Source organism: Vibrio sp. SALL6 (assembly GCF_002002385.1).
Classification (GTDB): domain Bacteria; phylum Pseudomonadota; class Gammaproteobacteria; order Enterobacterales; family Vibrionaceae; genus Vibrio; species Vibrio parahaemolyticus.
Genome location: NZ_MQVK01000023.1, coordinates 115,344 through 173,014 on the forward strand (window position 1 = coordinate 115,344; position 57,671 = coordinate 173,014).

A 57,671-nucleotide genomic window follows, 5' to 3' on the forward strand; every position below is an offset into this window, starting at 1 on the left:
GCAGTAACCGTAGGCTCTTTACTGGCAGCATGTAAAGCAGCAGGTACTCAGCTTTCTAAACAGCGCATCACTTTCTTAGGTGCGGGTTCTGCGGGTTGTGGTATCGCAGAAGCGATCATTGCGCAAATGGTATCGGAAGGGATTTCTGACGAGAAAGCACGCTCTCAAGTTTACATGGTCGATCGCTGGGGTCTGTTACAAGAAGGTATGCCTAACCTGCTTGATTTCCAACAGCGTTTGGTCCAAAAACACAGCAACACAAAAGAGTGGGAAAATGAAGGAAATGGCTTCTCACTACTAGATGTAATGCGTAACTCGAAACCAACGGTACTGATTGGTGTATCAGGTGCGCCTGGCCTATTTAGCCAAGAAGTCATCGAAGAGATGCACAAACACTGCAAGCGTCCGATTGTCTTCCCGCTATCAAACCCAACCAGCCGTGTTGAAGCAACACCAAACGACATCATCCGTTGGACAAACGGTGAAGCGCTAGTGGCAACGGGTAGTCCGTTTGATCCTGTGGTTCACGAAGGTCGCACTTACCCTATCGCACAATGTAACAACAGCTACATCTTCCCAGGTATCGGTCTTGGCGTTTTAGCGGTTAACGCAAAACGCGTGACTGACGAAATGCTAATGGAATCGAGCCGAGCGCTGGCTACATGTTCTCCACTTGCGATTAATGGTCGTGGTGCACTTCTACCACCTTTGGAAGAAATCCACCTAGTATCGAAGAAGATTGCTTTTGCCGTTGCGAAGAAAGCAATCGAGCAAGGTGTGGCACTGGAAATCACAGACGAAGCGCTAAACGATGCCATTGACCAAGCGTTCTGGCAGCCAGTTTACCGCCGCTACAAACGCACAGCATTCTAAGCTTGAGACAACTTGTATAATTATTAGCCCCTACTCTGTAGGGGCTTTTGTTTTTTAAGCTGTTTTTTATCATCCTAACCAGATTTTGGCATAAATGGGCTTCTCTCTTTTTGTTTCTATCAGATATGATGAGGAATACACATTTATTAAAGGGTATAAGACGTTTTGCTGTTTTCTCGTATAAGGTCAAAGTGGAAGCTTAAGTGTTCGTGGAAGCGAATTGCTTTGATTTTGTCGATCTCTTTATTTGGACTCCTCCTGTCTGTCGTTGCCATCGACCGCTGGGTCGCATTGCAGGCCAAAGACAATATCTTTATCGATTACGACCAAATACCCCAGCACGAAGTCGCGGTGGTGCTTGGTACGAGTAAATACATCGGAAAGACACTCAACACCTATTACACTCATCGCATCAATGCAGCGATCGAGCTTTATAAACAAGGCAAAGTGAAACAGTTTTTGCTTAGCGGAGACAACGCACATCGCTCTTACAATGAGCCATGGACCATGAAACGAGATCTGCTTAAAGCCGGCGTTCCAGAAGAAGTCATCCATCTCGATTACGCTGGATTTCGGACTTTGGATTCCATCGTGCGAGCAAAAAAGATCTTCGCCTCAGAGCGTTTTTTGATCGTGACTCAACGCTTTCACTGTGAGCGCGCGCTGTTCATTGCCGATGCGTATAATATTGATGCACAGTGTCTTGCGGTTGCAGGCCCAACAGCGAATAAACAAAAAACTTCGATGCGAATTCGTGAACTGCTTGCTCGTGTGAAAGCATTTTTGGATCTCTACGTGATGAATACGCAGCCACGCTTCCTTGGCCCTCAAGAGCCAATTCTTGCGGTAGAAGACCCAACAGAAGCATCAAATGCTGAGCGCAACATTCCTATAGAATAATCGGCTGGCACCATTTTCGTGCATCACGTCACACATGAATAACAATTCGTTAAAAACAAATGGGTAGAGTTCTACCCATTTCCAAATCTCAACCTCACATTTTCTTATTTCGCCTACGATTCAGGCCAAATTGCCCTTCGCATTCGCAGTAACATTTAATCAATAAATAACTACAAGTCAGTTACCTTGCCATAAAAAACCGACAAAAAGGCAATGCAAAAGGAGCACACCCATGACCGCACTCGCTGTGACACTGAAGAATTGGTTCTTCACTCGCAACAGCATGATTTTGAATGCCAACATTCTGCTGTTCATTATCTTGTTTAATACCCTACCCTTTGAACCAAAAGTCGTAACCGGCATCAGCATCTTAGTTTTTGTTGCGATTCTTTGGTTAACAGAAGCGATTCACGTCAGCATTACTGCTTTGCTGATCCCGATGCTTGCCGTCTTCTTGGGCGTGTTTAACACCCAAACAGCACTGAATAACTTCTCGAACTCAATCATCTTCTTGTTCTTGGGTGGCTTCGCTCTCGCCGCTGCGTTGCACAAGCAGAAACTTGACCAAGCACTCGCTGACAAAGTGTTGCTGATTGCTCGTGGTCGAATGTCTGTCGCGGTATTTATGCTGTTCGGTGTGAGCGCAGGTCTTTCAATGTGGATTTCCAACACAGCAACAGCCGCGATGATGCTTCCTTTGGTATTAGGTGTCATGACGAAACTGGACGCGAAGAAAAACCACAACACATTCTTGTTCGTTCTTCTCGGTATTGCTTACAGCGCCTCTATCGGCGGTATCGCTACGCTAGTTGGTAGCCCACCAAACGCGATTGCTGCTGCCGAAGTAGGTTTGAACTTCACGGAATGGATGAAGCTAGGTCTGCCAATCTCTTTGATTTTGATGCCAATTGCGATTTTGGTTCTGTACACCATGACCAAGCCAGATTTGAGCCACAAGTTTGAACTTGACCACAAACCTGTTGAGTGGACAAACGGCAAAATGGTCACACTGGCAATCTTCTTACTTACCGTCACTTTGTGGATTTTCAGCAAGCCGATCAACACCATGCTTGGCGGTTTTGCAAAATTCGACACCTTGGTTGCAATTGGTGCCATCTTACTGCTAGGCGCATCTCGAGCAGTCGAATGGAAGGACATTGAAAAGACAACAGACTGGGGTGTTCTGATCCTGTTCGGCGGCGGTATCTGTTTGAGTAACGTTCTAAAAGCGACAGGCACCAGCGTTTTCCTAGCGCACAGCCTAACTGGCTTCCTTGAGCAAGCAGGTGTATTGCTCACTATCCTTTCTGTGGTTGCCTTTGTCGTCTTCTTGACTGAGTTTGCAAGTAACACAGCAAGTGCTGCGCTACTGGTCCCTGTGTTCGCAACCATTGCCGAAGCACTTGGTCTATCACCAGTGATTCTGTCAGCACTTATCGCGGTAGCCGCATCTTGTGCCTTCATGTTGCCAGTTGCAACGCCACCAAATGCAATTGTGTTCGGTACGGGTCACATCAAGCAAAAAGAAATGATGAGAATCGGCTTCGTACTAAACATTGCTTGTATCGGTGCACTGACACTGTTCGCTTGGTTATTCTGGTAAAGAAACACTGACTCGATTAGCACTACACTGCTGTTCACGGTGATCGAATTGATAGCCCAAACTTCCCCTAAAGTGGTGTTCAGCAGTTTCCCTCTTGGTGGCCAGTTGGCCACCTTTTTTATTCTTTCTTACCTCGTATTGGTAGATTCACTTTGCATTCTTCCCTCTATAGGGGAATTCCTAGCGCTCAATCAACCTTTACTCTTAAAGCCTGAACAAACTCTCATACCAGCTTCAATGAACAATCGAACTCAATAGCCTGCCAACACAAACTGTAGACACAAAAAAGCCGTCATACTTTGCTTTCATAAGCTCAGTACAACGGCGCGTTTAAACGAAAAGTGTGAATCGCTAGAACGTCATGCTGTCTATTTATGCCTCATTCTTTTGGCAACTCAACAATCCGTAGTTCACCTCAACGCGGTTTCGACCATTACGCTTAGCGAGATACAATACTTCATCGGCTCTTGCCATGGTCTCGGTTACCCGCTCATTTTGCATTTGGGCCACGCCGATACTGCAAGTAAGTGCCTCTCCATGAACCCACAAGTGGTTTGCGACATTCTTGCGTATCATCTCGGCCTTTTTCACGGCTTGTTCGATATTGGTATCTGGGCAGAAAACCACAAACTCTTCACCACCCCAACGAACCAAACGGTCATCAGGTGCAATAGAACTGGCAACGACCATGACGAACTCACGCAGAATGTCATCCCCCATTTGATGCCCGAACTTATCGTTAATCTTCTTAAAGTTGTCTAAATCCATATAAAGGATGCTCAACGTCGAGTGCCCCCAACGTACTTGGCGTGCTTGCTGTTCTAACCAAGTTTGTACAGCATGACGGTTCATCGCTCCGGTTAGCGCATCTCGGTGCGCCAACTCGGCAAATTCGTAATTCTGCGCGCGCAAAGTGCCATTCACTTTTTCTAGATGACGATGACGACGCTTCGCTTTTTCATACGCCGCTCTGTTTTTCCGTAGTTCATGCAGAGAGAAAGCCAGCCCTAAAGCCATCCAAGAAAACAATAGAGCAAACAACAACGTTTCTTGTGCAAGATAGGCACCTTCAAATTCGATCTTATCAATCACAATTTTGTGCTGACCAAGCGCAGCACCCGAACCAGTGGCAATATCAATACGCGTGATGTTCGAAAACTCTGGCGCAGAATGTTCAATATCGACCTTGTTATCCGCAAGCCACCACGTCATTACCTGTAAGTTCTTAATCGGAATCTCGATGGTTTCACTAAAACTCGATGGAGAAAACTGCATGCCATTGTATTTGATGGTGTATTCATCATCCGGTTTCGAGTATTCCGGATTGTAGTTTCTCAGATAAAGACGTAGGTCATGGCTTGGGTTTTGCCCATTGCCCGCCTCTTCATAATGAAGCTTTAATCGGATGGTATGGTAATTAGAAAGATCGATGCCATGCGTTGGCTTCGCTACATCGGTATAAACCGAGATACCGCAATACGGCCAAGCATAACTGCTTTTTTTCAGCTCACAATTGAGTACCAAGCTTTGCGCATCATAGGTGATATCGGCCGTACTTAGCCCACCTTCGCTCGCATCTTTTGTCGCATAAATATTGAATTGTTCAGGTGTAATGACGAGCTTACGCGTGTCACCTAGCACACTGTACAGAGCAACTAAACTGATCGTACAAATCGAAAGAGCGAAGATTAATTTGTGTATCCACTTCATAGGCAAGTGACCTGCTTAACTTATATACAACACAGTGTACTCAATGATATTTCGAACTTCAAATAAAGTCATTTATCAAGAAACAAAATTACTTTTGGCTTGGGTTCTTATTTCCGATACATGGTAACGCGTTTTGAACCGTTATCACGGTTTAAAATCGTCCAATTTGATGACTTACTTGTTATTTGCGAAGCAATTCACAACCACTCAAGCGAGGCACCATCAAGCTTTGCGACGAGAAACAATGGTCATTCATTGTGGAAACATTGCCAGTTATTAGCCCTGTCAACCCTGCATCTTGAGCGCACTTCGTTATATACTGTCGAAAAACACAATAACGAGTAATGTCATGTCATTAATTGCTACTGGTACGCTAAACAAAATGCGTGCTTCTCTCGATGGTGCCGTCAGCTATCGTCTTCCTGTGGGTGATGAAGAAGTCGATCTGTCACCGTTTCTCGGTAAAACACTCACATTGACGCATACTGGCAATATTTTTTGTTGCTCATGCGGTAAGAAAACCAAGAAAAGCTATTCTCAAGGCCACTGTTTCGTGTGTATGAAGAAGCTTGCGAGCTGCGATATGTGCATCATGAAGCCAGAGACTTGCCACTACGATCAAGGCACATGCCGCGAACCGCAGTGGGGAGAAGAAAACTGTATGGTGGATCACTTCGTGTATCTATCAAATACATCAAGCTTGAAAGTGGGCATCACTCGCCACACTCAAATTCCAACACGTTGGATTGATCAAGGTGCAACTCAGGGTCTGCCAATTTTCAAAGTCAAAACGCGTCATATCTCTGGCTTGATTGAAGTGGAACTGGCAAAGCATATTGCAGACAAAACAAACTGGCGCACTTTGCTTAAAGGCGATGGTGAACCGATTGAGTTACAAGACCGTTTTGCTGAACTGCTTCCTCTTGTGCAAGACAAGATTGCTGAAATCAAACAGCAATTTGGTGAAGATGCCATCGAGGTACTGAGCGAAACCATTACCGATCTTAGCTACCCAGTTCAACAACACCCAACGAAAATCACCTCTCATAACTTCGACAAAAACCCGGTTGTGACTGGCATTTTGCAAGGCATCAAAGGTCAGTATCTGATTTTTGATACCGGTGTGATTAACGTCCGCAAATTTACATCTTACGAAGTTGAAGTAAGCGCATAGATACGTCTGCTTTACTATACAAACTTCCTATATAGAAAAAGCTCGAGCACTGGCTCGAGCTTTTGTTTTTCTTCGTTCAGAGCGATGAGAGATTAAGCATCAAGGATGCTTTCTAGCACATCAAACAACATATCCACTTCTTCAATAGTGTTGTAATGCATACAACCAATTCGTACGACCCCACCTGATTCTTCAATGCCAAGCTGACGAACCAAACCAAGTGCATAAAAGTGGCCATTCCAAACACAGATATTGTGCTCACCTAAGGTCTTAGCGATAAACTCTGGTGAATACTTGTCAAATGTTAGGGCAAACGTCGGCGTACGTTGCTGACAATCTTCGCTCTCAATGCCATACAGTTTCACACCTTCTAGCGCATCGAGTCGTTGCAAAAAACGCTCACTTAAACGCTGTTCGTGTTGATTGTAAAGCGCGTAACTTTGTTCTAATCGCTGACGAAGTGGTAAGTCGTTGTCGCCAAACTGAGCCAAATATTCCACTGCGGCCGCAACACCAGCAAGGCCTTCGAAGCTTTGTGTCCCCGTTTCAAAACGACCCGGACCAATATTCGTAGCCGGTTCTACTTTATAAGGACGAAGGCTGTGCAACCATTGGTCAGCCACGTAAGCGATACCGACATGCGGTCCAAAGAACTTATAAGCTGAACACGCTAAGAAATCACAGCCCAGCGCTTGTACATCGACTAAGTGGTGAGGAGCATAATGCACTGCATCGACATAAACTTGAGCACCAACACCGTGCGCCATGTCAACTACGCGCTGAATATCGACTATCGTTCCCGTGGTGTTTGACGCATATGTCACGGCAACCAAACGTGTTTTTTCTGAAAGCAGGCTTTGTAAGTGCTCAAGATCTAAAGTGCAGTCCGCTTCATTGATTCGAACTTGGCGAACTACCGCTCCTTTGTCTTCTGCTGCTTGTTGCCAGCTTGAAACGTTCGAGTAATGGTCAAGCGCTGAGACAATGATCTCATCCCCTTCTTGCCAATCACGACTGATTGCACGGCTTAACTGGAACGTCAGTGATGTCATGTTCGCGCCAAAGACAATATTACCAGACGAAGGTGCATTCAATAGCGCTTGTGCCGACTCTCGCGCACTCTGCATGACATCGACCGTAGCTTGGCTAGAGAAGTAATGCCCACCCAAGTTGGAATTAAAACGCCCAAGGTAGCCGACCATTGAATCAAGCACAGATTGAGGGACTTGCGAGCCGCCAGGCCCATCAAAAAACGTAACTGGTTTGTCATTATGATACTGAGCCAACGCGGGAAACTGTTCTCTGATTTGATTAAGATTGAAGTTCATTACGTTTGTCCGTTGCGGTTAATACAAAGACATCCATGTGGCCTGCTTGGTCATCAATCACAGAACGAATTGGACAGGCGTTGTGCCAAAGTTTGCTGTCAGCCAACATCGCCACTTCCCCGTTTTCTAATACTTTGCGGAAAAATGGGGCTTGGTTATGGCTACTGTATAGCATGATGTCACCACCAATGATGTTGTGACGACCAACACCAACCATCGCGATATGATCAAAACCGTCTTGGTGCACACCTTCTGGCGCGACCTGCGTTTCGCTATCTAATGCAGTGATTCGAATCTGGTGAATTTCGATTTCTTGACCATTTGGAAGGTGGTTTGCGCTCACGAATAGCGCGCACATTTCGCGAAAGCCGTCACTTGCTAAAATGTCTTTCTCGATAGGTTCAAATTGACGAATGACATCACCCTGAAATCGGTTGATATCTGAAGACTGTACAAAGCTGTTCTTGTTCAAATCGATCACTTGTCCATTTTCAAAACTCACGACTGAGTAGCGTCGTAATCGATATTGCCCATCAGCGTGCTCAGTATGAGGTAACGCTTCAAATGAAGGCGAAAGTTGCTCAATTGCTGCCATGCTGAGCTGAGTTAAATGTAGAGTGTTCTCACGCGAATGTAACATCATTGACTCCTTTAATGAGGCACATTTAATTAACATTTAATTTACAACATAGGTTACGCAAATATTCTGCAATTGCCAGCTTTTAACGTTGATAGCTTCAACATAAATAAAAAAACGAGATAAAAACCCACAAACAAAAGCTAAATTAGGTATATGTTTTAGATTAAAGCTTACGCAACATTTGAAACTAGATTTCTCTACTGCAAATAGAATTTTATGCTGGATTGAGACAATTTCTATCACGCGATAGTGAGTTCTAATCTATAACCATTTATTCGATCTCAATCGCCGTTTATGCTTTTAAAGCTATAAGAATTTCCATACAATCGAGAGAAATGTTCAGCCCTCTTTGGAGCCACAATGAGCGACGTAAAACACTGTAAACTATTAATTCTTGGTTCTGGTCCAGCAGGTTACACCGCGGCAGTATACGCAGCGCGCGCGAATCTAAACCCTGTGCTTGTGACGGGAATGCAACAAGGTGGTCAGCTAACCACTACAACAGAAGTAGAAAACTGGCCAGGTGATGCAGAAGGCCTAACAGGCCCTGCATTAATGGAACGCATGAAAGAACATGCGGAACGTTTCGAAACAGAAATCGTATTCGATCACATCAACGAAGTTGAACTGTCTCAACGTCCATTCCGTTTAAAAGGTGATTCTGGTGAGTACACCTGTGATGCTTTGATCATTTCAACAGGTGCATCAGCTAAATACCTAGGTCTGGAATCAGAAGAAGCGTTCAAAGGTCGCGGCGTATCGGCATGTGCTACGTGTGACGGTTTCTTCTACCGCAACCAAAAAGTTGCGGTTGTCGGCGGCGGTAACACAGCGGTTGAAGAAGCGCTGTACCTATCTAACATCGCATCTGAAGTTCACTTGATCCACCGTCGTGATTCATTCCGTGCGGAGAAGATCCTCATTAATCGTCTTATGGACAAAGTGGAAAATGGCAACATCATTCTTCACACCGATCGCACACTAGATGAAGTTCTGGGCGACGATATGGGCGTAACTGGTGTTCGCATTAAAGATGTAAACACAGGCACAACTGAAGATCTTGAAGTGATGGGCGCGTTTATCGCGATCGGCCACCAGCCAAACACCCAGATCTTTGAAGGCCAGCTAGAAATGAAAGATGGCTACATCGTTGTGAAGTCGGGTCTAGAAGGCAACGCGACGCAAACTAGCATTGAAGGTGTATTTGCAGCTGGTGACGTAATGGATCACAACTATCGTCAAGCAATCACATCAGCAGGTACAGGCTGTATGGCAGCTCTGGATGCGGAACGCTTCCTAGACGCACTTAGTGACAAATAACTTTTCACATTTGTGTCATATCCTTAAAGCCCAGCGGTATTCCCGCTGGGTTTTCTTTTGTATACTACCGCCTCATTAAAACAATTATCATTAAGCCTTCACGATGGATAAGAAAAAGCAAAGCAGCTTGAATAAGTGGCTTAAGCAACAGAGCAAGTTAGCCAAGCGCTGGCTCATGATTGCGATAGGCCTAGGCGTACTTTCAAGCGTGTTTTTATTGGCTCAAGCAGCCCTGCTCGCCTCCATTCTTCACCAATTAATCATCGAACAAGTCGATAAAAGTGAGCTCATTTGGCACTTTGTCGGATTAGTCGGAACCGTCATCGGCCGCGCTGCATGTACGTGGGGCCGCGAAATTGCGGGCTACCGCTGTGGCGAACAAATCCGAGTTTACATTCGACAGCTCATTTTAGACAAAGTCCACAAGCTGGGGCCTGCTTACATTAAAGGCAAACCAGCAGGCAGTTGGGCAACATTGATTCTAGAGCAAGTTGAGAACATGCAAGACTTCTTCTCTCGCTACTTACCTCAAATGTCGCTGTCGGTATTAGTTCCTTTCATCATTTTGGTTGTGGTATTCCCAGTTAACTGGGCGGCAGGTTTAATCTTCCTTGTGACGGCCCCACTGGTGCCTATTTTTATGGCATTAGTTGGTATCAAAGCCGCGGAAGCGAACCGTAAAAACTTCAAAGCAATGCAACGCTTGTCCGGTCACTTCTATGACCGATTGCAAGCGATGACGACCATTCGCCTTTTCGACCGCACAAAGTCAGAAACTGAGACCCTGAAAGGGGCATCAGAGGTATTTCGTACCCGCACGATGGATGTACTCAAAATCGCATTCCTTTCTTCTGCGGTACTGGAGTTCTTCACTTCTATTTCTATCGCTATTACTGCGGTTTACTTCGGCTTCAGTTACATCGGTGAATTGAACTTTGGTTACTATGGTGCTGGCGTCACCTTGTTTGCTGGCCTGTTCATCCTGATTTTAGCTCCTGAGTTTTACCAACCACTTCGAGATCTCGGCACTTTCTATCACGCGAAGCAACAAGCGGTGGGCGCTGCCGAAAGTATTGTCGAGTTTCTTGAACTAGAGGTCGATCAAGTGAAAGATGGAACTCAATCTCTTGAACAGAACACGCCAATTCAAATCGAAGCTCAAGATTTGGTTGTTTTCAGCCCTGAAGGGAAACAATTGGCTGGCCCTCTGTCATTTTCATTGGAAGCCAATCAAAGCACTGCGCTTGTTGGCCCAAGTGGCGCAGGTAAAACCAGTTTGGTTAATACCATTCTTGGCTTTATGCCATACAAGGGCAGTTTGAAAATTAACGGCTGCGAGTTGTCTCAACTTGATCTATCGACTTGGCGCGAAGCTGTCAGCTGGATTGGTCAAAACCCAATGTTATTGCACGGCAGCATTCGTGATAACGTCACGCTTGGTAAACACGATATTCCAGACACACAAGTGAATACAGTGCTCAACGATTCTTACGCAGCTGAGTTTGTTGAAATGCATGGCCTGGATTACGCAATCTCTGACCGTTCAGGCGGTTTATCTGTAGGACAAGCTCAACGTCTTGCACTTGCGCGAGCAATGCTACAAAACGGCCGTTTCTGGTTGCTTGACGAACCAACAGCAAGCTTAGATGCGCGCAGTGAAAAACTGGTGATGGAGGGAATTAATAAGTATACCCAATCCACCACTAACTTGATGATCACTCACCAACTTGCGCCTTTGCAAAACGTTTCACAAATTCTCGTGATGCAAGATGGTCAAATCGTACAACGTGGCGACTACGCTACCCTAGCCTCACAAGAAGGTTTGTTTAAAGACATGTTAGCTGCCAACCTAGCGCAGCGTGAATCAGACAAGGGGAACCTAGATGCGTGATTTACTCCCTTATCTAAAACTGTATAAAAAACATTGGTTCGGTTTGTCGCTGGGTATGCTATTGGCGTTCCTAACACTTGCTGCATCTATCGGCTTGCTCACTCTGTCTGGTTGGTTTATCTCCGCAGCAGCAGTGGCTGGTTTAACCGTTGCGCGTGAAACCTTCAACTACATGCTGCCAGGTGCTGGCGTGCGCGGTGCTGCAATGGCACGAACAGCTGGCCGTTGGGGTGAGCGCGTTGTAAGCCACAATGCGACATTTAAGTTGCTAACAGACCTGCGCATCTTCTTCTTCAAGAAACTTGCTCCGCTGATCCCAGGCCGAGTATCAACAATGCGCGATGCTGATCTGCTGAACCGTCTGGTAGCCGATGTGGACGCAATGGATCACGTTTATCTGCGACTTGTCAGCCCAGTCATTATTGGCATCTTTGGCATTCTGAGTTTAACCGCAGTCTTAGCGTTCTTTGACTGGCATCTTGCGCTACTTTTAGGCTCAATTCTTACGATCATGCTTTTGGTGTGGCCAGTGCTTTTTTACAAACTGGGCAAAAACAATGGTGAGCACTTAACGCATAACAAAGCTCAGCTTCGTGTTGCGACACTCGATTGGCTACAAGGCTATAGCGAGCTGAGTATTTTTGGTGCAGAAGAACGCTACCGTAACCTGATTCTTGAAAAGCAAAAACAACTGCTTTCAAACCAGTTTGTAAACGCTAATCTGACTGGTATGGCGTCAGGACTTCTGATGTTGGTGAACGGCCTGACTTTAGTTGTCATGCTTTGGTTTGCTGCTGATGGTGTTGGTGGTCGGGCACCTGATCCTTGGATCGCCCTATTCGCTTTTGCAACAATGGCAAGTTTTGAAATTTTGATGCCTATTGCGGGTGCGTTCCAATACCTTGGTCAAACGCTGACTTCTGCCCGTCGCTTGAACGAAGTGATTCTCGCAGAGCCTGATGTTGTCTTCCTTGAGCAATCTAAACGCGAAGAAAAGCCACTGGATATCGAGTTCATCAACATTGATTTTGCATACCCTGATGGACAACAGAAAGTGCTGAAAGACCTTTCGCTTTCACTTCCTTTAGGCTCGAAAACCGCAATTGTTGGTCAAACGGGTTCAGGCAAGTCGACTCTGATTCAACTACTTTGTCGCTACTGGGATGTAAACCAAGGTGAGGTTCGCATTGGTGGCGCTTCACTAAAAGATTGGTGTGAATCCGATCTGCGCTCAGCAATTACCGTAGTGAGCCAACGAGTAGATGTGTTAAACGGCACACTACGTGACAACTTGTTAATGGCGTCACCAAATGCGACTGATGAGCAACTGGCGGAGATCCTAACAAAAGTAGAACTGGGTGCACTGCTTGAAGAGCCGGGTCTTGATGCTTGGCTGGGTGATGGCGGTCGTCAACTTTCCGGTGGCGAGAAACGTCGTATTGGTATTGCGCGAGCGTTGCTACGAGATGCACCGATCTTGCTTCTTGATGAGCCAACCGAAGGCCTCGACAAGCGCACCGAACAAAAAGTCATGGCGCTTTTCAACGAGTACTTTGCCAACAAGACGGTTGTGTTCATCACTCACCGACTCATCGAATTAGAGAGCATGGACAACATTTGCCTTATGGAACAGGGCGAGATCATTGAGCAAGGCAACCATCAAACGCTACTCGCTCAACACGGTCGTTATTACCAGTTGCTTCAATCTCTATAAGTAAGACTAAAAAAAGCTCATCTTCGGATGAGCTTTTTCATTTTGACTAACTCAAAAAATTTGAAGAACGCTCTAACGACCAGACTTCGCCAAGTAAGCTGACATTTCAGCTTCTGGCACCATCCCTCCCCCGGTCGCCCAAACTAAGTGTGTGGCATTTTTCAAACGTTCATCCGTAAGCTGTAAACGAGTCTGGTAGTGTAGAGAACTCGAGACATGCACCGCGCCCATCATTCCGGCTAATGCAGAGGGCTCCAAATTGATGCCTTCTCGTTCGCTCAACTCTCCTAAAAGCTGATACATACGTTCGTCCGTCACTGTGTAGTAACCATCAATTAGCCGCTCCATGGCTCGCCCAACAAAACCAGAAGGACGACCAACTGCCAAGCCATCTGCCGCGGTGAGATTATCTATACCAATATCTTGCACCGCTATCTCATCATGCAAACCCGTATGTACTCCCAACAACATGCAAGGAGAATGTGTTGGCTCAGCGAAGATGCAATGCACGTGGTCACCAAAGGCCACCTTGAGCCCAAAAGCAACACCACCTGGCCCACCACCAACACCGCATGGTAAATACACAAACAGTGGATGACGTTCATCAACCACAATACCTAAATCATCAAATTGTTGTTTTAAGCGTTCACCTGCAACCGAGTAACCTAGGAATAAGGTTTGTGAGTTTTCATCATCGATAAAAAAGCAGTTGGAATCACTCTCTGCCTGTTTTCGACCTTGCTCAACCGCAACACCATAATCTTGCTCGTACTCAACCACGTTGACACCGTGCGATCGAAGTTTATTTTTCTTCCACTCTCTCGCATCGGCTGACATATGAACCGATACTGAAAAACCAAGCTTGGCACTCATCATGCCTATCGACATGCCTAGATTTCCCGTTGAACCAACCGCGATGCTGTATTGTTGGAAAAACTGTCGGAACTCACCACTCAACAGCTTGCTGTAATCATCACTCTCACTTAACAACCCTGCGGCAATCGCCAGTTTTTCTGCATGAACTAACACTTCATAAATGCCACCACGGGCTTTTATCGAGCCGGATATTGGTAGGTGACTATCAAGCTTGAGCATAAGGCGGCCGAATATTGGGACGTTGTACTGAGTTTCCAAAGCCGCTTTCATCTTTGAAATGTCCACTACAGGCGACTCAATGAGACCAGAAGCGGCTTTGGTTTCAGGAAAAGCTTTCATAAGATAAGGAGCAAAGCGCTTGAGCCTTGCACTCGCGACATGAATATCTTCTGCGTTCAATCCGACGTGCGGCAAACCTTCTTCAAGCGAAGTCACATTGGGATTTAACCAGCAAACTTCATCTAGGTTGATCAGTTGCTCTACAAGTGGGAATTGTTTTTTAAGCACTTCCACATTCAGCTTGTTCATATCCTCTATCCTGCAATTCGTTCTTTAGAATCTTCCATTCAATTGGTTACGTACATAAACAAAAGCGCCGCAATTGCGACGCTTTTAACTCATTCAATTCGTGCTCTATGCGTAGTTTTGCTCGAACTCTTTCATGAAGTCAACCAACGCTTGCACACCTTCTAGCGGCATTGCATTGTAAATCGATGCGCGCATACCGCCCACCACACGGTGACCTTTTAGCGCCTTTAGTCCTTTTGCATCTGCAAGCTCAAGGAAAGTCGCGTCAAGTTCAGGCTTCGCTAATTGGAAAGGAACATTCATTAATGAACGGTTCGATGGATGAACGCCGTTGCGGTAGAAATCAGACTGATCAATGTAATCGTAAAGCAGTTTTGCTTTTTCGCGATTCACTGATTCAATGCTCTTAACGCCGCCTTGTGCTTTAAGCCATTTGAAAACAAGGCCAGACAAGTACCAAGCAAACGTTGGTGGCGTGTTAAACATTGATTCTTTTTCAGCAAGAACTTTGTAATCAAGAATACTTGGTAGCACTTGTTTCGCCATGCCGAGTAGATCGTCACGAACGATCGCGATGGCAATACCTGATGGGCCAATGTTTTTCTGAGCGCCCGCGTAAATCACACCGTATTTCGACACGTCGATTTCACGAGAAAGAATTGTCGAAGACATATCAGCAACAATTGGTTTGTCGGTGATCGGAAGATCATTGATTTCGATGCCATCGATGGTTTCATTTGGGCAAAAGTGAACATAAGCCGCTTCTGGGGCAATTTTCCATTCGCTTGCAGGTAGAACAGCTACTTTACCGTCAATCTCTGTTTTGGCATCAAATACGTCAGGTTCGCAGTACTTCTTCGCCTCTTCGACTGCACTTTCAGCCCAGTAGCCACCATCGATGTAGGTTGCAGTTTCTGCATCACCAAGTAAGTTTAGCGGAACAGCGGCAAACTGAGCACGAGCACCACCTTGGCAGAACAGTACTTTGTAGTTGTCTGGAATATTCAGCAAATCACGTAGATCTTGCTCTGCTTCTTGTGCAACTTTGATGAACTCTTTACTTCGGTGACTGATTTCCATTACCGAAGTACCAAGACCTTGCCAGTCGATAAGTTCCTGTTGTGCTTGCTGCATGACAGCTTTTGGCAAAGCCGCTGGCCCTGCACTGAAGTTAAATACGTTGTCCGTATTTTGTTCCATGATGCTCATTGCTCCTGCTATGTAAATATTACGAAATTAATATCACGTTTTTATGGCGATAAAAACAAGAAAAGAGGTCTTAAGACCTCTTTTAAACTGAAAACGTCAAATTAACGGAAAGCTCGAATCATAATCGGCTTATTTCTGCATCAACGCGGGCATTAACAGACCAATCAATGGAAATTCATGACCATTTTCAAACTTAAGCTTGCCTTCACCGATTTGAGCTTTAAGTTCATAACCACCATCGACTTTTTCAATCAACTCCATGATCAAAAGCTCATCAATGCCTTCTTGGATAAATGGATAGTGTTCAACAAGTTCATCTGAGAAGTAAGTACTCAATTCGCCGTTTGTTGCGGTCATCAACTTCATTGGGTCTTGCGTGATATGGTCTGTACCTTGAGGGACAGATAATTGCCACTCGTTGCGGAATTTACCTTCACCAAACGCCAAAGAAAGCTCATTAACTGAAAGCTTAAAGCCCTTACTAAATAGCGTGTCGATGTGAGGCATTAATTCGGACACCTGTTGTTCATCAAGTACTGGTGAGCTTTGATAGATCGACATAATTTGATCGAACGAATTACTATCGACATCTGCAATAGCAAAATTCAACTTAAAGTTATCAACATCAGTGCCATCCGTTAGGCGCATTTTTTGAGCATTAATGTTCAATTGGCTGTTTAGCTTCTCACCGGTTTCGTCATTCGACGTGTTGCCGCTGTAGCTCGCCTTTTCAATCAAAAATACCTGTTTAAGCGATGAATCAACCACATCTAACTTTTCTAGAGAAAAGGTTTGTTCACCAAGCCAATAACCTTTCGCTTGCTTACCCTTACCTTGTCCACTCAGATCATTCAGATGTAACTCGTCACCATTTTCAAAATCGACTTGAACTGAAGGAATCGATACTTGGTACTTCAAATCACCAAGCACGGTAACATCGCCAGTCACTTGCGCAGGACTTGTCGAAACCGATACGCCTTGCGCTTCATTGCGATAGTTCCAGCTATCTAAATCCAACGTAAACGCAGTGTTACCATTAAGCTGTGTTTTGCTATGCATGGTAAGCGGCAGAAAATCATTATCCACCAGCTTAGAGTCTGCTGTCAGGCTAGTTAAGCCATGGCTTACATCACTCGTGACTTCGAACATAATCGGCAAACCATCGCGTTCAAACTGTGTTTTCAGTTCAGGGTCAACCACTGAGTATCGAGTTAATACAACGGAAGAAAGGTAGCCGCGTTGGTATTCAACTACTTCGCCTTTGATCATCTTATCGTTCATATTGGCGATACCGTCTTCAATGATCGACTGACCAATTTGACCAACCGCAAGCGGCCAACACAACGCCAATGAGATTGCACCACCGATGGCGCCTAGTTTTTTTAAGTTTTGCATAACATCACTTTTCAGGTATTTGCGCTCAGTCTACCCCAAACTATTAACGGATAAAACATTGAGATAAATCAGACTATTGATGCTAATTCTAGTCCATTAGTCAGGAATCATACGCAGCTCGCACTCATTACACCGTTTTATTGATAAAGTTTGCTTGGCCAAGTTTTAACCGGAGCTCAACCACCTGTGAATCGTTACGCTGTATTGTGTCTCGACAATAATCCAATCAGTGCAGAGCAGTTTCGATTGGAACTGTCGGCTTTCTCTAGCAAGTTTGATATTCTTTCTGTCGAGTCGATAGAAGAAGCGCAAAGCGCGTTGGAATATCTTGAAGAAAGAGAACAAACTGTCGCGTTAGTGATCGCCAGCCATCACGCGCACTTTAATGGTGTGGATTTTCTCATTGGGCTGGACAAAACACCGCACACCGAGCGCGCTCGTAAAATTCTCATCAGTTGCTCTTCAGATATTGACGCGATACTCACGGCCGTCAATGAAGGTCGTTTGGATCATTGTTTGACCAAGCCTCTACCAGATAACGTCCTTTTTAATACGGCTCAAAAAGAGCTGACGCAGTTTATCTTACGTAATTGCAAAGAAGACTTGCTCAGTTATAGCCAAATCTTGGACCAGCACAAATTGCTACGTGCTCATATCGAAAATCAGATGAGCAATTACCAAGCCGGTTTCTTACACGACTATCACTCGATGTCTGATAATGAACTGGCAGAACAAGTAATCTCTGCCTTGCAACAGTTTTTCAAAGAAAATGACGAAACAAAAGCTTGTCGAACCTACTCTCCTGAGCATTTGCTGACGGTTGAAGGGGAACCTAACAGCTTTTTATGGTTCATAACCAGCGGAGAAGTGGCGCTTTACAAAAGAGACGAACAAGGTATGCAGCGAGAAGTGGTTCGCCATACCAAAGGGAACATTGTCGGCGGCATGTCATTTGTAACTGGGGAATGCTCCTTTTCTACTGCACTTACGCTTACCGAAACAGAAGTAATTAAACTTGATAGAAATGTGTTCCGTAAAGTAATGCAGAGTGACTCAAACCTTCTCCCCCTATTTACGAACTTACTTCTTCGTCATTTCAATCGCCGATTACAGAGAAGCATCAACACAAAATTACAATTGCAGAAAACACTCGAGTCACTTGAATCTGCTCATCAACAACTGATTGAAAGAGAAAAAATGGCCATGCTCGGACAGTTGGTTGCAGGCGTGGCCCATGAACTGAACAACCCAATAGCTGCGATTTTGCGTGGTGTAGAAAACCTCACTCATACCCTCGAAGGGCTATTAACTCAACTTCCGACAGCAGAAGTACAAATCAAAGGCGTTCAGCTTCTAACCAGAGCTCAAACCGCCAAGCCAGCCTCGACTTCCGAACTGCGCTCACGCGTCAAAGAACTCAACAGCACGTTACCTGATCGTACCATTGCCAAAAAAGTCGTCAATTTAGGCCTAGAGAGCGATTCCGAACTCGTTTCCCAACTCGCCAAGAAGAAAGACAACGCCTCCTCTACCCTAGAGACGTTAGAACAATACCACCAAGCAGGTGCTTCTCTCCGTTCTATCAATGTTTGTGCCGCTCGTATCGCTGACATGGTGAAGAGCCTAAAAGGCTACGCGAGATCTGATGATGAACGCATGCACTACGCCGATATCCATGAAGGCATCGAAGACACTTTAGTGATTTTCGAAAACAAGCTAAAAGTGCATCAAGTCTCAACAGATTACGCCCCACTTCCGCGTATGCTTTGCCAACCTATTGCATTGCAACAAGTGTGGACCAACCTAATTTCTAATGCGATTGACGCCTTTCCTGACAAAGGATCGTTAAAAATACAAACGAGAGAAGTTGAAAAAAACCAACAGCGTTATGCCGTGATTTCATTTGAAGATAATGGATGCGGTATTCCGGATTCTCAGAAAAAAGCAATTTTTGAACTCAACTTTACAACCAAAAAAGAAGGCAACTTTGGCTTAGGTATTGGACTGTCTATTTGCCAACAAATCGTTGCAGCACACAAAGGCTGGATTGATGTTCAATCGGAACTCAATGCCTTTACTTGTATGACCGTCTGGTTACCAGTCATTGAAGAAGGAGATGAAACATGACTAAGTATCTGATTTTATGTGTCGATGACGAACGAGAAGTCTTGGATAGTGTCCTTCAAGATTTAGCACCATTCGAAGAACATTTCATCGTTGAGGGCGCAGAGTCCGTTACGGAAGCAAAGCAAGTGATTGAAGAGATGGCGGAAGAAGAAGTTCAGCTTGCGCTGATTTTGTGCGACCACATCATGCCAGAACAAACGGGCATCAGCTTTCTTATAGAACTGAGTCAAAATGGTGACACCAAAGCAGCAAGAAAAGTGCTCCTAACCGGACAAGCGGGTCTTGAAGACACCGTTGAAGCGGTAAACCATGCTAGCTTAGATTATTACATTGCCAAGCCTTGGAAAGGTGAGGAGCTAAGACAAGCCATTACATCCCAGCTAACAGCCTTTGTTATTGAAAATGATGACAATTTGTTGTCTTGGACGACGATTCTCGATTCAGAAGCAATCTTGAATGCAATGGCAGATCGCAGAGCTAGCTTCGGAGAGTAATAGTTGAGAGTAGCTCTCTAACAACTAGTGGCGCGCTTTTTGCTTTTGTTACGTCACCATTAAGTCAATTGACAAAACCTCGACACATTTTTGTTGGTCGTAGACCTTCGTTTTTATTATGATGTCGGACAAATCAGATTACGGTTCAAGCATTTGCCTGAATCCATGGAAATAAAGAACAAGGTTTATCGTTAGTTATGCGTAAAACACTATTAGCCGCTGCCCTATTAATGGCATCAAGCCATGCCCTAGCCGCAGACCGCAACGCGCCTGCAACTATGAGCAACTTTAGCTACGATTATTTCGAAGCTCGTATCGGCGCAAGCCCTGTGACATTTGGTGCTGGCTTCAGCAAATCTATTCATCCGAATGCGCACGTTATTGCTCGTATCGACTCTGAGTTTGATAGCGACTTTGATTCTGCAGCAGGTTTTGGCTTTCACTCACCGCTAAACAACTGGGCAGACCTTACAGGTGAAATGCTAATGCGTGTGGTTCAGCCAACAAGCTCAAGCAGCACAGATGTTGGTATGGAGCTAAACCTAGGCGTGCGCCAATGGCTTGGTCCTCAACTTGAAGTGGGTGGTAAAGTTGGTTACGTTTCAATCGACAACGATGACGATTGGACAGGTTCTGCTTACGCACGCTTCCATTCAACAGAGCTTTTCTCTCTTGGTGCTGAAGCTCGCATCAACGATTTCTACGGTGATCAAATCATGTTCACTACACGCTTCAAGTTCTAATTGGCGTGAAAAAAGCAAAACCGAGGCAATTGCCTCGGTTTTTTTATTCATAAAATGACTAACTCAAATGAAGTGGTCAAAAACATCAACATCCCTTTTCTGCTTTTAACACTTACTTTTCTGACTCGCTAACTCCATTAGAAACGAGTCAATCATTGTGTGGTTCAGTTGCCTTATTCACACAGTGCCAGTAACTGTTTTTTGCGCGGCTCTTGGATTAGTTTCCAGTGCACACCATCAATGGCACCAGCAAACTTCCACAGCAGTTTAACGTCAACATCATTGCCGTAAGCAACTCTTACTTTGTTGAACACTTCAACTGGACCAAGTTCCAAAAAGGTTTCAACATCATCAATACCCGCCTTTTTAACCATGCGCTCTAATGTAAGCTGCATGTTCGGTAGATCTCTCAAACGTTTACTAGCAGAAGACTTTTGGTATTTTCGCTCCTTAATTGAGCAATCAATAGATTTGCGTAACAAATCGTCAAGACCAGTAAATCCGGACTCAAATAAATCGGTTACGTCATAATAGTTTACAGTAGCCGTCGTCTGTTTTTTGACGTGCTTGTATTTTTCACAATTAAGCAGAGTAAATTCTTCGTCTAAACCATTACCGCCGCGCAAATAACAGCAATCATTGCTGACAAGCGCAAACATGGCGTCATCGCTAAACAAGCCGATACCACCAAACATAGAACGTTTCTGATACTCATTAAAATTGCGTACATATTTAAAAAAAGCTTGGTCTGTCATGTCCATTGACCTCTTTAATCTGAATAAATTACCCCGATTAGCGATGTCACCAGATAAACAGCAGCTTGTAGCGAATTTAAAATGTCGATTTGTTGGCGATATTTTTGTGAGTTGTGCTCACCAACTTGCTTAATCATACTTAACGTTGAAAAATAAGTTAGGACATAGGTCACATATAAAAAAGTATAAATTCATCATACGTGATTAGTTTCACACTTATTGGGCATTTAGCGATATTTTTTTGACGCATGGCGTGCCAAAAACCACGCATCGTTATGATCCGTATACCATTTATAGAGAACTTAGTACGCATTTCATTGATAATGTTCTTCGGGTAAGGGTACACTGTACGAAAGTTCTCTAACACCACGTCACAATGGAACATCTATCATTTTTTTGGCTACCAAATAACAAAGATAAGCTTATAAAAGCGCTTGAATCTGAATTCGCCCAATTGGTCGAACAATCCATATCTACGGGTAAAATTTCGTTACCACCCATCCCCGATGTAGTCATCAAAATTCAAAAACTTTGTATAGAAGAAAACACCACGGTTTCTGATGTCGCAAATTGCCTTTTAGAAGATCCAGGGTTAGCTGCTATTGTGATTCGCGTAGCCAACTCGGTGATTTTTAACCGAAGAAACATTACTTGTAGTGATTTAACTACCGCCGTCTCTCGTTTAGGTATCTTCCGCGTTCGAGACATCGTGACCGCACAAGCTATCGAGCAATTGAAACACGCGGTCAATCTGAGTAAAGAGTGCAATGACATACTGGTAAAAAGTGCGGCCGTCTCTCGAGAGCTTGGCGCCACGATGGTGCTGGTCGTACAAGAATTCCACAAACACGAGCCTTCTGTTTACACACATCTGGAGCTGGAAAAGGCACTTCTAGTTGGCTTATTGGCCGATATTGGCTTGTTCTGCCTCATTAACGAATATCACCTGTATCTGGATAGTGGCAATTACCTTGACCCTGATATCGCGTTGCAAATCTTCCAAACTCGCTGCTCTGCAACCAGTAAGTTGGTGCTAGAACGCTGGGGGTTCGACAACGATTTTCGAGAAGTCTCTTCAAACGAAAAGTTTGTTACCGCTCGTCCAGAAGTCAGTTATTTGGACATTGCTCGAATTGCAAACCACTTATTGATGTTCCGCAATCAAGACGAACGTATTGATGAACATGAAGTGGAATTCAATTTAACAGGTGCAGAGGTCTTGTATGACCTAAGCAATATGAGTGATACTGACTTTCGAAACGAAATCAACGCAGTACTCAGTGCTAGCGGCTTGTAATTAAGTTAACTAACGTCATCCACGATAAACATTAAACTCAAGGTCGAGTGTTGTTTTATCAGTGGCTTTTGTCTCCGGCTTGTCTCACTAAGGAATTATCAAGTTTTATGTTCTCAGGGATGCTATTCATTTTTGCCCCTCTTGTAGTGGGGTACTTAATTCCTATTTCTCGCGCAGCTTTACTAGAGAAAATTAACCAATCAACTTCATACCTTATTTACGTCATTCTTTCGTTGATGGGTTTAAGTTTAGCTGCCTTAGACAACTTGAGTAGCAACTTGCAGAGTATACTGCTGTACGCTGGTACTTTTTTCGTCTGCTTGAGTGTATGTAACTTACTCGCTCTGCCAATAATCGATAAGATTATTCCGTTGCAGACCAATCACAACCAAAACAAGCTTCCACTTTCTTCTATGGCATTAGAATCAGTAAAACTGATTGTTGTCGTTGGTGGAGGCTTAATTGCTGGTCTCATTTTGCCGATAGGTCTGGAGTGGGTAGATACCGCGAGCGAATGGATCCTCTTTCTTCTGCTCTTTTTCATCGGCATCCAACTCAGAAACAGCGGTTTAACTCTGAGACAGATCTTGCTCAACAAACAAGGCATGGCGATTGCTGCCATTGTTATCGCCACTTGTATGCTCGGCGGCGTTATCGCTTCTGTGATTTTAGACTTACCACTTTATCAAGCATTAGCGATGTCTTCCGGATTTGGCTGGTACTCATTAGCAGGCATTTTGATGGGCGACGCATTTGGCCCTGTGTTTGGTGGGGCGTCTTTCCTTATCGAACTCATGCGTGAGTTGATAGCGCTGGTCGCGATCCCACTCTTTATCCGTAGCTACCCTTGTACGGCTATCGGTTATGCGGGCGCAACTGCGATGGACTTTACATTACCTGTGATTCAAACCACAGGTGGCGTCCGCTGCGTCCCTGTCGCTATTGTTAGTGGTTTTATCTTGAGTTTACTTGTGCCCGTTATGATGCTTTTCTTTGTATCACTTGCTAGCTAGATCTCAGGTTTTATCTTTAACATCCATTACAATACGGCAAAAATTTAAATACCCAGTTAACGTTAAAGTGGTCAGTACACTGACAACTTATTAATTTGAATTTTGTTATTTAGCCCAACGATTTATACAACAAATCCAATTGATAAGAGCAACCTCATTCGATGCGCTTTAACGTTAATGAAGGGATAACAACCAGAAGGAAGAAGAATGAAACGCTTTGTCGTTGCAGCGCTCCTCGCTACAAGCTCAACTTTTACGTTTGCCGCAGATCAACAGTGTCTTGCTAACAAGTACGATGGCTATGTCGATGCTTCACTACAATGGTATCAAGATCTTGTTGATTTAACGGTCTCCCAATATCCTGACTTAAAAGAAGTCAGCCAGTGGTTCTTAGATGGTCGCAAACACCACTTTGAACTTAATCGTGAGGCTGTTCATTACTTTCTTAAAAATGATCCAAGCCGCGTAGCAACAGAACAACCTATCGAAGCTTGGTTGAAATTAGAGCAACACGATGTCAAACAGCTTGCAAGTCGCAGTGATGATTTAGGTGAAGCCGCTAAGAAAACATTTAGTGATCGTCAATCAACCAATCATCCGAAAAACTACGAACTTCGCTCAGCGTTTGCTGATTTGTTAAGTCACCCTCAACAAATTGACACGGCACTCAACAAGTACAACCAATCGATTGAGAAGCTTGAAAAACAAAAGTGTGACTAATCTCTAACTGACTCTAAAACCTCCGGTTTAGAGCGATTAGATATGACCACGCTTTCATTTCAGTAACATGGGTTTCAATAATTAAAACGGGACTTTGCGCCCGTTTTAGTTTAGATTGTGCCGCTCGCATTACCAAAATAACTACAAATGATTCTTTGCCATGGTTAAGGAACAAAAAACCGCTGACGTTAGCTTTGAGAGCTTGCTAAAGATCTTCACCGTACCTGAAGGTCCTGATTCTACGTTGACAAAAATTGACGAAAGTCTCTCCCGAAACTTAAACCAATTTCTTCGTGAACACATCGTGGCAGAAGAAAAGCCTTTACGTGAAATCGAAAAAGACTTTTCTTCTGCTCAGATTCCTGAGCAACCTGAATTCGTGTCAGACCACACCGAGCACCTGCTAGACACGTTAGTGTCGCACTCGGTTCACACTTCAGCCCCAAGTTTTATCGGTCACATGACCTCGGCGCTACCCTACTTCTTGATGCCTTTATCCAAGATCATGATCGCGCTAAACCAAAACTTGGTTAAGATCGAAACATCAAAAGCATTCACACCTCTTGAACGTCAAGTTTTAGGGATGTTACACCGCTTAATTTACGGTCAAAACGACAAGTTTTATCGTAAATGGATGCACAGCGCGAACCATTCACTTGGTGCGTTTTGCTCTGGTGGCACAATCGCGAACATTACGGCACTTTGGGTTGCACGCAATAAAGCGTTGAAAGCAGACGGTGATTTCAAAGGGGTAGAAAAAGAAGGTCTATTCAAAGCCATGAAGCACTATGGCTACGAAGGCCTTGCAGTTCTGGTTTCAGAACGTGGTCACTATTCACTTAAAAAAGCAGCAGACGTACTTGGCTTAGGTCAAGAGGGTTTAGTCGCGGTGAAAACCGATGCAAACAACCGTATTGTTGTTGACGACCTAAAAGCAAAAATTGCCGAGCTTAAAGAACAAAACATCAAACCAATTGCGGTTATCGGTGTCGCTGGCACGACAGAAACGGGGAACGTCGATCCTCTGTCGCAGATCGCTCAAGTGTGCCAAGAGCACAATTGTCACTTCCATGTAGATGCCGCTTGGGGTGGTGCAACGTTGATGTCTAATCATTACCGTCACCTTCTCGAAGGTGTTGAACTGGCTGACTCAGTGACTATCGACGCGCACAAACAACTGTACATCCCTATGGGTGCAGGCATGGTGTTGTTCAAAGACCCAGACGCGATGAAATCCATTGAACACCATGCGCAATATATCTTACGTAAAGGTTCAAAAGATTTAGGTAGTCATACACTAGAAGGCTCTCGCTCAGGCATGGCCATGTTAGTGTATGCGGCGATGCACATTATTAGTCGCCCAGGCTACGAACTATTGATCGACCAAAGTATCGAGAAAGCGCGCTACTTTGCCGATCTCATCAAACAGCAAGATGACTTCGAACTCGTTTCTGAACCGGAGCTTTGTCTACTGACCTACCGCTATCTACCGCCATTGATTCGTGAAGCGCTAGATAAAGCGGAAGGTACTCAAAAGGAAAAACTAAACGAGCTCATCAACCAGCTCACGCAGTTTATCCAGAAGCGTCAACGTGAAACGGGCAAATCGTTTGTTTCTCGTACAAGACTGAACCCTGACCAATGGCAAAGAATGAACACCATCGTATTCCGAGTGGTACTAGCCAACCCATTGACGACCAGAGATATCTTGAGCTCAGTACTGGACGAACAACGCGAAATCGCCAAACAAGCACCAAGTTTGACAGCAAAAATCGAAGAAATGGCCTCAGATATTTTAGGCGCGTAAGCTTAAGAATGAGTTACATCAACTTGAAAATTTATTTCTTTTTGATGTAACTCAAACATCATTCTCGTGCGACTGGCGCAACAAAACTACGATTCCACATTCAATTCTGTAGTTTTTACAACATTTTGTTTGAGGCCTGTCAAATTCTCACTAAATAGTAACCGTATTTGGTTTAGCCAGATTGAAGATCAGGTTTATACTGAAACTATGGCGCTGGTAGTTTTCGTTAACGCCCCTCTCTAACTTAGAAACCGATGTGTTTCCACCCGTTAACAGAGCCAGCGAGTTGTTCTCTATACCCTCGTGAACACTATGAATACATTAGAAAAAATTCAAAAAAATCTGGAGAATTTCAGTAAGTCAGAGCGCAAAGTTGCAGAAGTAATTATGGCGTCTCCACAAACTGCGATTCATTCTAGCATTGCAACGTTAGCAAAAATGGCTGACGTGAGTGAGCCCACTGTAAACCGCTTCTGTCGCCGCCTGGATACCAAAGGTTTCCCGGATTTTAAACTTCACTTAGCTCAGAGCCTTGCTAACGGTACGCCATATGTAAACCGTAATGTGGAAGAAGATGATGGCCCAGATGCATACACGCATAAGATTTTCGAATCGACAATGGCGTGTTTGGATGTTGCTAAAAATAGCCTAGACCCGATGCAAGTAAACCGTGCGGTTGACTTGCTGACTCAAGCAAAACGTATTTCTTTCTTTGGTCTTGGTGCGTCTTCATCTGTTGCTCGCGATGCTCAAAACAAGTTCATCCGTTTTAATATCCCAATTACTTGTTTTGAAGATATTGTCATGCAACGCATGAGCTGTATTAACTGCAGCGACAACGACGTGATTGTTCTCATTTCTCATACTGGTCGCACGAAAAGCCAAGTTGAAATTGCGAATCTGGCTCGTGAGAACGGTGCAACTGTCATCGCTATCACTGCGAAAGATTCTCCATTAGAGAAAGCAAGTTCACTGGCTATCACTTTAGATATTCCTGAAGATACGGACGTATACATGCCAATGGCAAGCCGTGTCGTTCAAATGACCGTTATCGACGTATTAGCCACAGGCTTTACACTTCGCCGTGGTACAGGTTTCCGCGAAAACCTAAAACGCGTGAAAGATGCCTTAAAAGACAGTCGTTATGACAAGCTAAGTCAGTACTAAGCATTGATTAAGGGGAGCCAATTGGCTCCCCTTTTTATTTCTTCTCGCAACGACTTTACTTGTATTTACTCATTCACACTTGATAAATCGCTTCTCGATTCCAATACCTCTACTGAACTCATGTGCGGCGTGCTTTCTGCAGCACAATCTCCACTGCAATCGCACACTTGTTTTAGTATGAACACCAAACGCTCCTGATTAAGAGGTAAAGGGTTACCTTTAATCGCAACAGACTTAAGCGCATCGTTTGCTACCTGTTCAAACGAAGTTTGGCAAACACCAAACTTACCAAGCAATGGCAATTCTAGCTTATCTAACACCATCGTGACCCAAAGCACGCCGTCATGTTCATTCGCATTCGCTCTGTCCGTGACAAGTCGAGCCAGTTTTCGATAACGATTGATCACATCATTCCTGCCCGCTTGCTTTGCTGCATTGATGTTTTCTTGCATCACATGAGGTGCTAAACGTGCAGTTATCACACTGTGCGGAGCATCAAGTTTCCCACCAAGAGCAGAGGCTAACCCATGAGCAGCGCCCAATTTAGCGTTAGTGATCGCCATCCCTCCAAGCAAAGCCGCAAAAGATAAATCCGAACGAGCCTTATGATTATCCTGCTTGCAGCCTGCAATCACTGATCGACTCAATCGACGAAGCCCTTCTTCGCATACCATATCAGTGAGAGGATTCGGCTCGCCGCACACATAAGCTTCCATCAGATGCGTAAATGCATCCATAGCGCCTCGTCCAGATGTGTATTGATCTGTCCCATAAGTCAATGTTGGGTCGACAATCGCAACGTCAGCCAACATGTCCGGACTTCTTAAACTTACTTTTACTTTGTCCTGCCCTGACTTCAGAACGGCATTTCTAGTCACTTCTGAGCCGGTACTCGCAGTCGTGGGAATCGCGATGAAGTGAATCGGTTTCGCTTTGAGAGGAACGTTTCTTCCAACTACTTCCACATAATCGTAGACATTACCCTGATTGGGAATGATTGCGGCCAATGCCTTGCCCATGTCGATGACGCTACCACCGCCGATCGCGATGACCATATCAGGTTGAAATTTTCGCCCGAGCACCGCCGTCTCTTCCACCATCGTAATGTTGGGCTCCCCATTGATGGCGACGTGCTGATAACGCATATTTTGAGCTTTGAGATAATTGATGATGGGTGTGGCGCGCTGAGTCTCTTTTCCCGTCACGAGCAAGACGCTATACCCAAATTGACTGATAACTGATAGTGAAGATTGGAGCGCTCCTTCACCGAAAATAATCCGTGTTGCAGTCATAAACTGAAACATACACTTCCTCCCCAAAACGACAACTTTTAATAGATTGCTATGGTTTGCGTTAAAAAAAGTTGACCCAATCCACCTTGCCATCAATAACCCTTCAAAAAGTATGTTTTTATGCGTCACTTCACATAGTTACCATGTCATTTTTAAGGTTTATTTTTGTCCGAGTAAGCGGTTATTTACGTCTTTTGGTTTAAAGCTCGTTTAGTTTTTATCCGATAGATTTCGCCTATAGATACAAGAGGTAATTGCTGCTTTATTTCCGTATCTGGATAAGGCATAGTTACTTCAACAAAAGAGAGCGCACCAAGCCTCTATGTTTGTACGCTTTCAAAAAAGAATAGATTTAGGAGAAATAAGAATATGTTCGTTGTTATTTTTGGTCGTCCTGCATGTCCTTACTGTGTTCGCGCTAAAGAACACGCAGAAACACTAAAAGCTAAACGTGATGACTTTAACTACCGTTACGTTGATATCCAAGCTGAAGGCATTTCTAAAGCAGACCTTGAGAAGACAGTTGGCAAACCAGTTGAAACTGTTCCTCAAATCTTCATCGACCAAGAACACATCGGTGGTTGTGACGATTTCGAAGCTTACGCGAAAGAGCACCTAGGTCTATTCGACGAGTAATAAGCATTAGATTTTTTAAAAGCCGCATAATGCGGCTTTTTTATTATTTTTCAGCTTGTTACTTCCCTAAGTCAACTAATAGCAAAACCTAAAAAAATTCACTTATCTTTTTGCTATATTTAGTTACAATTCGCAGTTCTAAACCTTTTTTGGCACACACTTTACCGAGCCACACAGTGAACATAGACGTCGTACAACTTCTCGATCAAAACCCCATTCTTCTAATCTTCGTCGTATTAGCCATTGGCCTTGCCATCGGAAAAATTCGCTTTGGAAACCTACAGTTAGGTAACTCTATAGGTGTTCTAATTACCTCTCTGATCATGGGTCATTTAGGCTTTTCCTTCAACGCAGAAGCGCTAACCATCGGCTTTATGCTCTTTATCTATTGCGTTGGCATAGAAGCTGGACCTAACTTTTTTGGCATCTTCTTTAGGGATGGTAAACACTACTTCATCCTCAGTATGACCGTGCTTGTCGCTGCAGTGAGCTTAACTTACGGTTTAAGCCACTACTTTGGCCTCGATTTCGGTCTTTCTGCCGGTATGATGGCCGGTGCATTGACAGCGACACCTGTTCTAGTTGGTGCTCAAGATGCTTTGAACTCTGGTCTTGCGACAATACCGCGCAATATGGATTTTTCTTTGGTATTAGAAAATCTATCCGTAGGTTACGCGATGGCTTATCTGATTGGTTTGATCAGCATGATCATGTTCGCTAAGTTGCTACCAAAGTTACAAAAGCAGAACCTTTCAGACTCTGCTCAACAAATCGCTCAAGAGCGTGGCCTTGGTAACTCAAGCCAGCGCAAAGTTTATCTACCTATTATTCGCGCATATCGAGTTGGCCCGGAGCTTATCGATTGGACAGACGGCAAAAACTTACGTGAACTTGGTATTTATCGCCAAACGGGTTGTTACATTGAGCGTATTCGCCGTAATGGTATTCTCGCCCACCCTGATGGTGATGCGATTTTGCAAGAAGGCGATGAAATAGCACTGGTAGGCTTCCCTGACAGCCACGCTCGTTTGGACCCAAGCTTCCGCAACGGTAAAGAAGTGTTCGACCGTAACCTTCTCGATCTGCGTATTGTGGAAGAAGAGATTGTCGTTAAGAGCGACGCGATTGCCGGCAAACGTCTATCTGATTTGAACCTGTCTGAGTTCGGTTGTTTCCTTAACCGCGTAGTTCGTGCGCAAATCGAAATGCCAATGGATTTAGACATTGTTCTTGCCAAAGGTGATGTACTTCAGGTGAGTGGTGAGAAGAGTCGTGTACATGGCCTTGCTGAGAAAATCGGTTTCATCTCGATTCACAGCCAAATGGCCGACTTATTGGCGTTCTGTAGCTTCTTTATTCTTGGCATTATGTTTGGCCTAGTGACCATGACATTTGGTCAAGTGTCGTTTAGCTTAGGTAACGCGGTAGGCCTTTTGCTGTCAGGTATTACACTAGGCTTCCTTAGAGCCAACCACCCTACTTTCGGCTACGTACCGCAAGGCGCGTTAAACATGGTCAAAGACCTTGGTTTAATGTTCTTTATGGTCGGTATCGGTTTGAGTGCTGGTGGCAAGATGTTCGAGCACTTGACTCAAGTTGGCCCACAGGTGATCGGCCTTGCGTTTATTGTTAGTGTCGTGCCTGTTGTGATTGCTTACCTTGTTGGTGCATACATTTTGAAGATGAACCGCGCATTGCTATTCGGGGCGATCATTGGCGCACGTACTTGTGCACCGGCGATGGATGTTGTAAACGAATACGCGAAGTCGACGATTCCAGCTCTTGGTTATGCGGGTACTTATGCGATAGCCAACATCCTAATGACGCTAGCTGGTACGATTTTGATAATTTTGAGTTAACCGGTTTGAGTTTGATGAAACGGCTCAATCATCAAGTACAAAAAAGGCGCTCAATGAGCGCCTTTTGCATATCTATCCAATCAATTAGATTTGAATGAAGTCTGTCTCTACTGCTGGATTTACGTCAGCGTCGTAGTCAACACCTTCGACACCAAAACCGAATAGCTTCAAGAACTCTTCTTTGTACTCAACGTAGTCAGTTAGCTCTTTTAGGTTTTCAGTTGTAATTTGTGGCCATAGCTCACGACAGTGTTGTTGGATATCTTCACGCAGTTCCCAGTCATCCAGACGTAGACGATTCATATCATCCACTTCTGCTGCGCTGCCATCTTCTTTGTAAAGACGTTGGCTGAACATGCGGTAGATTTGCTCCATACAACCTTCGTGTACACCTTCTTCACGCATCTTCTTGAATACCATTGCGATGTAAAGAGGCATAACCGGAATTGCAGAGCTTGCTTGAGTAACAACTGACTTAAGTACAGCAACGTTTGCGCTGCCGCCAGTTGCACCTAGTTTCTCGTTTAGCGCTTTTGCCGCACGATCTAGGTCCATTTTAGCTTTACCTAGCGCGCCATCCCAGTAGATTGGCCACGTTAGTTCAGTACCGATGTAGCTGTAAGCGACTGTCTTACAACCTTCCGCTAATACACCAGCGTCAGAAAGTGCATTGATCCAAAGTTCCCAGTCTTCACCGCCCATTACGGTTACTGTGTCTTTGATTTCTTCTTCTGTCGCAGGCTCAACGCTTGCTTCAATGATTACGTCTTTGTTGGTATCAACCGCTGTCGATGTGTAAGTCTCACCGATAGGTTTAAGAGCTGAACGAATAAGCTCACCTGTTTCTGGCATTTTACGCACTGGTGAAGCCAGTGAGTAAACCACCATATCAACCTGACCTAGGTCTTCTTTGATCAGATCAATGGTTTTCTGTTTCGCTTCATTTGAGAAAGCATCGCCGTTTAGGCTTTTAGCGTATAGGCCTTCTTCACGAGCAAGCTTTTCAAAAGCGGCCGCATTGTAGAAGCCTGCCGTACCAGGTTTCTTCTCTGTGCCTTCTTTTTCGAAGAACACACCGATAGTTGATGCGCCGCCACCAAATGCCGCAGCGATACGAGAAGATAGACCGTAGCCACTTGAAGCACCAACGACAAGAACGCGTTTAGGCGCGTTTTTGATTGGGCCTTGCGCTTTTGTGTAAGCAATTTGTTCTTTTACGTTAGCTTCACAACCAACTGGGTGCGTTGTAGTACAGATAAATCCACGAATTCTAGGTTTGATGATCATATTCAACTTCCTTTAAAAAACCTTGTTAGGATAAAAGTTTCGCTCGAAGTTCGCATCTAATTTCTGTAAAAATGCTTCGAAAATGCAAGTGGTTGGAGCACTATCTCTCCTTGTCATGAGTAAAAGACACAAAAAAGCACCTCTAGGAGGTGCTTTTCATTACCGAGGTTCACTCATTAGGCTGCTGGATTCAAGTGTGATTTTTTCGGGCTATCAGTACGAACTTCAGAGAAATCATGACTGAAGTGGTCTACTTGAATAGCTTTGTAACGAAGTTGGTCAGCAGCAGTGATCTTTTCAACCTCTTGCTCTGTCAACACACCAGCGTCAAGTGCTTGCTGTAAGCGATCTTGAAGAAGACCTTTACGAGCCACTTTGCCATCTTTCGCTGCTTTCATTAGCTTACGCTCCAATGGTTTGACGTCGTACATGGCTAGGAAGGCATTTTCCATCAAACCTACGCTATCATTTTCGGATTTACCGATGTAACACAAGTGGGTTAAACGGTCACGCTGCACGCCTGGGGTCATCATGGCTTCAGCAATGCTGACACTTAACTCATCACTTGGTTTGTCGAAGTGATTCCCTAGTGGGAATAACAAGCCTTTCAACACGCCACCAACATATTTCACTGGGAAGTTTGCGTACGCTTCGTTCAGCGATTTAGCTGCGTTGTACAAACAGTATTGGACAGCGTAATGCACGAAGTTTAAGTCGCCTTGCTGACGCCCTTCATCTTCGTATTTTTTCAACGTCGCGGATGCCATGTACAGGTAGCTCAAACCATCACCCAAACGTGCAGAAATCATCTCTTTACGCTTCAAGTCACCACCTAACGTCAACATGGCAAAATCGGCGCTTACCGCTAACGCTCGGCTCAGGCGGGTGATGTCTTTGTAGTAGCGTTGAGTTGGACCGCTCATATTCGCTTTCACAAAGCGCGAGCCTGTTAGTGCTGCACCTAGCGCACCAAACGTATTCCCCATCGCATGACCAATATGTTTGAACAATAGAGAATCAAACTCTTTCGCCCCCTGCTCTGAGTCTGGATTCGCCGCCGCTTCCATCTCTTTAAGCACATATGGATGACAACGGGTCGCACCTTGACCAAAGATCATCAAGTTACGCGTTAGGATATTTGCACCTTCAACTGTAATCGCAACAGGAATACCCAAGTAGTGTTTTGCAAGATAGTTCATTGGACCATCTTGAATCGCACGACCTGCGTGAATATCGAACGAGTCGTTCAAAATCGTACGTGCAATTTCAGTCATGTGGTATTTGGCAATAGCCGTAACAATGCCAGGTTTCTCTTTCATATCGAGAGAGGTAGTCGTCAACGTACGCGTTGCTTCCAAAAGATAAGTCAGACCGCCAATACGACCCATCGCTTCTGCTACCCCTTCGAACTTACCGATAGACATACCAAACTGCTTACGTACGTATGCATAAGCGCCAGTGGTTCTGGTTGTCAGGTGGCCGATTGCAGTACCAAGTGCTGGCAGTGAAATACCGCGGCCAGCAGACAAACACTCAACCAACATACGCCAGCCTTTGCCCGCGTAATCTGAGCCACCGATGAGCCAATCCATTGGAATGAAAACATCTTCACCACGAGTCGGACCATTCATGAAAGCAGAACCAAGTGGATCGTGACGCTCACCAATTTCAACGCCGTCATGGTCAGCCGGAATGAGCGCACAAGTAATGCCTACGTCTTTCTTATCGCCGAGTAAACCGTCTGGGTCCTGCAGCTTGAAAGCTAGACCAAGAACAGTCGCAACAGGTGCAAGTGTGATGTAACGCTTGTTCCAGCTAACTCGAACACCAAGCACCTCTTCGCCATCGTGCATGCCGTAACACACCACACCCTGGTCAGGAATGCCGCCCGCATCTGAACCTGCTTCCGGTCCAGTCAAAGCAAAACAAGGAATGTCCGTACCATCAGCAAGACGTGGTAACCAGTAATCTTTTTGCTCCTGAGTGCCGTAGTGAGAAAGAAGCTCACCTGGACCCAACGAGTTAGGAACCATTACCGATACCGCAACACTAATACTGCGCGTTGCAATACGAGACACAATCGTTGAATTTGCCAAAGCAGAAAACTCACGGCCACCATACTCTTTCGAGATAATCAGTGAGAAGAAACGTTCTTTGCGCAAGTATTCCCACACCTCCGGTGGCAAATCACGATCTTCTTTCACGATTTTTTGATCGTCTAGCATGTCTAAGAGCGTTTCAAGTTCATTATCCATAAACGCTTGCTCTTCAGCAGTTAACGTCGGCGCTGGGTAATGGTGTAGCGTCGTAAAGTTTGGCTTGCCAGAAAACAACTCGGCATCCCACCATACACTACCGGCTTCCATCGCTTCTTTTTCTGTACTCGACAGCGGAGGAAGAACTTTCTTAAACACTTTAAATGCTGGGTCACTAATCCATTTTCTTCGTAGAGAGCTCATAGTTCAGATCCTTTTGTTCACGTCACCGCTTGCGGCTAATCCTTATTATTGGTTTCACTTTTTACTTGTCGTTATCGAGCGACTATTTCGCCGACATACCAGCGGACAAGTAAGGAATCAGTAAATCGACGACAGATTTCACATCGATTTCTTTTTCAAATTTGCTTTCTGCCAGCTCGGTCAAAGCTTGACTTGAGGCCATCGTAAATACGCACGTTCCCAACGTGAAATGTAATCGCCAAAACAACAACTCTTCCGTCAACTCTGGGTTTGCTTTCATGATAGAGAAAGTAAACAAATTCAATACTTCTGAGTATCGAGTGCTGATAAACCAACGCAAATGCCCTTGTACATCGGTGTAACCTCGACCAATCAACAACATAAATAGTGCTGTACCATTTGGTCTAACATCATTAAGTGTACGCAGTGGTAAACGTAATGATTCAAACACTTCGTCCATGTTGTAGCTTTCGCGGGTATTCAACTCAATGAGAGACGCCTTTATGCTCGGCATCAGTGCTTCAAGGTACCGGTCTAATACCGCGCGCACTAACGTCTTTTTGTCACCAAAGTGATAATTCACCGATGCAAGATTCACATTTGCTTTGCCTGTAATGGTTCTTAGCGACGTATCATTGAAACCATATTCAGCAAAAAGTCCTTCTGCGACATCGAGTATTTTTTCTTTTGTTGTGCTTCTCGGGGCCATTTTAATCACTCGTATTAAACAACTGTTTGAAAATATACTCCCGAAACTTTAGATTAACAAATGATTAACATCACATTTCCAGACATTGGTCGGACCACGAAGTAGATAAGCCACTTAAAAGAATGAATTTGAAACGAATAAATTTAGTGCAAAATTTTTTGAAAAAAAATGGAACTGTTCTGAAATAGCTCGGTCTGAATAGATGTAACAACTAGGGCATTTAAAGTTTCACTGGCCGTCAAACTTGTTTCAATCTAATTGTTACGTTGCTGCTTTTTTCTTATTAACTCCTATGTTTGTATCCGCCCAGTCAACTTTTCGGCTGGGCTTTTTTTCGCCTGTCGATCAGGCTTAATCTAACGCTCTTCAAAAACAAAAAGCCTCCCAAGTGGGAGGCTTTGAGTTAAAAATCAGTTAAATACGAAGTTAGTCTTGTGCTTTCTTTGGTAATGAGAAATGCAGTAGAGCGTAACCAAGTACCGCTGCAGTAGTTGAGCCCATCAAAATACCTAATCGAGCGTATGTATCAAACTCAGGGCTTACGTTACCGAACGCCAGTGAAGAGATAAAGATCGACATCGTAAAACCGATACCACACAACACTGATACCGCGAAGATATGCTTGAAGTTTATACCCTCTGGTAGCTTCGCAACGCCCAGTTTCACAGCTGCCCAGCTAAAGCTGAAGATACCTAGAGGCTTACCAATCAATAGACCTAGTGCAATACCTAGAGGCAGCATTGAAGTTAGGCCAGACATCGATACGCCTTCTAGCGAGATACCTGCGTTCGCAAATGCAAACAGAGGAAGAATACCAAATGCGACATAAGGGTGAAGAGCATGCTCCATGTGTTTCAGTGGAGAGTGTTCGCCCTGCTTTCCTTTCAGCGGGATCGCGAAACCGATCACTACACCTGCCAATGTTGCGTGAACACCAGACTTAAGTACAGCAAACCACAGAATCGCACCTACAATCATGTACGGTGTTAGCTTGGTGACTTCTTTCGCGTTCAGCATGAACAGTACACCTGTCATGACGAAGCCGACAAGCAATGCCATTGAAGAAAGATCACCGGTGTAGAACAGAGCAATGATGACTACAACACCTAAGTCGTCAATGATCGCAAGAGCCAACAAAAATACTTTTAGGCTCACTGGTACGCGCTTACCAAGTAATGCCATGATACCCAGAGCAAATGCAATGTCTGTCGCCGCAGGAATTGCCCAACCAGAGATCGCTTCAGGGTCATTTGCATTAAAAGCAACGTAAATAAGTGCCGGAGCCAACATACCACCGACCGCAGCAATTGCAGGGAAGATGGCAGTTTCTTTCGATTTTAACGCGCCTTCAAGCAGCTCGCGCTTTACTTCAAGGCCAATAAGTAGGAAGAACACAGCCATCAGACCGTCGTTGATCCAGTGAGAAACAGACATACCAAATACATAAGTATGCAGTAGAGATTGATAAGTTTCGCCCAGTGGTGAGTTTGCAATGGTCATCGCAATTGCCGCTGCAATCACGAGAAGAATACCACCTGCGGATTCCATTTTGAAAAAGTCACGAATGACATCGTTCATGGTTTCGTCCTTATATTTATTATCTTAATAAACGATTAACAAAGAATGATAAGAGTGTATAGCTGCAGAAAATTTTAGAATAATCGCTTGTTCAGAGTATAAACTTCGATTTTTCCGAGGTTATCTTCATTACTCATCGTATTTTTCAACAAACTATTGAGACGAAGTAAGCCTTCTCGCCTCCTCTTATCTATCCAGTTATTAACCAAGATCGTTATTAAAGTAGCATAAGATGATGTCTCACTTCACGGTAAGTCTGTGATTTTTTAGACAGAACTAACGTGCTTCAGACACAAAAAAGCCACTTTGCTAAGTGGCTTTCGATAGATTTTAGTAGCCGGTGAGCTGCATAAAGCCCCACGCCTCGTTGGAGCCAGAAGCCAAGATGGGACCTTCCCAATAAGGGATAACAAATGGCAACCACATATCGGATTTTATGATACGAGTCGTCAAATTAATTTTGTGTTCAGGTGCATTGATGATCCATTGCAACGGTAAACGTCTGCCATTCGACAGGCTTGTTACCTGCATTGGCGTAATCGAGACCTCTTTCTCTGATAGATTGACCACTTTTCCCGAACGGGTCGATAGCGTACCGAAAATATGAGGCGTCTGACCGTGGTGACGGTAACGGCTAACCGTTAACGCACGTCCATCATCCAAGTTAAAGACAAACCAATCCCAACCTTGTTGGCCTTGGCCGATTAAGCCACTGCCCCATTCTTTTTGCGTCCAGGCTGAGCCTGTTACGGGGATGAGGCGGCCATTTAAGTTCAATGTACCTTTTACATTAAGAAACGGTGCGCTAAAGCTAAACGACGCCACAGATTGCAGTGCATGTTTAACTTGAAAGCCTTTGTCTCCATTTACCACAAACGGCCCGCTTGTCATGGTATTCAGTTCGAGTCCGAATGTGTCCGTTGTAACATTGAGGTTGCCTGGAAATGGTGTAGAGCCTAATGAGCGCCAAGTCCAGTTATCTATCCATAAACGGAATGGTCGGTTTGTCATGCCAGCTTGACCAATACCACCGCGTGCAACACGCTGTTCTTTCCACACATGCGAACCATGGCTCACGACAACATGTGAAATGTACAGTTGCGGGTTTTGCCAACCGCTGGTTTCTCGTTCATCGGTGGCGACGCGAAAATAGCTCCACTGCACGTTGTAAGTACGACCTTGCTTATCTTGCAGCTTCGCAAAGTAGTTCCACCATTCATGTTGATATTCAGGATGGAAGCGAAAGTCTGAAGGCAATGAGACATGTTCGTCCGGTAAAACGGGCTCAAAAATGGTTTTATTTTCTCGCGTCAGTACCGAATTAATTTCGTTTTCTTGGGTAGCAGTAGGCTCTAGCCAAAACGTTGAATACAACGTCGCTCCAGTCAACATGGCAAAAACGACAACGATCAGCATCGAAGCAAAAACGCGCTTTTTAGAGTTTTGTTTTTCCACTACAACGCATCCCTCAACGACTTCATTGGCGTACTCTTAATCATTCGAATTACGGGTAACGCCCCGGCGATCATAATCGCGAGCATTGCCCAAGCGATAGTTTGTGCATATTCCCAAGGAATGGTTTGCAGTTCGAGTGACCAACCAAAAGATTGTTTAATGATGATATCAACAATTAGGTGGGCCAAGGCCAATCCTAACGGTACTGCAATAATCGCAGAAATGGCACCAAAGGCGAACAGTTGCAAGCCCCCCAAGGCAACCAACTCTTTGCCAGAAACACCCATGCATCTCAGCAGCGAGAAGTGTCTTTGACGAGAGAGTTCTCCTGCTAGGGTTGCAAAGAAAAGACCAAATACAGCAATGATAAGAGTAATGTTGCCTAGCGTGCCAGCGATGGCGAACGTGTGATCAAATACTCTCATGGCTTGATTGTAGATATTGCTGTTGTCGAATACGCGGTCTTGTGGCAATCGGAAGACATTTTCTAAACGATTCTTCAACCCTTCCCCATTCACGCTGTCTTTCAGCAATACGCCTAACCCTACGTTGCCCGTGCCGGCGAACGCGTAAAGCCAGTTTCGATGGGACATCATCACTTGGTTGTATGGGTTGCCATAATCGTAGTACACACCCACGACTTGCCAACCTTCACCCAGTGGCGCTTGCAGATCAATGTAATCGCCCGGACGAATATCCAGTTTGAGAGCCATAGATTCACTAACCATCAAGCTCTTAGTTTGGTGCAGCTGATACCAGTAGTTTGGAACACCGAGCTTGACCGTTAACGAATCTAGCTCCCCCTCAGAAGGGCCCGTGCTGACTACTTGCAAAGCACCATGCTCGGTAGGAACATCTTTTTCCCAGCGCCACCAAACCGATTCAACTTCTGGCTGATCTTGTAACCATGCGCTCATTCGCCCAGCCGAGTTGTTTGTTGGATAAATATAGATATCTGCGGCCAAGCGTTGGCTTAACCATTTGTCAGTGGTGTCTCTAAAGCTACCCACCATGGTCTCAACACCAATATTCGCAGCGAGTGCCAACATAAACGCCATCGTTGCGACACCACGATAGCTCATACTTGCCGCCGCATCAGCAAAGAACCAACGCACACGAACCCAGCGTAACGTATATGAGAAGCTTTGGAACATGTGCCACATCAAAAATGGCATGAATAGAGCCACACTCACCAACATCAATGCGATAATGGCAAAACCCGTCTCTTGCGTTTTAGGTGCTTGGTAAACCGCGACCGCGGCTACACAGAAAGCACATGCCGCCAATGCTTGCCAAGAAAACTCTCTGCCTGCAAAGCGCATTAACGATAAACGCGAAGACAAGCGAATTGGTTGCGATTTCAACAATCGAATCAGTGGCCACAAACAGGAAATCAGAGCGCCCATTGCCGACATAATCAAACTGTATAAGCTCGACTGCCACGACCAACCGATAGTAAGGCCAACGTTGGCGTCATATAGATCGCTCAAACTGGAAGATACTGCAGGGATCAACTCGTTCGCCAACATGAGTCCAAAGAAGTTACCGCAAGCCCAAGCGACCAAAACGAGTATCGAGAGCTCAAGTAATAGCGCTTGCGCCAATTGGGTTCCATTCACACCGGTTTGACGCAAAATGCCGACTAATCGCTGACGCTGAATAAAAGACAATGACATCGCTTGATAAAAGATGAACAGTCCAACCAAAAACGACAACATCCCCATCGCGGTTAGGTTCATGTGGAATGCTTTGGTCAAAGATTCAAGCTCAGTACGAGTGTTTCGTACCAAAGTCATGCCATTTGGCAGTATGTTTTTTAATGCGATCAGTTTTTCTTCTGGCATCTCGCCACATGAAATCGCTGAAAGGCCCGAGCTTCGCTTCAACATTCTTAATAAAGAAATGTCGGTAACTAAACGTGTACCTGATAAGAGCTTGTTTTGATCCACTTGAACAGGACCAAGACGGCTACCATCATTCAACTCAATAAAGTCGCCGTCTTGCCAGTTCATGTAAGACGCCAAATCTTGACTGATCAAGATCGGATACGGCGGCTTCATCAAGGAGAGAACAGGCATCTCATTAAGTGACTTGCCGTGCTGAAGAGGGATCATTGCGACAGGATCGATGCCAACGAGCATCAAGTTCATGTCCGTTTTGGCATCCAGATGAAGGACGTCAAAAGGCGCGCATTGATTGAAACCAGCGCGGCGCAACTGAATATAAAATCCTTGAGGAATTTTATTTGCAGAATGTTTGGTACGAATTCGGTAAGGAAGTGGGTTTGAGAAAAGCTTCTCACCTGTTTCGTAACTCTGCTTCGCATGTTGGTTGATAGAAGTAACACCAACGAGAAGCGAAACACCAAGCGTTAAGCCTAACCAGACGAGAATAATTTGCAGTGGGTAACGACGGTAATGACCGAGTAGTGCCTTAACTACGGGCCATAACATGCAGTTGCCCTCCTTGAAGACGAATTTTCCCTTCCATGTGTGCCGCAACTTTCTCACTGTGCGTCACTAATAACAAGGTACAGTCCAATTGGCGTGCAAGACTGGTCAGCAAACGCATTACCGCTTCCGCATTTCGCTCATCCAAACTTCCCGTTGGTTCATCGGCAAGCAGAATTTTGGGTTCCATGTACAACGCGCGCGCAATCGCAGCACGTTGTTGCTGGCCACCCGACACTTCTTCTGGATAGCGTCCTAATAAAGGCATGAGATCCAGAGCCGAAAGAATTTGACGCCAGAGACCTTTGTCTTCCGGTAACCCTTTTAGTTGACGGCAAAAACGGATGTTATCGGCGATGTTCAAAGTAGGAAGAAGGTTGAATTGTTGGAAGATGTTACCAATATTGTTGCGGCGGTAGAGCGTTCTTAAGTGTTCTGGAGCATCATGCATCGCAAAGTTGGGAAACTGAACCTCGCCTGAATCGGCGGTATCTAAACCAGCAATGACGTTTAGCAACGTACTTTTACCAGAACCACTTTCCCCCATCAGAGCGACTTGCTCACCTTGCTGTAATGTTAATTCTGCCCCTTGTAGCACAGGATGAAACTCTCCCCCGTCTACATAGCCTTTACATAGGTCTGACAGTTTTAACATTGATTTTGCCGCTCAAATGGTGTTTAAAAATTGGGATCAGAATCTACACTAAAATCCTGTTAGTAGGAAGTATTTTGAATGCTTGATCACACTATGAGAGTACAAATGCAACTCGATTCACTTTCTACAACAGATTTTGTTGACGTTATAAGCAGATTTTTGCAGCAATTTTTCTAGCTATAGCAAGCAAAAAACTTGAAACGGCTGCAAAATATAAGCAAACTATGAACGAGATTTATTAGAAACTTCAACCAGCTTCAATATCGCTACTTTTCAATTAAGTTTTTCATCCACTTTTTGCTCTTCATTCGAGGCAAACAGATACACCACTTTACTACCTCTTCAGTGAGGAAAAGTAGATATACCCACTGTGGCTCCCAACCCAAATATATCGCAGCAAACGCAGCGAGCGGAATACCGATTATCCATTGAGCAAACACATCTTGATACAGGCAGAATTTCACATCTCCACCAGCACGAAGAACCCCCACAATGACCATCATAGGCACTGAGCGCAATACGACGCCAAGTGCCAGAATCACCATGAACTGCTCTGCCAAATGACGAGTCTCGGCGCTCAATGCACTGAACGCATCGAGTATGAGCTGATTGGTGAAAAATAGAAGTACCGCAACACCGAAAGCAATCAGGACATTCAAGATTACCGTCGCCCAAGCTTGGTAATACACTGGTTCAAAGTTTTTCGCGCCGAGTTGGTTACCCACTAAAACCGCAGCCGCGTTCGATAAGCCAATCATCATAGCGAGAGCAATCGACTCAACGGGCGTCATCACCGACAGCGCTGCCAAACCTTGCACGCCTGCTTGTCCCATGATCGCGTGGTAAGCAAACAGCCCTCCAGCCCAAGCGAGAAAGTTGAACGTCGTGGGTAAAGATAAGCTAAGAAAACGAGTGATTTTGTCCAACACTAAGCTGGCACGAATGTCGCCCCAACCAAAGGCGATAATGTGTTTTTTCAACCACAAATAACCAAATAAGCAACCAACTTCAATGGCTCCACTGATCACCGTTGCAATTGCTGCGCCGGTAATACCAAGGGCAGGAAAGCCTAGGTGGCCGAAAATCAACACCCAGTTTAAAAACACGTTAGAGAGAATACCGATGCCGCTAAAGAAAGTACTCAACCCTGGTTGATGCATAGCACGTAATCCCACCGCCATACTGGCAACACACGCCACTGCGAACATACTGGCTGATGAAATTACCAAGTAGCTTGACCCAAGCTCAATCACCTCTTGGGAGTCCGTGGTCAAGCCCATGATTGGCTGCGGGAAAAAGACGAATAAACAAACGGCCAGCGCGGCAAACACCATCGCAATCATCCAAGTCAGCGACGTACTTTGTCTTACGCCAATTTTGTCTCCCGCTCCCCAGTACTGCGCGGTAAGCAGTGCGCCACCCGTGGTCACCCCAACTAACATGATGGTGGTAACAAACGTCGCTCGAGCTGCGACTCCCACAGCGGCAATTTCGGCTTCACCAAGTTGCCCTAGCATCAATACATCGACTAGGCTTCGGCTGGAAAACATAATGCTTTGCAGCGTGATGGGAAGTGCTATTGCGAACAATCGACGCAAAAAGACTTTATCTGCGTGAGTTGAGAGTTGAGATAGAAAAGTCACGAGCACTCCAACGACAACTTATTGATAGAATGGGAAAAGTGTCTCATGATTATACCCAGCGGTGATTTTTCCACCAGCAATAAAAGGACGGATAATGAAAAAGGTGTTGGTATTAGGTGCCTCTGGTTACATTGGTTCTCAACTTCTTCCTCAACTGCTCGACAAAGGTTACAGCGTAACCGCGTCATCTCGACATATTGATTATTTGGAATCTAGAACCAGCCCACATCCCAACCTTACACTGACTTACTTAGACTTGGCGGACGCAGAAAGTACACTTTCATTAGTTGATGACTTTGATTTGGTGTTCTTTCTGGTGCACGGCATGGCACAAGGTGATGATTTTGTTGAATACGAGTTGAACCTTGCTTTGAACTTTAAATACGCATTGGAGCAAAGCCGTGTCAAACACGTTATTTATTTAAGTGCCATACAGCCACAAACTGGAAATTCGCGCCATTTAGCCGCTCGTAAAGCCACTGGAAAGATCATTCGACAATCCGGTGTTCCGGTGACAGAGTTACGTGCTGGTGTCATCATTGGTCCTGGCTCCGCCGCTTTCGAGATCATGCGAGATTTTGTCTACAACTTACCTATTTTGATTGCGCCTAAATGGGTCGACTCAAAAGCCAACCCCATCGCCCTACCCAACCTCAATCACTATTTATTGCAGTTGGCCGAAGCATCACCCCCAGAAGAAAGCCAAATTTATGAAGTTGGTGGGCCAGATACACTCAGCTACCGCGAGCAGTTTAAAATCATTTGCCGAATCACCAACAAGCCTTATCGGCTGTGGTCGACACCGTTGCTTACCCCCAAAATGGCATCGTACTGGCTCGGTTTGGTCACCTCTGTGCCAGCAAACATCGGCAAAGCATTACTCGCAGGGTTAGAGCATGACTACATCGCCGATTCCAAAGCGATTGAAGCACGATTTCCGCAAACGCTGATCAGCTACGAGCAAGCGGTATCCGATACCATCCAAGATGAAGGCACGTTTGTGCGCAGTAATGTTTGGGGCTTTGAGCCAGCGGCACTTCGTCGATGGCAACCGGGGTATGGCTACTACCCTAAACAAGCCGGTGCGAGCATAAAAACTCAAGCCTCCGCTGCGGCTTTATGGAAAGTGGCTCAAAAAATCGGGAGTCGTGAAAAAGGCTATTACTTTGCCAACATTTTGTGGCGCACACGTGAATGGCTCGACATCTTTTTTGGTGGCGGGAAACCGATTCGCGTTTCTCCTCCGGGGCCGGAGCTCAAAGTCGGCGATTATATAGACTCTTGGAAAGTGATTCGCTGCGAGGAAAATCAGTTCCTCTCACTGTTTTTTGGGATGAAAGGCCCAGGGCTTGGACGTTTAGAAATTACCATCAAAGACCATGGTGATGAAAGAGAACTGGATATCACCGCTTGGTGGCACCCACAGGGATTTCTCGGACTGCTTTACTGGTTTGCCATGATGCCAGCCCATCTATTCATATTCAAAGGCATGGTCAAAGCCATCGCGAAAGAAGCCGAAAGTATCAGTATTACTCCTCAGGAGGAACAGTCTCTGGAGAATCTAGAGAAATAGGCAGGTGATGAGCAATCCCCGCATGACAATCAATGCACGATTGCTCTCGACTTTCCATCATCTGATGTCGACGCGCAACGGTTCGTCCTTGCGCTTCGAAATCCATCTTGTCAACGGAATGACAATATCGACACTGTTTTGATTTATTCTCGATAAACTGCTGTGTGACTTCAGCAGCCAACCTCGGACGATGCTCCGCCTCGAAGTTCTCTAACGTAATTTCTCCAGTCAGTTTGTGATAGATGTCGGCTGTAGCGCCGATTTTCAATGCGATTTTAGCAAAAAACTCCCTAGGGACATGACAATCACTGCACGTAGCGGCAATCACACCCTGAGCATTTTTGAAGTGTGGGGATACTTGGTACTCCTCAACTATCGTATCCATCCCAATATGGCAACTGTAACAAAACTCGTTGCGATTGGTGTAATCCATACCAAAGTGAAAAACACTGAGTGCCGCCCCACCAAGGATAAACGCCAATAAGCCACCAATTGGTATGCCGAGCATCCATTTTCTGTTTGGTTTACGCCATAAACTCATTGGTGTTCATCCCAAAGCAGCGCTAGCGATAACTCGCATAGTATTCTACGAGCGCGTTTAAATCATCGGAACTAAGCCCTTTGAACGCCTCATCCATTTTTTTATCAACGGAGCGTTTGCCTTGCTTAAACTGTTGCAACGTAGTGGCGAGATAGCCCTTCTGCTGACCAGCTAAAATCGAAGCTTCATCCAGAGCGTTACTGCCACCATCCGAATGACAGTTCTCGCAACTTTTCGCGTGGATAGCCTTACCTTTCATCGCTAACGCTTGATCGAAAGACTGCTTAGCAGGCACAAACTCAAGCCCAGCATAATGTTTTGCTAACTCTTCAATCTGCGCTTCAGATAAAGATTTGACTATCGTCACCATGTCGCCTTTTTGGCTCGTGTCTCCGTATACGTGATTAACCGAAGCTGAGGGTCTGCCCTCAAGGTAACGCAACATCTGGTCGAAAAAGTTGAACTCGGGAATCCCTGCGATGGTCGGAATATTCGTGTCTGAGCTAACACCGTTTGGCCCACCGTTTGGCCCATGACAAGCTTCACATTCATGTTGTGAAATTAGCTCACTTGGTGACGCTAAACTGTGGGAGGCCAAAACTGAGCTAATGGCTAACACCGAGGAAAATTTTAGAGATAATTTAATTAGTTGGTGCATATTAGACTGACTCCGTAGTAATTATCTTTGCTAATCAAAACCAGACAGCGAATAAACGATAAGAAAATCATTTTATAAACGCGACTTAAAACCAACGATATCCAAGATAAAAATATTAAGCCGTCAACCATTTAAAGTAGCGTAGTTCAATACCCCTACTTTTTCTGCACCGACCTCTTCAAGAACAACAAACCTCAATGCAAGTGATTGATTTAAAAACACAATAATTTAAAACCTAAAATTCACGCATAGAAAAAATGGTTTATTTTAATAATATTTCATATTGCGTCTATACTCTTACAAGCCATGTATTTCGATTTATTCAAGCGATGTAAATATGGATATTTTGCTTTTGGCTTGAATACAAAATTAATATTTCAATCAATTGCTTATTGAGATATTTAACCATTCCAACGCATTCCCACTTACTTTAGGACGAATCGAGAGGGACTATGAACGGTTTAAAGTCGATCGCTACATTAATATTTTTTATTTTACTGCTCACCGGATGTGGTCCAGACAGCAAAAACGATCAAAATACACCACCACCTGCGCTTGGTGATTTCGAGATCAGTGTTTCCGAGCCATCATTGGTCACTCAAGAAACCGGAGAAACCAAACTGGTGGTCGATTTTACCGTCAAAGACGGCAGTGGCAGATCTCATGAGCTAGACGAAACGAAAGATTTTCGCATCGCACTTCTTAAAGCAATGCCCTCTCGTGTCGATACACAAAATTCGAGCGATCCAGCCTTTACCTTCAATGGGCGCCATGGCAATACCTATTGGAAGAGTTTCCATCACTCAAGTAATACCACAAATAACCGTGCCAGCATGGAGAGTGTTTGGGATGGAACACTAGTAAAAACAGACGAAGGGTATCGCTACACGTTTGCCATTCCTGACGTTTTAAAAGTGTCCGATCCTTATACTGCCGACTCTTCTAACAACAATGGTTTTATTGCTTGGGATGCGGATAAACTCCACCGAATCGTCATGGCGTATGGCGAGCAAGGCAATGGTTTTACCTACGTGTTTGAATGGGTACCGCAAGAAAGTTCAGATGCAGTAGTCTCCCGCAATGTGATTGAAACAGGTACCTGTGAAAACTGTCATATGGGCGAACCGCTTCATCATGGACCCGGCTATCGCTCAATTGATAACAACATTGCCGTTTGTACCGCTTGCCACAATGACAGTAATCCTGGCGCTGCGCCAGCCAGACGCCCTCTCGCTGCCGTTGTTCATCAATACCACGGTAATGTTTTCAAATTAGGTAGCGACAGAAATAACACCGAGACTTACAAACAGCCTGTCGACGAGAATGACGTGCTCGCTACCGACATCAATGGTTTAGTCATTGAAGGCAACCCTTTCCCGCAAGATGCCCGCAACTGTACAACCTGCCATTCAACCGATGTCGCGAAAGCATCAGACGCCAACAATTGGTTTGAACACCCAAGCCAAGTTGCCTGTGAGACCTGTCACTTGTACCGAGACAGAGGCGCGCATGATAACCAAATCGGTACGGCTTGGGTAAGAAACGGCGAGCCACAAAACTCCTGCTTGGGCTGTCACCGTCCTTATGACCGAGACGACAATGGCGATCCAATCATCGGCCAAGACGCAAGCCGAAGTGCTAAAACGGTTCACGTAATGCGTTTAGAGAATCTTGCAAAGGCACGTGATTCGCTCGAAATCAGCGTTGAAAGCGCGCGATTTATTGATGACCAGTTTGAGGTTGAACTAAGAGTGTCGAAAGCGGGCTCAGGTATTGGCTCCATCAACGAACTGACCCCTTTCATTAATGAACATGGGCACCTCAATTTGTTGCTGAACTGGGATAACGGCCAAGGCCCGATGGTCGCAAACAACAGTCTCAACGTCGCCGATGATGGCGCACTTGGTGACGGCTGTGAGGCTCAAGGAGAAGGCCTATTCTTGTGTCATAAAGACTTCACTGACGCTGCGATTAAGCCAATCTCCAACTCTACGTTGACGGTTAACATCGCCGACATGCCACTTTGCGCCAACCGTAGAGATGGCGAGCTCGCCGAATGCGTCACGTTTGAAGGCATCGATCTTATCAAATCGCCTTTCGTCATTGCCGCCAATAACGCATCTGGCTCGTTTGATGTGTCTGGTATCAACAAGCAACACAAACTGCCAGTGGGCGCGGACATTTCATCGTGTAACGATTGTCACAAAGAGCTGACTATCCATAAGCTCGGTGAGCATCCACATGCTGCCACCGACTTCCAACAATGTAAAAATTGCCATAACTCCGAACGTTCTGCGTTTTATCCTGGAATGGCGGCTGATCTAAAGTACCACGTGCACTCATTCCACGCCTTTGGCTCCGCTCATAGCGGTGAAGCGTCTTTCCCTGGCGCAGTCAACAACTGTGAGTCCTGCCATACCAATGCTCAATACAACTTACCTAGCCAACAAAATACGCGCCCTTCTCTGGCGAGTGGTAAATACTTTAGTCCTGCATTAGTCACCTGTGGCGCGTGTCACTTAGAGTCATCTTTAGCTAATGCTGACCCGGATACCGTGGCAGGAGATGCGCCTCTGAACCATATGCTGAATCACGGCGCGGTATTTGGAGCAGACACAGCAGCACAAGCAACGGGCTCCGAACAATGTGCGACTTGCCATGCTATTGGTCAGTCACAAGGGGTAGATAAGGTTCACAAGGTATACGACTACCGTTGAATTCGTCATTGAACACAATGCTTTGACAACTAAGGATAAGAAAAGGAAGAGCTATGAAAGCAATGTTTCTGCGGTGGTTGGTAGCTGGGATACTTGGGTTAGGCGTCATCTTCACCGTCAGTTCGGAAGATGTCGCCAAGCCAGAACCCGAAGCGGCGACGTTAACTCAAGAAGAAATTGAAACCATATTAGACACCAAGTTTTCCGAGGGGAAATATTCACGCCGCGGGCCAGATGGCTGCCTTCGTTGCCATGACGATACATCAGACAAACCTGCAACGGGTATTTTCGATAACATCCACGGTAAGTCCGCAAACCTGCATGGGCCAATGAATGATAAACAGTGTGAAGCATGCCATGGTCCAGCGAACAATCACGAGCGCAATCCACGAAAAGGACAAGTTCGTGAGCCAATGATCACTTTTGGACCAAACTCCCCTGTTCCGGCCGAAAAGCAAAACAGCGTGTGTTTATCTTGTCACCAAGATGCGAAACGCTCGACTTGGCATAGTAGCGAGCACGCTTTTGAAGGGCTGTCTTGTGCAAGCTGTCACCAACTGCATCAAAAAGACGATCCGATGATGGTTGCCGAAATGCAAGCAGACAAATGCACCGATTGTCACTCCCGCACCAAATCGGATATCCACAAACGCAGTCGTCATCCTATTATCGACGGCGTCATGACTTGTTCTAGCTGCCACAATCCACATCAGACATTAAATGAAGCGAGCCTGAACTGGTCAACCGTCAATAACGCTTGTTACGAATGTCATGCGGAAAAACGCGGCCCATTTTTATGGGAGCATGAGCCGGTAACTGAAGATTGCACATCCTGCCACACAACTCATGGTTCCGTGAACAAAGCCTTGCTCAATAAACGGCTGCCAATGCTTTGTCAGGAATGTCACCGTGTGCCACATGCAAACGTAGCCATTCCTGAAAACGACTTGAGAGTGCGCGGCGGAAGTTGTTTAAACTGCCACAATCAAGTGCATGGCTCTAACCACCCACGTGGTCAAACATTAAGTTATTAGGAGGGAGGCATGAAACTATCTCAACTGTGCATCGCTATTTCCCTTGCTTTTGCTGCGCAAGCGCACGCCAACGATTATTCGTTACAACGTTCTCAGCCAGCCGACACTAGCCGCTGGCAGTGCAGTGAATGCAGCAGCGACGGCACATGGAGTGGAGAAGTCAGCGCGGGCGTAGGGTACCTTAACAACGATGGTTCCTCGCGATTCTATAATTGGAATCCGCCCGTTTACGGTACAAACTCTGACAATAAACACTTTAACGCGAGCCTAAACGCCGATATCGAACAATATGAAGACGACGGGTTCTACAATCGAATCGTCGTCGAAGATCTTGGTTTGCAACGCTTCTTACTGCAGTGGGAAATGGGCCAGTACGACGGATTACGTATCCTCGGCAGCTACAGTGAAACTCCGTATTTCTGGAATCAGTCCTCACTCAGTGCGTATCATCCAAGAGAAGATGCACTCGTTAGTGGTGACCTATCGAAATATGAAAACTCAGTGACGCGAGAGACGTTTAAGTTAGAACTCAAGTACACACCACATACGCCATGGAAGCCATATGCATCCATGAAGCACGAACGTAAAGAAGGCACAACTTCGCTCTATTCATCGACCATTCCGGGTTACGCCAACGCGCCGGGATTCATACCTAAAGCCGTCGATCATGAAACCTTAAATACTCAAGTAGGAGTGAGCTACATTGAAGATTTGTGGCTGGTGGATATTGCGTATCGCGGCTCGTTTTTCCGCAATGACAAGTCCGCACTCTATTACGGCGGCATTACCAACCCTTACGCCAACCACCTTGCGTATGAGCCTGACAACGACTTTCACCAGTTTGCTGTCACGGGGAATTATCGGTTGAATCAACAAACGTTCAGTGGCCGCTTACTTTGGTCACAGACGTCTTCTGAAGGCGGGTTAAATCCATTCCCGCAGTCCCCCGTTAACTCTAATACATTCCATGGCGAAACCAACACTTGGCAAATGAGCGCGGATTACCACAACAAACTTTCGCGAGACACAGCTTTCGCCATTTCTGCAGACTATTCAGACAAAGACGATAACTCCGATAGAAACACCATCATCGGCTCTACAAGAGAAAAATACGACCACACAAAAACCAAACTGGAAACAACGTTGACGCATCGTGTTGCGTCTGATGTGAAGGTGAATGCGGGTTATCACTTCAAACAAGACGAGCGAAGCTATGCCGACCGAAAACGTACCGATGAACAACGCGTTTTTGTTGGTGCTCAGTACAGACCAAACAGTCCGTGGCAATTAGGCGGTAAAGTCTCCTACTCTTTCCGCGATGGCTCTGATTGGCAGGACGATAGCAGCGACTCGCCTAATTTGCGCCAATACTATTTAGCCGACAAAGAGAGGATTGAGCTCCGTGGCGACGGCAGTTATGACATGACAGACGATGTCCAGCTACTTGCAGAACTTTGGTACGGAAATGATGACTATGCAAAACCTGATATTGGTTTAAGCGAAGGGGAAGATTACGGCTACGACCTCAGCCTCAACTTCAATTTACTCGACGGATTAAGCGGGCATGTTTTTTACAATCAACAGATCATCCGCTCCGAGCAACAACAAGCAAACTCTGACGTTGTCGGCTGGAATCGCTACACCACCAAGCTCAAAGATGACATTACAACCATTGGTTTTGGTGTGAGTAAAGAGCGGCTGCTGGACGACAAACTTTCTATCTCATTTGATTACAGCTACAGCCAAGCGGACAGTAAATCTTCGACCACATCTGGTGGTTACCAATATCCTGATAACGAGGCGAGCTCGTATCGATTTGAAGTCATCGCTGACTATGAAGTATCTGAAAATCAAAACTTGCAGCTTAACCTTCGTTATGAAGACTACTCAGAAGAGGATTACTTGTTTAACAACGAAACAGGAACGATGGGCGACGTTTTGCAAAGCTATGAAGGTCTGTATGGCGGCGTCTATTGGAAATATCGCTTTTAAACACAGAGTGACGTAACAAAAAAGCATCAGACGTTTCAAACGCCTGATGCTTTCGTATTTCAATTCTACTGCTGTGAGAAGTTGATTAAGCTTGGAAGCTCAAAGGAATCTCAGCCAATTGGTTACCTTCGTTTGCAGGGAAGATAAGGTACTCGCCGTGGTATTTCACCATCGATTTGTAGTCCGTCACTTTATGCACCATAAAGCCCGCTTGCGCTGCTTTCTCAACAAACTCAGCATGGTTGCCACGCACAAACCAGCTCATCGGTTTAACGAGCAACTCGCCGTCGAAGCAGCTTTCGCATTGGTCTGCACACAGTGCCAAAGAATTTTGACCTTCCGTGAAGATTTGGATTTTGCCACAACCAACCAATTGTTCAGAGGTAGAAACCTCCCAACCTGCTTGCTCCATGACATCCAAAAAAGCTTCGACGTCAGAGTCTTTGATCACTTTTGAATCTTCACCTTCAGGGAAGAATTGCGCGTAGAAAGCAGAAATACGTTTGAAGATAAACAACAAACCAGCGTCATTCCCCTTTGAACGCCCCGCCTTTTGCCAACGAGTTAAATCATCGCCGACCGTTCGACCAAAACGCTGAGATTTCAGAGCTTTTGTTACCCAACGAACAAGATAGTGGTTGTTCGCCACTGGCGCATTGGCCAACTTGCCAGAACGATGTTCCTGCTCCAGTTCATTCAGAGCAGAGTTAACCAAGTTTTGAATTTCTTTGGTGTAATTCGACATTACGCCTTTCTTCCTAAAGTCCAATAAAACAGTGCTGAAAGCACAGAACAAGCAAACATAACGATGATCATAGGCCACGCAACATTACCTGGTAGTGATGCCACCAGCGCGCCAACCAATGAGCCGATACCGAATCTTAACGTCCCCGCCAGAGACGATGCCGTACCCGCCATTGATGGGTAGCCACTTAAAAGCAGCGCCATCGCATTACTACCAATCGTCGACAATGTGCCGATAAACAGCACAACAAAAGGCACGATGCCCCACAATCCGAAGTCCATCAACCAACTTACGAACAGACCAATGCCAGCCAAAAGTTGTACGAACAACCCAAAACGAAGCATGGCATGAGAGCCCACTTTTTTCACCAAACGACCGTTAATGCTGGTCATGATGATCATCGCCACAATGTTCAAACCGAATAAGTAACCAAATTGGTCAGGTCGAACACCGTATAAATCAATATAAACAAACGAACCCGCAGTTAGGAATGCAAACATCCCCGAAAACGAGAATGCACCAGACAACATCAAGCCCAACGCTTCAGAACTTGAACACAAACGGGCGTAGTTTTTTAATGTGGTGCGAAAACGCAGTGGTTGGCGGTTTTCTGGTTTTAGCGTCTCCGGAATTTTCCAAAACACCAGCAGAATGACAACCACAGCAAAGATAGCCAGCACCCAAAAGATAGAACGCCATCCAAACCAAATCGCAAGGTGACCGCCAATCATCGGCGCAACCAACGGGGCAATCGTAATAACTAATGTGACGAAAGACATTGCGCGCGCAAAGTCTTCACGGTCAAACATATCACGCACCACAGCTTGAATAATGACCGCCGCAGCCGCGCCAGCAAAACCTTGAGCGGTACGAACATAGGTTAACGCATCAATGCCGTTTGTGGTCGCACTCACCACCGCTGCTAATCCAAAGAAAAGCACACCCAAAATCAGTACCGGTCTGCGGCCAAAGCTATCGGCAAGCGGCCCATGAATTAACTGACCAATTGCAAAACCCGCCGTATAAGCCGTCAATGTAATTTGAACCGCACCAGGTGCAACGCCCAAATCTTTTGCGATGGTCGGCATTGCCGGTAGATACATGTCGATCGCCAATGGCGTTAGTGCGCCAATTGCACCGAGCACAAGAAACAGTAAAAAACTGATTTGAGATTGGGGAGCGCTTTGAGCTTTTTCTGTCATTCTTTTACCTCTAGTTGTGTCCTTGCCATCAGCCATTTCTTTTCAGAAACTAGCAAGGATGCTTCTCGTACCATTGAAAACAAAGCACAGTGCTTTGCTGATTCAATTTTCGAGGATCATAAGGACGAATGTTTACCAAGGTGGCCTTGACGAGCTCGACATAGAAAAGCGCATGATAACGATGCATGTTCACCCGATAATTGCGCGCAATAAACCAAAGATGACAGCATGATTGATTCACTACGAACGGATGTTTCGCGAGAAAAGTATGCGTGAGCCTGTGATAAAACACCGCGGCATATCACTGAGGTTAAGCATGCATACCGAAATTGTCTAGGCTCGAAAACATTTTGGTAGGAATCGTCATTCTGAGCCAATTCCTACCAAAAGACTAGTTCCTGTCAGGAACTAAAGAATTTCCGAGAGCGACGATTAATTCCACACAGAATCCACTTCTTCTTGAGTCAGATAACGGTAATCACCCGGTTCTAGAGTGTCATCCAACACGATATCGCCGATTCGCTCACGATGAAGTAGTTCTACTTTGTTCCCAAGTGCAGCAAACATGCGTTTCACTTGGTGGTACTTACCTTCAACGATAGTAAGCAGTACTTCGTTTTCTGCTTCATTCACGATCTCAAGGTGCGCTGGTAACGTCGCTTCGCGTTCGTTTCTCAACTCAATACCTTGCGCAAACTTTTCAACGTAATCAGGTTGAATCGCATCCGCTAGCCACACGCGGTATGTTTTTTCGCATTTGTGTTTCGGTGATGTAATACGGTGAGACCATTGGCCATCATCTGTAATCAACACCAAACCCGTCGTGTCCACATCTAAACGGCCAGCGAAGTGAAGGTTTTCGACTTTAGGTTCATCAAGCAAGACAAAGGCCGTAGGGTTGTAACCATCTTCGTGTGAACAAACAAAATCCGCTGGTTTGTACAACATGATGTAACGAGGCCCAGGCGCACCGACTTCTCGGCCATCCCATTCTACAACACCACCTTCTGGCACTTTGAATGAACCACTTTTTTGTACTTCGCCATCGACGAGCACTTCGCCACTTTTGATGATCTTTGTTGCCTGCTTGCGAGTCGCACCCAGAGCATCACACAAATACTTATCTAAACGCATGAATACCTCATTGAATTATACCCAAGTGATCTCCGAATTACGGTTCAAAGGTCACTTGGGTATAAAAGTCAGGTATTATAGCCTTCCTAGTTCGAATAGTTGAGCAATTTCACATATTTTCATGTACACACTTCGTCCATATCAAGCTGACTCTGTTAAAGCCGTTATTCATTACTTTCGCAAACATTCCACCCCCGCAGTGATCGTACTACCAACTGGTGCTGGGAAAAGCTTAGTTATTGCAGAACTGGCACGCCTTGCCAAAGGGCGTGTGTTGGTTTTGGCCCACGTAAAAGAGCTGGTGGAACAAAACCACGCGAAATATGAAGGCTACGGTTTGAAAGGCGCCATATTTTCGGCAGGATTAGGAAGAAAGGAAACCGACCAACAAGTGGTGTTTGCCTCGGTGCAATCGGTAGTGCGCAATTTGGACTCATTCAAAAACCAGTTCTCACTTCTGGTTATCGATGAATGTCACCGTGTGCCAGACGATAAAAACAGCAGCTATCAAAAAGTGATTACGCACCTTCGAGAGCTCAACCCTGGCATCAAAGTTTTGGGCTTAACGGCAACACCCTATCGTTTAGGAATGGGATGGATTTATCAATACCACACCCGAGGTCAAGTACGCACCGAAGAGTCGCGCTTTTTCCGCGACTGCATTTTCGAACTGCCGATCCGTTACTTGCTGGACGAAAACTTCCTCACCCCCGCACGCATGATGGATGCGCCCGTTTTGTCTTACGACTTCTCGCAGCTGAAACCCGCTAATACCGGACGCTACAAAGAAGCGGAAATGGACATGGTTATCGACAAAGCCAAACGCGCCACTCCTCAGATCGTAGAGCAAATCATTCAATACGCGAGAGAGCGTAAAGGCGTGATGATCTTTGCTGCAACAGTTCGACATGCTCAAGAAATTCACGGCCTGCTGCCAGAAGGCGAAACCGCCATCGTCATTGGTGACACTCCAACGCCAGAGCGCGATGCGATCATTCAAGCTTTCAAAAATCGTGAAATCAAATACTTGGTGAATGTCTCTGTGTTAACCACCGGATTTGACGCGCCTCATGTGGATTTGATTGCCATCTTGCGCCCCACTGAGTCGGTCAGCTTATATCAACAAATTGTTGGACGAGGTTTGCGTTTATCGGAAGGTAAAAATGAATGTCTGGTACTCGATTACGCGGGTAACAGCTACGATTTGTATCAGCCAGAAGTGGGAGATCCAAAACCCGACTCCACCAGCGAGATCATTACTATTCCTTGCCCTGCTTGCGGATTTAACAACAATTTCTGGGGTAAATTGGACAGCAATGGCTTTTTACTCGAACACTTTGGCCGACGATGCCAAGGTTACTTTGAAGATGAAGACACGGGCGAACGCGAACATTGTGGCTACCGTTTTCGTGCCAAATATTGCGGCGAATGTGGCGCAGATAATGATATTGCCGCTCGTATATGCCATGAATGTGATGCAACATTGGTCGACCCAGATAAGAAACTAAAAGAAGCACTGAATTTGAAAGACGCACTGATCTTCGAGTGCACAGAAATGGACTTGTCCGTGTTCAAATCAAATGACGGCAAATCACAGCTCAAAGTCACGTATTCTGGGGAACCATACCAAGGCGAAGGTCATGCATTAGTTCATGAGTTTTGGTCATTAAACACCAAGAAACAGAAGCAAACTTTTAAAGACCAGTTTGTGCGCCCCCACCTTGCAGATAAACATCGCCCGTTTGAAGAAGCATCGCCTACACGAGTCGTCGCCAATCAACACCGTTTCCGTTTACCGCAGTTTGTCATTGCCAGAAAGTCTGGGCGCTTTTGGAAGTTGCGCGACAAGATTTTTGAAGATGAACTTAAATAACGCTCGATTCGCACCAATGAGTTTGCCAAGAGCAAAGTGAATGTGACTGAACCGACAGTTCACACGATGATTCACTTTCTGTTCATGTACAGCTAGATATAATTTTGCCAACTCTTCAGAAAAGGTTTTGCTATGTATAAACCAGTGACCTCTCAAAATCTTGCGTTGTTTTTCAGCCTCGCCCCGATGCTGATTTCTGCACCAAGCTTCGCGCAGCAAAATGATATTTACACCACGCAAAATGGCCACGCCATCTTGCAAGATGTCGAAAAGCCCGGCACACGTATCGAATTTGATGAAGACCAGGATGAGGTCTACCGCGCCGTACAAAAAGGCTACATTCGTCCCTTCTCTGAGCTTTACGCGGCCGTCGAAAATGACCTTTATGGTCGCATCATCAAAGTCGAGCTTGAAGAAGATGACAATGAATGGGTTTACGAACTGAAAATACTCTTCAACAATAGTGTGTTGAAGGTCGAATATGACGCTGCCACATTGGAAATGCTGGAAGTCAAAGGTCGAAACTTCAATAAAGCTTTAAAACCACCACAAAACTAAATAATAAGAAACGCTGCCATGAAAATACTTGTTGTCGAAGATGATCCTCGTCTAGGCGAGCAAATTATCGAAACGTTGGAAAATAACGGTTGGGTACCTGAGCTATCACAAGATGGCATTGACGCGCTCTACCGAGCGACATCCGAAGAATGGGACGCGATTGTACTCGACCTTGGTCTACCGAAACTCGATGGCTTGACCGTTTTAAAAGGCATTCGAGATGAAAACATCAACACTCCGGTCGTGATCCTAAGTGCGCGTGATACCTTAACTCAACGAGTAGAAGGCCTAAACGCAGGCGCCGATGATTACCTGACTAAACCGTTTGAAATGGTTG

The 57,671-nt window shown here is 45.3% G+C and carries 45 protein-coding genes (2 of these 45 cut by a window edge); 24 read left to right on the forward strand and 21 right to left on the reverse strand.

Going from position 1 to position 57,671, the window contains the following annotated elements; all coding sequences use genetic code 11:
* From BIW15_RS15230 to BIW15_RS15240, 3 genes are all read left to right on the forward strand, one after another.
* Nucleotides 1-873, forward strand: partial view of an NAD-dependent malic enzyme gene (locus tag BIW15_RS15230; protein WP_077281247.1) — the 3' portion only. The gene continues 816 nt to the left of window position 1, outside the view; 873 of the gene's 1,689 nt are visible here — the last part of the coding sequence; its start codon lies beyond the left edge, outside the window; it ends in the stop codon at nt 871-873.
* 165 nt (nt 874-1,038) lie between these two features.
* Nucleotides 1,039-1,773: a vancomycin high temperature exclusion protein gene (locus tag BIW15_RS15235; protein ID WP_005462605.1), complete on the forward strand. Its 735-nt coding sequence runs from the start codon at nt 1,039-1,041 to the stop codon at nt 1,771-1,773.
* A gap of 232 nt (nt 1,774-2,005) precedes the next feature.
* Nucleotides 2,006-3,376, forward strand: coding sequence for a DASS family sodium-coupled anion symporter (locus BIW15_RS15240; protein ID WP_015296581.1), 1,371 nt, complete (start codon nt 2,006-2,008; stop codon nt 3,374-3,376).
* A gap of 372 nt (nt 3,377-3,748) precedes the next feature.
* Here BIW15_RS15240 and BIW15_RS15245 read toward each other — a convergent pair whose 3' ends face one another.
* Nucleotides 3,749-5,086: a diguanylate cyclase gene (locus BIW15_RS15245; RefSeq protein WP_025792101.1), complete on the reverse strand. Its 1,338-nt coding sequence runs from the start codon at nt 5,084-5,086 to the stop codon at nt 3,749-3,751.
* A gap of 349 nt (nt 5,087-5,435) precedes the next feature.
* Between BIW15_RS15245 and BIW15_RS15250 the strand changes: the two genes are divergently transcribed.
* A complete protein-coding gene (locus BIW15_RS15250; RefSeq protein WP_005483526.1) occupies nt 5,436-6,260 on the forward strand; it encodes a DUF2797 domain-containing protein in 825 nt (274 codons plus the stop codon).
* A 92-nt stretch (nt 6,261-6,352) separates the two neighbouring features.
* Here BIW15_RS15250 and BIW15_RS15255 read toward each other — a convergent pair whose 3' ends face one another.
* Together BIW15_RS15255 and BIW15_RS15260 are read right to left on the reverse strand one after the other, a co-directional pair.
* Nucleotides 6,353-7,588, reverse strand: coding sequence for a cysteine desulfurase-like protein (locus tag BIW15_RS15255; RefSeq protein WP_077281248.1), 1,236 nt, complete (start codon nt 7,586-7,588; stop codon nt 6,353-6,355).
* Nucleotides 7,572-8,228 (reverse strand): 2OG-Fe dioxygenase family protein, encoded by a 657-nt coding sequence (locus BIW15_RS15260; RefSeq protein ID WP_179115296.1) that lies wholly within the window; start codon nt 8,226-8,228, stop codon nt 7,572-7,574. The genes BIW15_RS15255 and BIW15_RS15260 overlap by 17 nt, the downstream gene beginning before the upstream one ends.
* A 360-nt stretch (nt 8,229-8,588) precedes the next feature.
* Between BIW15_RS15260 and trxB the strand changes: the two genes are divergently transcribed.
* The 3 genes from trxB to cydC all read left to right on the forward strand — a co-directional run bounded on the left by trxB (nt 8,589) and on the right by cydC (nt 13,153).
* Nucleotides 8,589-9,548 (forward strand): thioredoxin-disulfide reductase, encoded by a 960-nt coding sequence (gene trxB / locus BIW15_RS15265; RefSeq protein WP_005495561.1) that lies wholly within the window; start codon nt 8,589-8,591, stop codon nt 9,546-9,548.
* 103 nt (nt 9,549-9,651) lie between these two features.
* Complete coding sequence (gene cydD, locus BIW15_RS15270; protein WP_021449222.1) at nt 9,652-11,439, forward strand: cysteine/glutathione ABC transporter permease/ATP-binding protein CydD; 1,788 nt, start codon at nt 9,652-9,654, stop codon at nt 11,437-11,439.
* Nucleotides 11,432-13,153: a cysteine/glutathione ABC transporter ATP-binding protein/permease CydC gene (cydC, locus tag BIW15_RS15275; protein WP_077281249.1), complete on the forward strand. Its 1,722-nt coding sequence runs from the start codon at nt 11,432-11,434 to the stop codon at nt 13,151-13,153. Before cydD ends, cydC begins: the two co-directional genes overlap by 8 nt.
* 72 nt (nt 13,154-13,225) lie before the next feature.
* Here the strand turns inward: cydC and BIW15_RS15280 are convergent, their stop codons facing one another.
* The 3 genes from BIW15_RS15280 to BIW15_RS15290 form a co-directional block, all read right to left on the reverse strand.
* Nucleotides 13,226-14,557 (reverse strand): D-serine ammonia-lyase, encoded by a 1,332-nt coding sequence (locus BIW15_RS15280; RefSeq protein WP_031416251.1) that lies wholly within the window; start codon nt 14,555-14,557, stop codon nt 13,226-13,228.
* Nucleotides 14,558-14,662: 105 nt separating this feature from the next.
* Nucleotides 14,663-15,757 carry a 3-phosphoserine/phosphohydroxythreonine transaminase gene (gene serC / locus BIW15_RS15285; protein ID WP_031416252.1) on the reverse strand — a complete coding sequence of 365 codons (1,095 nt, stop codon included), beginning with the start codon at nt 15,755-15,757 and terminating at the stop codon, nt 14,663-14,665.
* A gap of 138 nt (nt 15,758-15,895) precedes the next feature.
* Entirely contained in the window at nt 15,896-17,161 is a 1,266-nt protein-coding gene (locus tag BIW15_RS15290) for a DUF945 family protein (RefSeq protein WP_005483545.1), read from the reverse strand.
* 186 nt (nt 17,162-17,347) lie between these two features.
* Here BIW15_RS15290 and BIW15_RS15295 point away from each other — a divergent pair, with 186 nt between their 5' ends.
* The 3 genes from BIW15_RS15295 to BIW15_RS15305 all read left to right on the forward strand — a co-directional run bounded on the left by BIW15_RS15295 (nt 17,348) and on the right by BIW15_RS15305 (nt 20,525).
* Nucleotides 17,348-19,288: an ATP-binding protein gene (locus tag BIW15_RS15295; protein ID WP_077281312.1), complete on the forward strand. Its 1,941-nt coding sequence runs from the start codon at nt 17,348-17,350 to the stop codon at nt 19,286-19,288.
* On the forward strand, nt 19,285-19,782 hold the full coding sequence (locus tag BIW15_RS15300) for a response regulator (protein WP_005483573.1): 498 nt from the start codon (nt 19,285-19,287) through the stop codon (nt 19,780-19,782). The genes BIW15_RS15295 and BIW15_RS15300 overlap by 4 nt, the downstream gene beginning before the upstream one ends.
* Before the next feature lie 197 nt (nt 19,783-19,979).
* Entirely contained in the window at nt 19,980-20,525 is a 546-nt protein-coding gene (locus BIW15_RS15305; RefSeq protein WP_005459590.1) for a hypothetical protein, read from the forward strand.
* A 173-nt stretch (nt 20,526-20,698) separates the two neighbouring features.
* Here BIW15_RS15305 and BIW15_RS15310 read toward each other — a convergent pair whose 3' ends face one another.
* Nucleotides 20,699-21,286, reverse strand: a complete 588-nt coding sequence (locus tag BIW15_RS15310; protein WP_005459593.1) for a TfoX/Sxy family DNA transformation protein — start codon at nt 21,284-21,286, stop codon at nt 20,699-20,701.
* A 370-nt stretch (nt 21,287-21,656) separates the two neighbouring features.
* Between BIW15_RS15310 and BIW15_RS15325 the strand changes: the two genes are divergently transcribed.
* From BIW15_RS15325 to BIW15_RS15345, 5 genes are all read left to right on the forward strand, one after another.
* Nucleotides 21,657-22,577 (forward strand): HDOD domain-containing protein, encoded by a 921-nt coding sequence (locus BIW15_RS15325; RefSeq protein ID WP_020840442.1) that lies wholly within the window; start codon nt 21,657-21,659, stop codon nt 22,575-22,577.
* Between the two features lie 107 nt (nt 22,578-22,684).
* Nucleotides 22,685-23,590: a lysine exporter LysO family protein gene (locus tag BIW15_RS15330; RefSeq protein ID WP_005483516.1), complete on the forward strand. Its 906-nt coding sequence runs from the start codon at nt 22,685-22,687 to the stop codon at nt 23,588-23,590.
* Between the two features lie 207 nt (nt 23,591-23,797).
* Nucleotides 23,798-24,310, forward strand: a complete 513-nt coding sequence (locus BIW15_RS15335) for a hypothetical protein (protein ID WP_005483562.1) — start codon at nt 23,798-23,800, stop codon at nt 24,308-24,310.
* Nucleotides 24,311-24,470: 160 nt separating this feature from the next.
* Entirely contained in the window at nt 24,471-26,117 is a 1,647-nt protein-coding gene (gene panP / locus BIW15_RS15340) for a pyridoxal-dependent aspartate 1-decarboxylase PanP (protein WP_015296574.1), read from the forward strand.
* Between the two features lie 312 nt (nt 26,118-26,429).
* Nucleotides 26,430-27,284 (forward strand): MurR/RpiR family transcriptional regulator, encoded by an 855-nt coding sequence (locus BIW15_RS15345; RefSeq protein ID WP_005483567.1) that lies wholly within the window; start codon nt 26,430-26,432, stop codon nt 27,282-27,284.
* A gap of 65 nt (nt 27,285-27,349) precedes the next feature.
* Here the strand turns inward: BIW15_RS15345 and BIW15_RS15350 are convergent, their stop codons facing one another.
* Entirely contained in the window at nt 27,350-28,588 is a 1,239-nt protein-coding gene (locus BIW15_RS15350; protein ID WP_179115291.1) for an iron-containing alcohol dehydrogenase, read from the reverse strand.
* 357 nt (nt 28,589-28,945) lie between these two features.
* Here BIW15_RS15350 and BIW15_RS15355 point away from each other — a divergent pair, with 357 nt between their 5' ends.
* Both BIW15_RS15355 and BIW15_RS15360 read left to right on the forward strand, forming a co-directional pair.
* A complete protein-coding gene (locus tag BIW15_RS15355; protein WP_005459605.1) occupies nt 28,946-29,212 on the forward strand; it encodes a GrxA family glutaredoxin in 267 nt (88 codons plus the stop codon).
* A gap of 176 nt (nt 29,213-29,388) precedes the next feature.
* On the forward strand, nt 29,389-31,071 hold the full coding sequence (locus BIW15_RS15360; RefSeq protein ID WP_005483552.1) for an aspartate:alanine antiporter: 1,683 nt from the start codon (nt 29,389-29,391) through the stop codon (nt 31,069-31,071).
* Between the two features lie 84 nt (nt 31,072-31,155).
* Here the strand turns inward: BIW15_RS15360 and fabV are convergent, their stop codons facing one another.
* The 8 genes from fabV to BIW15_RS15400 form a co-directional block, all read right to left on the reverse strand.
* Nucleotides 31,156-32,358 carry an enoyl-ACP reductase FabV gene (gene fabV / locus BIW15_RS15365; protein ID WP_020840437.1) on the reverse strand — a complete coding sequence of 401 codons (1,203 nt, stop codon included), beginning with the start codon at nt 32,356-32,358 and terminating at the stop codon, nt 31,156-31,158.
* A gap of 176 nt (nt 32,359-32,534) precedes the next feature.
* Complete coding sequence (locus BIW15_RS15370; RefSeq protein ID WP_015296571.1) at nt 32,535-34,817, reverse strand: acyl-CoA dehydrogenase; 2,283 nt, start codon at nt 34,815-34,817, stop codon at nt 32,535-32,537.
* Nucleotides 34,818-34,899: 82 nt separating this feature from the next.
* Complete coding sequence (locus BIW15_RS15375) at nt 34,900-35,526, reverse strand: TetR/AcrR family transcriptional regulator (protein ID WP_005462382.1); 627 nt, start codon at nt 35,524-35,526, stop codon at nt 34,900-34,902.
* A 426-nt stretch (nt 35,527-35,952) separates the two neighbouring features.
* Complete coding sequence (nhaA, locus tag BIW15_RS15380) at nt 35,953-37,104, reverse strand: Na+/H+ antiporter NhaA (protein ID WP_005462393.1); 1,152 nt, start codon at nt 37,102-37,104, stop codon at nt 35,953-35,955.
* A 330-nt stretch (nt 37,105-37,434) separates the two neighbouring features.
* On the reverse strand, nt 37,435-38,520 hold the full coding sequence (locus BIW15_RS15385) for a lipocalin-like domain-containing protein (protein ID WP_041953782.1): 1,086 nt from the start codon (nt 38,518-38,520) through the stop codon (nt 37,435-37,437).
* Between the two features lie 38 nt (nt 38,521-38,558).
* Complete coding sequence (locus BIW15_RS15390; RefSeq protein ID WP_005462410.1) at nt 38,559-41,012, reverse strand: ABC transporter permease; 2,454 nt, start codon at nt 41,010-41,012, stop codon at nt 38,559-38,561.
* Nucleotides 40,993-41,664: an ABC transporter ATP-binding protein gene (locus BIW15_RS15395; protein ID WP_005462397.1), complete on the reverse strand. Its 672-nt coding sequence runs from the start codon at nt 41,662-41,664 to the stop codon at nt 40,993-40,995. Before BIW15_RS15395 ends, BIW15_RS15390 begins: the two co-directional genes overlap by 20 nt.
* Before the next feature lie 266 nt (nt 41,665-41,930).
* A complete protein-coding gene (locus BIW15_RS15400) occupies nt 41,931-43,307 on the reverse strand; it encodes an MATE family efflux transporter (protein ID WP_020903931.1) in 1,377 nt (458 codons plus the stop codon).
* A 94-nt stretch (nt 43,308-43,401) separates the two neighbouring features.
* Between BIW15_RS15400 and BIW15_RS15405 the strand changes: the two genes are divergently transcribed.
* A complete protein-coding gene (locus tag BIW15_RS15405) occupies nt 43,402-44,880 on the forward strand; it encodes a DUF2867 domain-containing protein (protein WP_077281252.1) in 1,479 nt (492 codons plus the stop codon).
* On the opposite strand, the gene BIW15_RS15410 is transcribed toward BIW15_RS15405, so the two are convergent.
* Together BIW15_RS15410 and BIW15_RS15415 are read right to left on the reverse strand one after the other, a co-directional pair.
* Nucleotides 44,837-45,421: a NapC/NirT family cytochrome c gene (locus tag BIW15_RS15410; RefSeq protein ID WP_017448669.1), complete on the reverse strand. Its 585-nt coding sequence runs from the start codon at nt 45,419-45,421 to the stop codon at nt 44,837-44,839. The genes BIW15_RS15405 and BIW15_RS15410 overlap by 44 nt on opposite strands.
* Before the next feature lie 22 nt (nt 45,422-45,443).
* Nucleotides 45,444-46,079 (reverse strand): c-type cytochrome, encoded by a 636-nt coding sequence (locus BIW15_RS15415; protein ID WP_077281253.1) that lies wholly within the window; start codon nt 46,077-46,079, stop codon nt 45,444-45,446.
* A 452-nt stretch (nt 46,080-46,531) separates the two neighbouring features.
* Here BIW15_RS15415 and BIW15_RS15420 point away from each other — a divergent pair, with 452 nt between their 5' ends.
* From BIW15_RS15420 to BIW15_RS15430, 3 genes are read left to right on the forward strand one after another with little or no spacing between them, the layout of a single operon-like run.
* Nucleotides 46,532-48,796 carry an OmcA/MtrC family decaheme c-type cytochrome gene (locus BIW15_RS15420; RefSeq protein ID WP_077281254.1) on the forward strand — a complete coding sequence of 755 codons (2,265 nt, stop codon included), beginning with the start codon at nt 46,532-46,534 and terminating at the stop codon, nt 48,794-48,796.
* 53 nt (nt 48,797-48,849) lie between these two features.
* On the forward strand, nt 48,850-49,830 hold the full coding sequence (locus BIW15_RS15425) for a DmsE family decaheme c-type cytochrome (protein ID WP_077281255.1): 981 nt from the start codon (nt 48,850-48,852) through the stop codon (nt 49,828-49,830).
* Nucleotides 49,831-49,839: 9 nt separating this feature from the next.
* Nucleotides 49,840-51,822 carry an MtrB/PioB family decaheme-associated outer membrane protein gene (locus tag BIW15_RS15430; protein WP_077281256.1) on the forward strand — a complete coding sequence of 661 codons (1,983 nt, stop codon included), beginning with the start codon at nt 49,840-49,842 and terminating at the stop codon, nt 51,820-51,822.
* A gap of 85 nt (nt 51,823-51,907) precedes the next feature.
* Here BIW15_RS15430 and BIW15_RS15435 read toward each other — a convergent pair whose 3' ends face one another.
* The 3 genes from BIW15_RS15435 to rsuA form a co-directional block, all read right to left on the reverse strand.
* On the reverse strand, nt 51,908-52,567 hold the full coding sequence (locus tag BIW15_RS15435) for a DUF2913 family protein (protein ID WP_005462414.1): 660 nt from the start codon (nt 52,565-52,567) through the stop codon (nt 51,908-51,910).
* A complete protein-coding gene (locus BIW15_RS15440) occupies nt 52,567-53,769 on the reverse strand; it encodes a Bcr/CflA family multidrug efflux MFS transporter (RefSeq protein ID WP_005462380.1) in 1,203 nt (400 codons plus the stop codon). Before BIW15_RS15440 ends, BIW15_RS15435 begins: the two co-directional genes overlap by 1 nt.
* Before the next feature lie 432 nt (nt 53,770-54,201).
* Nucleotides 54,202-54,903, reverse strand: a complete 702-nt coding sequence (gene rsuA / locus BIW15_RS15445) for a 16S rRNA pseudouridine(516) synthase RsuA (protein ID WP_020840423.1) — start codon at nt 54,901-54,903, stop codon at nt 54,202-54,204.
* 121 nt (nt 54,904-55,024) lie between these two features.
* Between rsuA and BIW15_RS15450 the strand changes: the two genes are divergently transcribed.
* From BIW15_RS15450 to BIW15_RS15460, 3 genes are all read left to right on the forward strand, one after another.
* Complete coding sequence (locus tag BIW15_RS15450) at nt 55,025-56,776, forward strand: DEAD/DEAH box helicase (RefSeq protein ID WP_005489009.1); 1,752 nt, start codon at nt 55,025-55,027, stop codon at nt 56,774-56,776.
* Nucleotides 56,777-56,908: 132 nt separating this feature from the next.
* Nucleotides 56,909-57,334 carry a PepSY domain-containing protein gene (locus BIW15_RS15455; RefSeq protein WP_045587737.1) on the forward strand — a complete coding sequence of 142 codons (426 nt, stop codon included), beginning with the start codon at nt 56,909-56,911 and terminating at the stop codon, nt 57,332-57,334.
* An 18-nt stretch (nt 57,335-57,352) separates the two neighbouring features.
* Nucleotides 57,353-57,671, forward strand: partial view of a response regulator transcription factor gene (locus BIW15_RS15460; protein WP_005478918.1) — the start only. 341 nt of this gene lie beyond the right edge of the window; 319 of the gene's 660 nt are visible here — the first part of the coding sequence; it begins with the start codon at nt 57,353-57,355; the stop codon falls past the right edge of the window.

Excerpts from the sequence above, each read along its gene's own strand:
- BIW15_RS15440 (WP_005462380.1), bottom strand. The coding sequence starts at position 53,769 with ATGACAGAAAAAGCTCAAAGCGCTCCCCAATCTCAAATCAGTTTTTTA.
- BIW15_RS15335 (WP_005483562.1), top strand. The coding sequence starts at position 23,798 with ATGAAACGCTTTGTCGTTGCAGCGCTCCTCGCTACAAGCTCAACTTTT.
- BIW15_RS15425 (WP_077281255.1), top strand. The coding sequence starts at position 48,850 with ATGAAAGCAATGTTTCTGCGGTGGTTGGTAGCTGGGATACTTGGGTTA.
- BIW15_RS15260 (WP_179115296.1), bottom strand. The coding sequence starts at position 8,228 with ATGTTACATTCGCGTGAGAACACTCTACATTTAACTCAGCTCAGCATG.
- BIW15_RS15245 (WP_025792101.1), bottom strand. The coding sequence starts at position 5,086 with ATGAAGTGGATACACAAATTAATCTTCGCTCTTTCGATTTGTACGATC.
- nhaA (WP_005462393.1), bottom strand. The coding sequence starts at position 37,104 with ATGAACGATGTCATTCGTGACTTTTTCAAAATGGAATCCGCAGGTGGT.
- BIW15_RS15420 (WP_077281254.1), top strand. The coding sequence starts at position 46,532 with ATGAACGGTTTAAAGTCGATCGCTACATTAATATTTTTTATTTTACTG.
- BIW15_RS15455 (WP_045587737.1), top strand. The coding sequence starts at position 56,909 with ATGTATAAACCAGTGACCTCTCAAAATCTTGCGTTGTTTTTCAGCCTC.
- BIW15_RS15280 (WP_031416251.1), bottom strand. The coding sequence starts at position 14,557 with ATGAACAAGCTGAATGTGGAAGTGCTTAAAAAACAATTCCCACTTGTA.
- BIW15_RS15290 (WP_005483545.1), bottom strand. The coding sequence starts at position 17,161 with ATGCAAAACTTAAAAAAACTAGGCGCCATCGGTGGTGCAATCTCATTG.
- BIW15_RS15410 (WP_017448669.1), bottom strand. The coding sequence starts at position 45,421 with ATGAGTTTATGGCGTAAACCAAACAGAAAATGGATGCTCGGCATACCA.
- BIW15_RS15450 (WP_005489009.1), top strand. The coding sequence starts at position 55,025 with ATGTACACACTTCGTCCATATCAAGCTGACTCTGTTAAAGCCGTTATT.
- cydC (WP_077281249.1), top strand. The coding sequence starts at position 11,432 with ATGCGTGATTTACTCCCTTATCTAAAACTGTATAAAAAACATTGGTTC.
- rsuA (WP_020840423.1), bottom strand. The coding sequence starts at position 54,903 with ATGCGTTTAGATAAGTATTTGTGTGATGCTCTGGGTGCGACTCGCAAG.
- BIW15_RS15350 (WP_179115291.1), bottom strand. The coding sequence starts at position 28,588 with ATGTTTCAGTTTATGACTGCAACACGGATTATTTTCGGTGAAGGAGCG.
- BIW15_RS15355 (WP_005459605.1), top strand. The coding sequence starts at position 28,946 with ATGTTCGTTGTTATTTTTGGTCGTCCTGCATGTCCTTACTGTGTTCGC.
- trxB (WP_005495561.1), top strand. The coding sequence starts at position 8,589 with ATGAGCGACGTAAAACACTGTAAACTATTAATTCTTGGTTCTGGTCCA.
- fabV (WP_020840437.1), bottom strand. The coding sequence starts at position 32,358 with ATGATCATCAAACCTAGAATTCGTGGATTTATCTGTACTACAACGCAC.
- BIW15_RS15250 (WP_005483526.1), top strand. The coding sequence starts at position 5,436 with ATGTCATTAATTGCTACTGGTACGCTAAACAAAATGCGTGCTTCTCTC.
- BIW15_RS15330 (WP_005483516.1), top strand. The coding sequence starts at position 22,685 with ATGTTCTCAGGGATGCTATTCATTTTTGCCCCTCTTGTAGTGGGGTAC.
- BIW15_RS15305 (WP_005459590.1), top strand. The coding sequence starts at position 19,980 with ATGCGTAAAACACTATTAGCCGCTGCCCTATTAATGGCATCAAGCCAT.
- BIW15_RS15415 (WP_077281253.1), bottom strand. The coding sequence starts at position 46,079 with ATGCACCAACTAATTAAATTATCTCTAAAATTTTCCTCGGTGTTAGCC.
- BIW15_RS15325 (WP_020840442.1), top strand. The coding sequence starts at position 21,657 with ATGGAACATCTATCATTTTTTTGGCTACCAAATAACAAAGATAAGCTT.
- BIW15_RS15385 (WP_041953782.1), bottom strand. The coding sequence starts at position 38,520 with ATGCTGATCGTTGTCGTTTTTGCCATGTTGACTGGAGCGACGTTGTAT.
- BIW15_RS15370 (WP_015296571.1), bottom strand. The coding sequence starts at position 34,817 with ATGAGCTCTCTACGAAGAAAATGGATTAGTGACCCAGCATTTAAAGTG.
- panP (WP_015296574.1), top strand. The coding sequence starts at position 24,471 with ATGGTTAAGGAACAAAAAACCGCTGACGTTAGCTTTGAGAGCTTGCTA.
- BIW15_RS15395 (WP_005462397.1), bottom strand. The coding sequence starts at position 41,664 with ATGTTAAAACTGTCAGACCTATGTAAAGGCTATGTAGACGGGGGAGAG.
- cydD (WP_021449222.1), top strand. The coding sequence starts at position 9,652 with ATGGATAAGAAAAAGCAAAGCAGCTTGAATAAGTGGCTTAAGCAACAG.
- BIW15_RS15405 (WP_077281252.1), top strand. The coding sequence starts at position 43,402 with ATGAAAAAGGTGTTGGTATTAGGTGCCTCTGGTTACATTGGTTCTCAA.
- BIW15_RS15390 (WP_005462410.1), bottom strand. The coding sequence starts at position 41,012 with ATGTTATGGCCCGTAGTTAAGGCACTACTCGGTCATTACCGTCGTTAC.
- BIW15_RS15345 (WP_005483567.1), top strand. The coding sequence starts at position 26,430 with ATGAATACATTAGAAAAAATTCAAAAAAATCTGGAGAATTTCAGTAAG.
- BIW15_RS15310 (WP_005459593.1), bottom strand. The coding sequence starts at position 21,286 with ATGGACATGACAGACCAAGCTTTTTTTAAATATGTACGCAATTTTAAT.
- BIW15_RS15435 (WP_005462414.1), bottom strand. The coding sequence starts at position 52,567 with ATGTCGAATTACACCAAAGAAATTCAAAACTTGGTTAACTCTGCTCTG.
- BIW15_RS15300 (WP_005483573.1), top strand. The coding sequence starts at position 19,285 with ATGACTAAGTATCTGATTTTATGTGTCGATGACGAACGAGAAGTCTTG.
- BIW15_RS15255 (WP_077281248.1), bottom strand. The coding sequence starts at position 7,588 with ATGAACTTCAATCTTAATCAAATCAGAGAACAGTTTCCCGCGTTGGCT.
- BIW15_RS15240 (WP_015296581.1), top strand. The coding sequence starts at position 2,006 with ATGACCGCACTCGCTGTGACACTGAAGAATTGGTTCTTCACTCGCAAC.
- BIW15_RS15430 (WP_077281256.1), top strand. The coding sequence starts at position 49,840 with ATGAAACTATCTCAACTGTGCATCGCTATTTCCCTTGCTTTTGCTGCG.
- BIW15_RS15375 (WP_005462382.1), bottom strand. The coding sequence starts at position 35,526 with ATGGCCCCGAGAAGCACAACAAAAGAAAAAATACTCGATGTCGCAGAA.
- serC (WP_031416252.1), bottom strand. The coding sequence starts at position 15,757 with ATGGAACAAAATACGGACAACGTATTTAACTTCAGTGCAGGGCCAGCG.